General features: G+C 60.6%; 60 protein-coding genes (1 of these 60 running past the window's edge). 27 read left to right on the forward strand and 33 right to left on the reverse strand.

Annotation, left to right across the window (positions count from 1 at the left end):
- Nucleotides 1–116 precede the first annotated feature (116 nt).
- Entirely contained in the window at nt 117–374 is a 258-nt protein-coding gene (locus tag EL18_RS02435; RefSeq protein ID WP_036479420.1) for a hypothetical protein, read from the reverse strand.
- 139 nt (nt 375–513) lie between these two features.
- Between EL18_RS02435 and hemF the strand changes: the two genes are divergently transcribed.
- The 6 genes from hemF (at nt 514) to EL18_RS02465 (ending at nt 5451) form a co-directional block, all read left to right on the forward strand.
- Nucleotides 514–1428 (forward strand): oxygen-dependent coproporphyrinogen oxidase, encoded by a 915-nt coding sequence (gene hemF / locus EL18_RS02440; RefSeq protein ID WP_036479423.1) that lies wholly within the window; start codon nt 514–516, stop codon nt 1426–1428.
- A gap of 48 nt (nt 1429–1476) precedes the next feature.
- Nucleotides 1477–1773 (forward strand): DUF6665 family protein, encoded by a 297-nt coding sequence (locus tag EL18_RS02445; RefSeq protein WP_036479426.1) that lies wholly within the window; start codon nt 1477–1479, stop codon nt 1771–1773.
- 294 nt (nt 1774–2067) lie between these two features.
- A complete protein-coding gene (gene petA / locus EL18_RS02450; RefSeq protein WP_036479429.1) occupies nt 2068–2631 on the forward strand; it encodes a ubiquinol-cytochrome c reductase iron-sulfur subunit in 564 nt (187 codons plus the stop codon).
- A gap of 18 nt (nt 2632–2649) precedes the next feature.
- Complete coding sequence (locus tag EL18_RS02455; protein ID WP_036479432.1) at nt 2650–3936, forward strand: cytochrome b; 1287 nt, start codon at nt 2650–2652, stop codon at nt 3934–3936.
- A gap of 32 nt (nt 3937–3968) precedes the next feature.
- The gene (locus tag EL18_RS02460; protein WP_036483794.1) at nt 3969–4793 is read left to right on the forward strand and encodes a cytochrome c1; all 825 of its coding nucleotides are present in this window, start codon (nt 3969–3971) and stop codon (nt 4791–4793) included.
- Between the two features lie 112 nt (nt 4794–4905).
- Complete coding sequence (locus EL18_RS02465) at nt 4906–5451, forward strand: adenine phosphoribosyltransferase (RefSeq protein ID WP_036479435.1); 546 nt, start codon at nt 4906–4908, stop codon at nt 5449–5451.
- Here the strand turns inward: EL18_RS02465 and EL18_RS02470 are convergent.
- The 11 genes from EL18_RS02470 to EL18_RS02520 form a co-directional block, all read right to left on the reverse strand.
- Nucleotides 5436–5930, reverse strand: coding sequence for a MaoC family dehydratase (locus EL18_RS02470; protein ID WP_051913696.1), 495 nt, complete (start codon nt 5928–5930; stop codon nt 5436–5438). The genes EL18_RS02465 and EL18_RS02470 overlap by 16 nt on opposite strands.
- Nucleotides 5920–6402 carry a MaoC family dehydratase gene (locus EL18_RS02475; RefSeq protein ID WP_036479438.1) on the reverse strand — a complete coding sequence of 161 codons (483 nt, stop codon included), beginning with the start codon at nt 6400–6402 and terminating at the stop codon, nt 5920–5922. Before EL18_RS02475 ends, EL18_RS02470 begins: the two co-directional genes overlap by 11 nt.
- Nucleotides 6403–6406: 4 nt before the next feature.
- Nucleotides 6407–7015, reverse strand: a complete 609-nt coding sequence (locus EL18_RS02480; protein WP_036479440.1) for a LysE family translocator — start codon at nt 7013–7015, stop codon at nt 6407–6409.
- Between the two features lie 107 nt (nt 7016–7122).
- A complete protein-coding gene (locus EL18_RS02485) occupies nt 7123–7698 on the reverse strand; it encodes a HupE/UreJ family protein (RefSeq protein ID WP_161781961.1) in 576 nt (191 codons plus the stop codon).
- Nucleotides 7699–8009: 311 nt separating this feature from the next.
- Entirely contained in the window at nt 8010–8552 is a 543-nt protein-coding gene (locus tag EL18_RS02490) for a peroxiredoxin (protein WP_036479443.1), read from the reverse strand.
- A 236-nt stretch (nt 8553–8788) separates the two neighbouring features.
- Nucleotides 8789–9892, reverse strand: a complete 1104-nt coding sequence (gene ychF / locus EL18_RS02495; RefSeq protein ID WP_036479445.1) for a redox-regulated ATPase YchF — start codon at nt 9890–9892, stop codon at nt 8789–8791.
- A gap of 514 nt (nt 9893–10406) precedes the next feature.
- Nucleotides 10407–10685, reverse strand: a complete 279-nt coding sequence (locus tag EL18_RS02500) for a hypothetical protein (protein WP_036479446.1) — start codon at nt 10683–10685, stop codon at nt 10407–10409.
- 52 nt (nt 10686–10737) lie between these two features.
- Complete coding sequence (gene pth / locus EL18_RS02505; protein ID WP_036479448.1) at nt 10738–11454, reverse strand: aminoacyl-tRNA hydrolase; 717 nt, start codon at nt 11452–11454, stop codon at nt 10738–10740.
- A 24-nt stretch (nt 11455–11478) separates the two neighbouring features.
- Nucleotides 11479–12117 carry a 50S ribosomal protein L25/general stress protein Ctc gene (locus tag EL18_RS02510; protein ID WP_036479450.1) on the reverse strand — a complete coding sequence of 213 codons (639 nt, stop codon included), beginning with the start codon at nt 12115–12117 and terminating at the stop codon, nt 11479–11481.
- A 162-nt stretch (nt 12118–12279) separates the two neighbouring features.
- Nucleotides 12280–12606, reverse strand: coding sequence for a hypothetical protein (locus tag EL18_RS02515; protein WP_036479452.1), 327 nt, complete (start codon nt 12604–12606; stop codon nt 12280–12282).
- A gap of 81 nt (nt 12607–12687) precedes the next feature.
- Entirely contained in the window at nt 12688–13620 is a 933-nt protein-coding gene (locus EL18_RS02520) for a ribose-phosphate pyrophosphokinase (protein ID WP_036479454.1), read from the reverse strand.
- A 252-nt stretch (nt 13621–13872) separates the two neighbouring features.
- On the opposite strand from EL18_RS02520, the gene EL18_RS02525 reads away from it, so the two are divergent.
- Nucleotides 13873–14532, forward strand: a complete 660-nt coding sequence (locus EL18_RS02525) for a phosphoribosyltransferase (RefSeq protein WP_152552939.1) — start codon at nt 13873–13875, stop codon at nt 14530–14532.
- 111 nt (nt 14533–14643) lie between these two features.
- A complete protein-coding gene (locus EL18_RS02530) occupies nt 14644–17190 on the forward strand; it encodes an autotransporter outer membrane beta-barrel domain-containing protein (RefSeq protein WP_036479459.1) in 2547 nt (848 codons plus the stop codon).
- A 330-nt stretch (nt 17191–17520) separates the two neighbouring features.
- Here EL18_RS02530 and EL18_RS02535 read toward each other — a convergent pair whose 3' ends face one another.
- The 5 genes from EL18_RS02535 to lgt all read right to left on the reverse strand — a co-directional run bounded on the left by EL18_RS02535 (nt 17521) and on the right by lgt (nt 22191).
- Nucleotides 17521–18186, reverse strand: a complete 666-nt coding sequence (locus tag EL18_RS02535; RefSeq protein ID WP_152552940.1) for a hypothetical protein — start codon at nt 18184–18186, stop codon at nt 17521–17523.
- Nucleotides 18187–18248: 62 nt separating this feature from the next.
- Nucleotides 18249–19400, reverse strand: a complete 1152-nt coding sequence (locus EL18_RS02540) for a M24 family metallopeptidase (RefSeq protein WP_036479463.1) — start codon at nt 19398–19400, stop codon at nt 18249–18251.
- On the reverse strand, nt 19400–20197 hold the full coding sequence (gene pgeF, locus EL18_RS02545) for a peptidoglycan editing factor PgeF (RefSeq protein WP_036479464.1): 798 nt from the start codon (nt 20195–20197) through the stop codon (nt 19400–19402). The genes EL18_RS02540 and pgeF overlap by 1 nt, the downstream gene beginning before the upstream one ends.
- Before the next feature lie 60 nt (nt 20198–20257).
- The gene (locus EL18_RS02550; protein ID WP_036479466.1) at nt 20258–21346 is read right to left on the reverse strand and encodes a class I SAM-dependent methyltransferase; all 1089 of its coding nucleotides are present in this window, start codon (nt 21344–21346) and stop codon (nt 20258–20260) included.
- The gene (gene lgt, locus EL18_RS02555; RefSeq protein ID WP_200875487.1) at nt 21343–22191 is read right to left on the reverse strand and encodes a prolipoprotein diacylglyceryl transferase; all 849 of its coding nucleotides are present in this window, start codon (nt 22189–22191) and stop codon (nt 21343–21345) included. Before lgt ends, EL18_RS02550 begins: the two co-directional genes overlap by 4 nt.
- A gap of 168 nt (nt 22192–22359) precedes the next feature.
- Between lgt and EL18_RS02560 the strand changes: the two genes are divergently transcribed.
- The 3 genes from EL18_RS02560 (at nt 22360) to EL18_RS02570 (ending at nt 23865) form a co-directional block, all read left to right on the forward strand.
- Nucleotides 22360–22671, forward strand: a complete 312-nt coding sequence (locus EL18_RS02560) for an accessory factor UbiK family protein (protein ID WP_036479468.1) — start codon at nt 22360–22362, stop codon at nt 22669–22671.
- Between the two features lie 330 nt (nt 22672–23001).
- The gene (locus EL18_RS02565) at nt 23002–23502 is read left to right on the forward strand and encodes a type III secretion system chaperone family protein (RefSeq protein WP_036479470.1); all 501 of its coding nucleotides are present in this window, start codon (nt 23002–23004) and stop codon (nt 23500–23502) included.
- Nucleotides 23503–23511: 9 nt separating this feature from the next.
- Entirely contained in the window at nt 23512–23865 is a 354-nt protein-coding gene (locus EL18_RS02570) for a tRNA-binding protein (RefSeq protein ID WP_036479472.1), read from the forward strand.
- A gap of 28 nt (nt 23866–23893) precedes the next feature.
- Here EL18_RS02570 and EL18_RS02575 read toward each other — a convergent pair whose 3' ends face one another.
- Nucleotides 23894–24373, reverse strand: a complete 480-nt coding sequence (locus tag EL18_RS02575; RefSeq protein WP_036479475.1) for a DM13 domain-containing protein — start codon at nt 24371–24373, stop codon at nt 23894–23896.
- A gap of 169 nt (nt 24374–24542) precedes the next feature.
- Between EL18_RS02575 and bla the strand changes: the two genes are divergently transcribed.
- Complete coding sequence (gene bla, locus EL18_RS02580) at nt 24543–25430, forward strand: class A beta-lactamase (protein ID WP_036479478.1); 888 nt, start codon at nt 24543–24545, stop codon at nt 25428–25430.
- A 33-nt stretch (nt 25431–25463) separates the two neighbouring features.
- Here bla and EL18_RS02585 read toward each other — a convergent pair whose 3' ends face one another.
- Nucleotides 25464–26816, reverse strand: coding sequence for an ATP-binding protein (locus EL18_RS02585; RefSeq protein ID WP_036483804.1), 1353 nt, complete (start codon nt 26814–26816; stop codon nt 25464–25466).
- Between the two features lie 258 nt (nt 26817–27074).
- On the opposite strand from EL18_RS02585, the gene EL18_RS02590 reads away from it, so the two are divergent.
- Nucleotides 27075–27488 carry a DUF1801 domain-containing protein gene (locus EL18_RS02590; RefSeq protein ID WP_036479480.1) on the forward strand — a complete coding sequence of 138 codons (414 nt, stop codon included), beginning with the start codon at nt 27075–27077 and terminating at the stop codon, nt 27486–27488.
- 17 nt (nt 27489–27505) lie between these two features.
- Here the strand turns inward: EL18_RS02590 and EL18_RS02595 are convergent, their stop codons facing one another.
- Together EL18_RS02595 and EL18_RS02600 are read right to left on the reverse strand one after the other, a co-directional pair.
- Nucleotides 27506–28225: a response regulator gene (locus EL18_RS02595; RefSeq protein ID WP_036479482.1), complete on the reverse strand. Its 720-nt coding sequence runs from the start codon at nt 28223–28225 to the stop codon at nt 27506–27508.
- The gene (locus EL18_RS02600) at nt 28212–28745 is read right to left on the reverse strand and encodes a MarR family winged helix-turn-helix transcriptional regulator (RefSeq protein ID WP_036483806.1); all 534 of its coding nucleotides are present in this window, start codon (nt 28743–28745) and stop codon (nt 28212–28214) included. Before EL18_RS02600 ends, EL18_RS02595 begins: the two co-directional genes overlap by 14 nt.
- A 227-nt stretch (nt 28746–28972) precedes the next feature.
- Between EL18_RS02600 and EL18_RS02605 the strand changes: the two genes are divergently transcribed.
- From EL18_RS02605 to EL18_RS02615, 3 genes are all read left to right on the forward strand, one after another.
- A complete protein-coding gene (locus EL18_RS02605) occupies nt 28973–29866 on the forward strand; it encodes a branched-chain amino acid aminotransferase (protein ID WP_036479484.1) in 894 nt (297 codons plus the stop codon).
- 120 nt (nt 29867–29986) lie between these two features.
- Nucleotides 29987–30262: a hypothetical protein gene (locus tag EL18_RS02610; protein ID WP_036479486.1), complete on the forward strand. Its 276-nt coding sequence runs from the start codon at nt 29987–29989 to the stop codon at nt 30260–30262.
- Between the two features lie 111 nt (nt 30263–30373).
- Nucleotides 30374–31027: an MBL fold metallo-hydrolase gene (locus EL18_RS02615; protein WP_036479488.1), complete on the forward strand. Its 654-nt coding sequence runs from the start codon at nt 30374–30376 to the stop codon at nt 31025–31027.
- A gap of 54 nt (nt 31028–31081) precedes the next feature.
- Here the strand turns inward: EL18_RS02615 and EL18_RS02620 are convergent, their stop codons facing one another.
- Nucleotides 31082–31546 (reverse strand): BA14K family protein, encoded by a 465-nt coding sequence (locus EL18_RS02620; protein WP_036479490.1) that lies wholly within the window; start codon nt 31544–31546, stop codon nt 31082–31084.
- 209 nt (nt 31547–31755) lie between these two features.
- Here EL18_RS02620 and EL18_RS02630 point away from each other — a divergent pair, with 209 nt between their 5' ends.
- Nucleotides 31756–32226, forward strand: coding sequence for a VOC family protein (locus tag EL18_RS02630; RefSeq protein ID WP_036479494.1), 471 nt, complete (start codon nt 31756–31758; stop codon nt 32224–32226).
- Between the two features lie 81 nt (nt 32227–32307).
- On the opposite strand, the gene EL18_RS02635 is transcribed toward EL18_RS02630, so the two are convergent.
- The 5 genes from EL18_RS02635 to EL18_RS02655 form a co-directional block, all read right to left on the reverse strand.
- Nucleotides 32308–32520 (reverse strand): cold-shock protein, encoded by a 213-nt coding sequence (locus EL18_RS02635; protein ID WP_036479495.1) that lies wholly within the window; start codon nt 32518–32520, stop codon nt 32308–32310.
- A gap of 451 nt (nt 32521–32971) precedes the next feature.
- Nucleotides 32972–33184, reverse strand: coding sequence for a cold-shock protein (locus EL18_RS02640; RefSeq protein ID WP_036479497.1), 213 nt, complete (start codon nt 33182–33184; stop codon nt 32972–32974).
- A gap of 205 nt (nt 33185–33389) precedes the next feature.
- The gene (locus EL18_RS02645; RefSeq protein ID WP_341872051.1) at nt 33390–33917 is read right to left on the reverse strand and encodes a DUF1284 domain-containing protein; all 528 of its coding nucleotides are present in this window, start codon (nt 33915–33917) and stop codon (nt 33390–33392) included.
- Entirely contained in the window at nt 33896–34474 is a 579-nt protein-coding gene (locus EL18_RS02650) for a biotin transporter BioY (protein WP_036479500.1), read from the reverse strand. Before EL18_RS02650 ends, EL18_RS02645 begins: the two co-directional genes overlap by 22 nt.
- A gap of 520 nt (nt 34475–34994) precedes the next feature.
- Nucleotides 34995–35660, reverse strand: coding sequence for a GntR family transcriptional regulator (locus EL18_RS02655; RefSeq protein ID WP_036479503.1), 666 nt, complete (start codon nt 35658–35660; stop codon nt 34995–34997).
- A gap of 128 nt (nt 35661–35788) precedes the next feature.
- On the opposite strand from EL18_RS02655, the gene EL18_RS02660 reads away from it, so the two are divergent.
- Together EL18_RS02660 and uvrB are read left to right on the forward strand one after the other, a co-directional pair.
- Nucleotides 35789–36319 carry a SixA phosphatase family protein gene (locus tag EL18_RS02660; protein WP_036479506.1) on the forward strand — a complete coding sequence of 177 codons (531 nt, stop codon included), beginning with the start codon at nt 35789–35791 and terminating at the stop codon, nt 36317–36319.
- Between the two features lie 96 nt (nt 36320–36415).
- The gene (gene uvrB, locus EL18_RS02665) at nt 36416–39199 is read left to right on the forward strand and encodes an excinuclease ABC subunit UvrB (protein WP_036479508.1); all 2784 of its coding nucleotides are present in this window, start codon (nt 36416–36418) and stop codon (nt 39197–39199) included.
- Nucleotides 39200–39874: 675 nt separating this feature from the next.
- Here the strand turns inward: uvrB and EL18_RS02670 are convergent.
- Entirely contained in the window at nt 39875–43273 is a 3399-nt protein-coding gene (locus tag EL18_RS02670) for a class I SAM-dependent DNA methyltransferase (RefSeq protein ID WP_036479511.1), read from the reverse strand.
- Nucleotides 43274–43494: 221 nt separating this feature from the next.
- Here EL18_RS02670 and EL18_RS02675 point away from each other — a divergent pair, with 221 nt between their 5' ends.
- Nucleotides 43495–43695, forward strand: coding sequence for a hypothetical protein (locus EL18_RS02675; RefSeq protein WP_036479514.1), 201 nt, complete (start codon nt 43495–43497; stop codon nt 43693–43695).
- A gap of 57 nt (nt 43696–43752) precedes the next feature.
- On the opposite strand, the gene EL18_RS02680 is transcribed toward EL18_RS02675, so the two are convergent.
- Nucleotides 43753–43983 (reverse strand): hypothetical protein, encoded by a 231-nt coding sequence (locus EL18_RS02680; RefSeq protein WP_036479517.1) that lies wholly within the window; start codon nt 43981–43983, stop codon nt 43753–43755.
- Nucleotides 43984–44245: 262 nt separating this feature from the next.
- Here EL18_RS02680 and EL18_RS02685 point away from each other — a divergent pair, with 262 nt between their 5' ends.
- The 6 genes from EL18_RS02685 (at nt 44246) to EL18_RS02710 (ending at nt 50159) form a co-directional block, all read left to right on the forward strand.
- Nucleotides 44246–45466 (forward strand): NAD-dependent epimerase/dehydratase family protein, encoded by a 1221-nt coding sequence (locus tag EL18_RS02685; RefSeq protein WP_036479520.1) that lies wholly within the window; start codon nt 44246–44248, stop codon nt 45464–45466.
- A 101-nt stretch (nt 45467–45567) separates the two neighbouring features.
- On the forward strand, nt 45568–46542 hold the full coding sequence (locus tag EL18_RS02690; RefSeq protein ID WP_036479523.1) for a TRAP transporter substrate-binding protein: 975 nt from the start codon (nt 45568–45570) through the stop codon (nt 46540–46542).
- 66 nt (nt 46543–46608) lie between these two features.
- Nucleotides 46609–47142, forward strand: a complete 534-nt coding sequence (locus tag EL18_RS02695) for a TRAP transporter small permease (RefSeq protein WP_051913700.1) — start codon at nt 46609–46611, stop codon at nt 47140–47142.
- A 3-nt stretch (nt 47143–47145) separates the two neighbouring features.
- On the forward strand, nt 47146–48420 hold the full coding sequence (locus EL18_RS02700) for a TRAP transporter large permease (RefSeq protein WP_036479526.1): 1275 nt from the start codon (nt 47146–47148) through the stop codon (nt 48418–48420).
- A gap of 9 nt (nt 48421–48429) precedes the next feature.
- Nucleotides 48430–49251, forward strand: coding sequence for a glycosyltransferase (locus EL18_RS02705; protein ID WP_036479529.1), 822 nt, complete (start codon nt 48430–48432; stop codon nt 49249–49251).
- Entirely contained in the window at nt 49248–50159 is a 912-nt protein-coding gene (locus tag EL18_RS02710) for an NAD-dependent epimerase/dehydratase family protein (protein ID WP_036479532.1), read from the forward strand. Before EL18_RS02705 ends, EL18_RS02710 begins: the two co-directional genes overlap by 4 nt.
- Nucleotides 50160–50334: 175 nt before the next feature.
- On the opposite strand, the gene EL18_RS02715 is transcribed toward EL18_RS02710, so the two are convergent.
- Entirely contained in the window at nt 50335–51303 is a 969-nt protein-coding gene (locus tag EL18_RS02715; protein ID WP_036479535.1) for an EF-hand domain-containing protein, read from the reverse strand.
- Nucleotides 51304–51491: 188 nt separating this feature from the next.
- On the opposite strand from EL18_RS02715, the gene EL18_RS02720 reads away from it, so the two are divergent.
- Nucleotides 51492–51896: an acyl-CoA thioesterase gene (locus tag EL18_RS02720; RefSeq protein ID WP_036479538.1), complete on the forward strand. Its 405-nt coding sequence runs from the start codon at nt 51492–51494 to the stop codon at nt 51894–51896.
- A 16-nt stretch (nt 51897–51912) separates the two neighbouring features.
- Here the strand turns inward: EL18_RS02720 and EL18_RS02725 are convergent, their stop codons facing one another.
- The 3 genes from EL18_RS02725 to EL18_RS02735 form a co-directional block, all read right to left on the reverse strand.
- Nucleotides 51913–53235: a hemolysin family protein gene (locus tag EL18_RS02725; RefSeq protein WP_036479541.1), complete on the reverse strand. Its 1323-nt coding sequence runs from the start codon at nt 53233–53235 to the stop codon at nt 51913–51915.
- Between the two features lie 60 nt (nt 53236–53295).
- On the reverse strand, nt 53296–54057 hold the full coding sequence (locus EL18_RS02730) for an extensin-like domain-containing protein (protein ID WP_244444570.1): 762 nt from the start codon (nt 54055–54057) through the stop codon (nt 53296–53298).
- A gap of 186 nt (nt 54058–54243) precedes the next feature.
- Nucleotides 54244–54933: the 3' portion of an extensin-like domain-containing protein gene (locus EL18_RS02735; protein ID WP_036479547.1), read on the reverse strand. It continues 3 nt past the right edge of the window; only the last 690 of its 693 coding nucleotides appear in the window; its start codon lies off the right edge, out of view; its stop codon occupies nt 54244–54246.

The raw sequence follows: 54933 nt of genomic DNA on the forward strand, positions 1-54933 counted from the left end.
ACAGGCTGCCAGGAAAATGCGGCGTATTTCTGGTTCAAGTCTATGATTTTACATAATTATTATGGGTTAGCCGCGTTCGCGCGCGCTTCACATCCCTGAAGATGGGGAAAGCTGCCTCAATCCGCCGTCGGCAGCCTGCGCATGGTGAACTCGATGACGTCGCCGGGGCGTTCGCACCAGCTTTCTATTTCGGTCCAGTAGGCTTGGCGGGGCCAGCGTTCCAGCCATTCGCGCGCCTTGGCGCGGGCCTGGGCGCGCGGGAGTTCGAAGGTCTCGCGCAGGAAGCCGTCCTTGGGCATTCGAACCGGCTCGGCGCGCCTCTTGTCGAGGCTGCGCTTCAACCCGTCCAGCGGTGGTTTGGCGGGTATGCGCACGAAAGAACTCCTTGACCCGTCTGCTTTTCAGTTTAGGTCTCGGCGGGAAAATTTGCGAGTCATTTGTGAGACTTCCCGGACTGTCCTTGACCATATTGTCATGACGCACGACCCTTGTCCGGGAACAGGATGGACCATCATGGAACGACCAGAACTGCCTGCCGGCCTGCCCGACGATATCGAAGAGAAGAAGGAAAAGGCGCGGGCCTGGTTCGAGACCCTGCGCGACCGCATCTGCCACGGGCTGGAGCAGCTTGAGGACGAGCTTGAAGGCCCGATGTCGGACCACATGCCCGGCCGCTTCGAGCGCACGCCATGGCTGCGCCAGGAAGGCGAGGGCGGCGGCGGCGTCATGTCCATGATGCATGGCCGTGTCTTCGAGAAGGTTGGCGTGCACACCTCGACGGTCTTCGGCGAGTTCTCGCCCGAGTTTCGCAAGCAGATACCGGGTGCGGAGGAAGATCCGCGCTTCTGGGCCTCGGGCATCTCGCTGATTGCCCACCCGCAAAACCCGCATGTGCCGGCGGTACACATGAATACGCGCATGGTCGTCACCACCCGCAACTGGTTTGGCGGCGGGGCCGATCTCACCCCGATGCTGAGCGACCGGCGCAGCCAGGAGGACCCTGACGCGCAGGCCTTTCACAAGGCGCTGCAATTTGTCTGCGAGAAGCATTCCGCTGTGGCCGACCATGAGCGGCTGAAAGAGTGGTGCGACGAATATTTCTATCTGCCCCACCGGCAGGAGCCACGCGGCATTGGCGGCATCTTCTATGACTGGCTGAAATCGCCGGAGGAGGCGGGCGGCTGGGAGGCCGATTTCGCCTTCACGCAGGATGTGGGCCGCGCCTTCCTCATCATCTACCAGCGTCTGGTGCGCCAGAACTTCAACCGGAACTGGACGGATGCGGAGCGCGAGCAGCAGCTTGTCCAGCGCGGGCGCTATGTGGAATACAATCTGCTCTATGACCGCGGCACGATCTTCGGTCTCAAGACCGGCGGCAATGTGAACTCCATCCTGTCCAGCATGCCGCCCGTGGTGAAGTGGCCGTGAGGCGATCCGTTCCGGCCTGATCGTCTGCAATCACGAGAGGATCGCCAGATGTCCAGCAGTACCGGCAACCGTCTTCAAACCGGCGTTCAGGTTCTCGACCACGAACTCGTCGAGGAAATGGCGGTTTCGCTCGGTGCGGCCGGAAGAAGCGCCGAGGAGGCCGTTTCGGCGCTCGATGGTCTGCCCGAGAGCGGCGAGCTTCGGGAGAAGCTCCTCAAGCAGGCGGCCGAGGCCGTCTATGCCTATTTCATCCAGCGCGAACTCTGCGGCCTTAAGCGTCATGACGAGGTGATCAGGGACATGGGCATCCCGCGCATGGTTCTGGCGCGCCTGGGCGCGCGCTAGCCGCGGAAGCGCGAATCTCCATGGGCAGCCAGATGGCCATTTTAGGGCGGGAAGGGAGAGTGTCCGGGCCTGTCCGGCGGCGCCATAAGTGCCTCTGGCTGTGTATTCAAGGCTTTCACCCGCGACAATCTGCCCACAAGGGGCTTGTGTGTCTGGACAAGTGAAAGATGCGAGCATAGAAACCAACGCGAATTGCCGGGGGAACAGGCAGCCTGTTGCGACCAATCCGACGGGCGCTTTGGCATAGATGCACCTTCCTTCCGGCACTTACCGAGGTGAAAGGACCACTGTGCCGTGAGCGCTAGCGATTCGACCGAACATACCCGTCGCGATTTTCTCTATGTGGCAACCGGCATGGCCGGTGTGGTGGGCGCCGCAGGCGTCGCCTGGCCGTTTATCGATCAGATGCGTCCAGACGCATCGACGCGTGCCCTTGCTTCCATTCAGGTGGATGTCTCCGGCGTCGAGCCGGGCATGAGCCTGACGGTGAAGTGGCGCGGCAAGCCCGTCTTCATTCGCAACCGTACCGAAGCCGAGATCGAGGCCGCCCGCGAAGTGGCCATCGAGGATCTCAAGGACCCGATTGCGCGCAACGAGAATCTTTCAGGCGAAGTGCCGGCCACCGATGAGGCCCGTTCGGCCGGTGAAGGCCGTGAGAACTGGCTGGTGATGGTTGGCGTCTGCACCCATCTGGGCTGCGTGCCGCTTGGCCAGGCCGGTGATTTCGGCGGGTGGTTCTGCCCCTGCCACGGTTCGCACTACGACACTGCGGGACGCATCCGCAAAGGCCCGGCGCCGACGAACCTTCCGGTTCCAACGCTCACCTTCGTCAATGATACGACGATCGAGATCGGCTAAGGGCAGGGAGAGAAGAATATGAGCAGCGGACACTCTACCTACACGCCGAAGACCGGCTTTGGTCGCTGGATGGATGCGCGCATGCCTTTGCCGCGCCTCGTCTATGATTCCTTCGTGGCCTATCCGGTGCCACGCAATCTGAACTACGCCTACACCTTCGGCGGCATCCTGAGCCTCATGCTGATGGCCCAGATCCTGACCGGCGTGGTGCTGGCCATGCATTATGCAGCCAACACGGAAATCGCGTTCCTCTCGGTCGAGAAGATCATGCGCGACGTCAATTCCGGCTGGCTTCTTCGCTATCTGCACGCCAATGGCGCGTCGATGTTCTTCATCGCCGTCTATATCCACATCTTCCGCGGTCTCTATTACGGCTCCTACAAGGCGCCGCGCGAGCTTCTGTGGATCCTGGGCTGCATCATCTATCTCCTGATGATGGCGACCGCCTTCATGGGCTATGTGCTGCCCTGGGGCCAGATGTCCTTCTGGGGAGCAACGGTCATCACCGGCTTCTTCACCGCAATTCCCGTGGTCGGCAGCTGGATCCAGGAACTGCTTCTGGGCGGCTTTGCCGTTGGCGATCCGACGCTCAACCGCTTCTTCTCGCTTCACTATCTTCTGCCCTTCATGATCGCCGGCGTCGTGGTTCTCCACGTCTGGGCGCTGCATGTGACGGGGCAGACGAACCCGACGGGCATCGAGGTGAAGTCGAAGACGGACACGGTTGCCTTCACGCCCTATGCGACGGTGAAGGACGCCTTCGCGATGGTGCTGTTCCTCATCCTGTTCGCCTATTTCGTCTTCTACATCCCGAACTATCTGGGACATGCGGACAACTATATCGAGGCGGACCCGCTCAACACGCCGGCTCACATCGTTCCGGAATGGTACTTCCTGCCCTTCTACGCGATCCTGCGTGCCATCACCTTCAATATCGGCCCGATCGACTCCAAGCTTGGCGGCGTCCTGGCCATGTTCGGCGCAATCGCGGTGCTCTTCGTGGTGCCGTGGCTTGATACCTCGAAGGTACGCTCGGCAGTCTACCGCCCGTGGTACAAGCTCTTCTTCTGGCTCTTCGTCGTGAACGCCATCTTCCTTGGCTGGCTCGGTTCGCGGCCTGCGGAAGGTGTCTATGTGGCGCTGGCACAGGTATCGACGCTGTACTACTTCGCATTCTTCATCGTCATCATGCCGGTTCTCGGCCTGATCGAGACCCCGCGGCGCCTGCCGAACTCGATCACCGAGGCTGTTCTTGAAAAGAAGAAGGGCGGCAAGTCGACCATCGCGCCGGCCGCAGCCGAATGATGATCGAGCGCATGCGCAAAGGAATGTTGAACATGAAACTTCTCCTCAATGGGTTCGCAGCGCTCGGCCTTGGCCTCCTGACGGCTGCTTCCGCCAGTGCTGCCGAATATCCGATCAAGAAGCCGGTCGAGCAGGACTGGTCCTTCGAAGGTCCTTTCGGCACCTATGACCGCGGTCAGCTGCAGCGCGGCTTCAAGGTCTATCGCGAGGTTTGCGCCTCCTGTCACTCGCTCAACCTGGTGGCCTTCCGCACGCTGGAAGATCTGGGTTATTCGGAAGAGCAGGTGCGTGCACTGGCCAGCGAATACGAAGTACAGGACGGTCCGGATGATGCGGGTGACATGTTCACCCGTCCCGCAACCCCGTCGGACTACTTCCCCGCACCCTTCGAAAATCCACAGCAGGCGGCAGCTTCCAATAATGGTGCCTATCCGCCGGATCTGTCGCTGATGGCAAAGGCGCGTACGGCCGAGCGTGGTTTCCCGACCTTCGTCTTCGACATCTTTACCCAATATGCCGAAGGTGGTGTGGACTATGTCTACAATCTGCTTACCGGCTATGAGGAAGATTCCCACGGTCACGAAGTGCCGCCCGGCACCTATTACAACCCGTACTTCCTGAAGGCGGCATCGCTCGCCATGGCTCCGCCGCTCTCCGATGGCGTCGTCGCCTATGAAGACGGTGCGCCCGAGACGGTTGACCAGTATGCGCGTGATGTCTCCGCGTTCCTGATGTGGACCGCAGAGCCGCATATGGAAGCGCGCAAGTCGACCGGCTTCGTGGTCATGGTCTTCCTGGTGCTCTTCGGCGGTCTGATGTATCTGACCAAGCGCAAGATCTGGGCAGAAGCACACTGAAGCTTCGCCTCATGTGATTGAAAGGGCGCTACGGCGCCCTTTTTCATGTCTGCGGTGCTGACTTGAACTGGCGGCAATTACGCCGCAAAAGGATATGCCAAGGGGCTTGTCGATGAAACAAACGCTTGAACAGACGCTGCGTGCGGCGATCCGCACCATTCCGGACTATCCCAAGCCCGGCATCCAGTTTCGCGACATCACCACATTGCTGGGTGACGCACGAGCATTCCGCCGCTCTGTGGACGAGCTCGTGCATCCCTATGCGGGCATGAAGGTCGACAAGATTGCCGGTATAGAAGCACGCGGCTTCATTCTCGGTGGTGCAATGGCGCACCAGCTGTCATCCGGCTTCATTCCGATCCGCAAGAAGGGCAAGCTCCCGCATGAGACGGTGCGCGTCGCCTACAGCCTCGAATATGGCATCGACGAGATGGAGATGCATCGCGACGCGGTAAAGGAAGGCGAGAAGGTCATTCTGGTCGACGACCTCATCGCTACAGGTGGCACCGCCGAAGGCGCGGTAAAGCTTCTGCGCCAGATGGGTGCGCAGATCGTAGCGGCCTGCTTCGTCATCGACCTGCCGGATCTCGGTGGCCGTGCGAAACTGGAAGCGCTTGGCGTCGAGGTGAACACGCTCATCGCCTATGAGGGCGACTGAGCTTTCTCCTCGTGGCGGGCATGATGGAAAAGCACCGCGCTTTCAAAACTCATGACCCGCTCGCCCTCTTGATTGTCCGCAGTAGCAAGACCGTTCAACACGTACCAGCCGGGGCGCGAGGTGAGAGGGCGGAAGCCTATCGATTGCCGCGCAAAGGTGAGTGTGTCACCTGCATAGGCAGGCTTCAGCCATCTCAGGTCACGAAAGCCCGGTGAAGGGCCAAATATGGGGGCAGGTCCTTCCCCTTGCCATTCCGCCTCACCAAAACCGGCGGCAACATTGTATTTCATCCAAAGTGCGCATGTATGCCAGCCGGAGGCGCATAGCCCGCCGAGAACGCTTTTGCGCGCAGCCTCTTCGTCCGTATGGAAAAGCTGCGGGTCATATTTGCGGGCAAAGTGCAGTATTTCGCCTGTTTCCAGCCGGTGTGCGCCAATAACGACCGTGCGGCCTATCTGGAGAAACTCTTCAAGCGTCATCGCGGTCTCGGCGTTTGCGGAACATGATCGGGTTCTGCAGCTGTAGTACGACTTCGCCGTGCTGGTTTCGAAGCTCGTGCCGCAACGTGACCATCCCGAGTTCCGGTCGGGATTTCAGTTCGCGTTTGGCGATAACCGTGGAGCGACCGGACAGAATGTCACCGGCCATGACCGGTTTTTTCCACTTCAGTGTCTCGATACCGGGAGACCCCTGCGAGCTTGAGGACAACAGGAATGCGTCGCACATCATGCGCATGAAGATCGCGTTTGTGTGCCAACCCGATGCTGCAAGACCGCCGAGCAGGGAGGCGCGTCCGCTTTCCTCGTTCAAATGCATGGGTTGCGGATCGAATTCGCTCGCAAATTCGACGATCTCCTCGGCACTGACCTCACGCGATCCGAGGTCGATTTCCGCACCCTGCTCGAAGTCCTCAAAGGTCCGGTATGCTGGGATTTTGGTGGTGTCGTTCATGAATTCACTGACGGGAAAAGGCCATGGATGCGCCGGAGAGTATGAGTGCGCCTCCAACGAAGCGGTTGAGGTTCACGAAGACCCGGGCCGACTTCAGTGCCTTGCCCAATAGTGTGCCGCCCAGGGCGTAGGCCAGAACGGCCAGAACTTCCAGGAGAAGGAACACAATGCCCATCTTGATAAGCTGCGGCTGAGCGGCCATGGCGGGATCGATGAACTGCGGAAAGAATGCGGTGAAGATGGCAATCGCCTTTGGGTTGCCGATGGCAATGAAGAAGTCACGCCGCATCAGTGCGCGCAGAGCCACATCGCCGCTCTGGCTCGTCGCCAGCGCCCTCGCATGCCTCAGGAAACGTATGCCGACATAGATCAGGTAGGCAGCACCTGCGAGCTTCACGAGGGTGAAGGCGAAGGCAGAGGTGGCCAGCACCGCTCCAAGTCCGACGATGGTGACGGCGATGAGGATGACGAATGCCGGCATCCGTCCCATGCCGCCTGCCAGGGCCGGCAGCAGACCGAGACGCGCAGCATTCGAAAATACAAGCATGTTGTTCGGCCCCGGTGCGCAATTGAGCGCAAAACAGGCCGGTATGAACAGTGCCCATGTGATCACGTCAGATCCTCCCTCGGGGAACAACCTATCTCATGAAGCACAGATGTGAAGCACCAGACGGGAGTTGAGGAAAGGCCAGCATGGACTCTGCCGCCCACGCAGGTGGTTCAGGCGTGGGTGAAGAGCAGTCCGAACCCGGCAAGCACGGTGAGCGCGCCCAGAGCCTGTGTCGCCCAGGGGGCTGCGATGTGCCTCGAGAAACCTGCGACAGCTATGCCTGCCGCATGCAGGCATGCGGTGCCGAGGATCAGCCCCGCCAAATATTGCATGATCGTGCCATCGATCGGGTAGGCGACGCCGTGCACGTAACCGTGCAGCAATGCGAATACCGCGATCAGAGCGGCTCCGGCAGCAATGTGCAGCTTGGCCGCAAAGGTGATCATGAGGCCAAGGACCAGGATCGATGTCAGTATGCCCGGCTCGACAAAGGGTATGGAGAATCCTGCAGATGCCGCCGCGCTGCCGCCGACCATGATGATGATGAAGCAGACCGGCCAAGCCCAGACAGCGCGTCCGCCCGATTGTGCAGCCCACACGCCAACTGCAATCATTGCGAGCAGATGATGGACGCCGGAGATCGGGTGCAGAAGGCCGTCGATCAGTGAAATACTGAAGGGTGGATGTGCCATTGCCTCAGCTGGCAGAACCATCGTGCCGACAATAACCGAAAGCAGTCGCTTCATGCGGTAGTATCCCCTCAAGCGCGGCGAATTCGCCTTCGCATCCACCACCACAACAACTCCCATGAGCCGTTGCCTGTCCGCCGCGCTGACGCTGCGGTGCAAACTCATGTGAGAGTTGTGGAGCAAATCCTGTGGTTGTCCTTTTCAACCATAGGACGCGCTTTGTCGAGGGCTGATTGTATCTGTCTACAGCTGAAGCAGGCTGGATCGCTAACAAAACCTTGCCGAGGCTTTTGAATTTGCTCTCAAACAAAAAAAGCCCCGGTTTTTCGACCGGGGCTTTCCTGATTTGCGCTTGCCAGTTCGAGGGGTCAGGCCGCCTGGCTCTTCTCTGCGCGCAGATTTTCTAGAATGTTCTGCGGGGAAGAGACGCCGTATGGATCGCTCTGGCAATTGTCGGAAAAGCCTTCTTCCTCGAACCACTGCTCCACCAGACCGTTGTTGACAACGGCCGCATAGCGCCAGGAGCGCATCCCGAAGCCGAGATTGTCCTTGGCAACGAGCATGCCCATCTTGCGGGTGAACTCGCCGGAGCCGTCGGGAATGACCTTCACCTTCTCGATGCCCTGCTGCTTTGCCCAGGCGTTCATCACGAAGGCATCGTTGACGGAGATGCAGTAGATCTCGTCGATGCCTTCAGCCTTGAACTCGTCATGGAGCTTCTCGAAATCGGGAAGCTGGTAGGTGGAGCAGGTCGGGGTGAATGCGCCCGGCAGGGAGAACAGCACGACGCGCTTGCCGCTGAAGAAATCGGCAGTGGTCCTGTCTTCCCAGCGATATGGGTTCGGTCCTTCGATGGACTCGTCACGCACGCGGGTGCGGAAGGTGACGTCGGGGACTTTGCGGTTGAGCATTATCGGGCTCCTTCATGCGTATAGAAACGAAGCGCGCTGCGTTAACAGGCGCGTCATCAACAGAAACGGACGGATTTCCGGAATGCCCGGGGAGGGCAGGCATTCACGATGGCCGGAACATAGGCACGCAATATTGCAGTGCCAAGACAGGGACCGAAAACTTGTTCTGAAAGCGTGTGATAGCCACAGGTTTCTCGCCGCAATCCGGCGGGGCAGACCTGTGGCCAAGCACGTCTTCAGGTGTTGAACTTGAAGAGCATCACGTCACCATCGGCGACGACATATTCCTTGCCTTCGTCTCGGGCCTTGCCGGCATCGCGGGCTGCCGTCTCACCACCAAGCGTCACGTAATCATCATAGGCGATGGTCTGCGCACGGATGAAGCCGCGTTCGAAATCGGTGTGGATCACGCCTGCGGCCTGCGGTGCCTTGGAGCCCTTTGCAACGGTCCATGCGCGGGCTTCCTTCGGCCCGGCGGTGAAGAAGGTGATGAGGTCCAGAAGCTCGTAGCCCGCACGGATCAGGCGGTCGAGGCCGGGCTCTTCCAGGCCCATTGCGTCCAGATATTCGGCAGCTTCCTCGTCGGCGAGCTGTGCTACCTCCGCCTCGATGGCAGCAGAGATGACAACCGTCTTCGCACCCTGTGCTGCAGCCATTTCCTGCACCTTGGCGGAATGCTCGTTGCCTTCTGCGGCGTCACCTTCGGCGACATTGCAGACATAGAGTACAGGCTTGGAGGTCAGAAGATTCAGGCTGCGCAGGATCTTCAGGTCCTCGGCGGCAATGCCGTCGAGCAGCAGGCGAACCGGCTTGCCGTCCTGCAGAAGCTTCAGCGCCTCGTCCATCATCGGCAGAAGCGTCTGCGCTTCCTTGTCCTTGCCGGTGGCGCGCTTGCGCATCTGGGTGGTGCGGCGCTCGAGGCTCTCAAGATCGGAAAGCATCAGCTCCGTCTCGACCGTCTCGGCATCGGCCACGGGATCGACACGACCTTCCACATGGGTGATGTCGTCATCTTCGAAGCAGCGCAGCACATGCACGATGGCGTCGACTTCGCGGATATTGGCGAGGAACTGGTTGCCCAGGCCTTCACCCTTGGACGCGCCACGCACGAGGCCCGCAATGTCCACGAAGGAGATGCGCGTCGGCACCACTTCCTTGGAAGAAGCGATCTGCGCGATCTTCTTCAGGCGCGGATCAGGCACGGCCACTTCGCCGGTATTCGGTTCAATCGTGCAAAACGGATAATTCGCCGCCTGCGCTGCCGCCGTCTTGGTGAGCGCGTTGAACAGCGTGGACTTGCCGACATTGGGCAAGCCGACAATGCCACATTTGAAACCCATGAGATGTCAGTCCTGTCAGGCTTTGATAATCGTAGCAGGGCTATGGGCGAAGGGGTCCATGATCGTCAAGCCCCCGAGGCAGGCCGCGTATGGCAGGGATTCGATGCTCGCCATGCAAACGGCATTTGGTATTGACAATACTCAGGAAATATGCTATACGCGTTCGAGGTACTTTGCATCTCGGCCGGTAGGCCGAGATGCAAAGTACCTCGAGAGAGTAAATCGACCAGATATTTTATGTCGCGCACGGGCTTTTGTCAAGGCTTGTTGCAGCTTTGTATTTTTCTCATTGGTCGGAGGGGTCATTTATGATCTCCTAAAATTCCTCGTACACCCCTCTTTTGTAACAGAAATATATAGAATTTTCAATGGTTTGTTTGGATTCTAAGATTTGTAGATCCCGTTACGGCGATGAGATACCCTAACTAATGACCGATGGCTGCCACGCGTGATCCGCCGCGATTATCGCTGTTGCAAAAACTCCGCTTCGATCGTGCTTGGCGAAAGAACTGCTTCACCGACGCGCGTTCCGCTCTTCCGCGTTTGGCATGCGTCCGTTCTCGCTGATGTCCCATGTGGGACCGGCAAAAATACGCTGGAGTGCAGCGAGCCGTTCCCGTCCCTCAGGCGTGACAGGCTGTTTCAATGCTGCCGCTTCCTCGAGCACGCTCGCTACATATTCCGAGATCGACTTGCCTGCCGGTTCAGCTTTAAGGCGGGTCAGGCGGTGAAGCTCGACATCGAGCTCGATCGTGACATTCTTCATGGGACCACGGGCCTCCGTGTGCGCCATACAGCGCTCATGCCGTGAATATAAGCGCTCCGCTCGCGCTCGGCAAACAGGCTCAGTTCTTGTCGCCCAGAAGCTTCTTCAGCATGGCGGCCATGGGCCCGTCTTCGGGGATGTTTACTGCCGGCTTCGATTGTCTTGCCTGCCGGATATGGCTTTGCTTCTTCGGCTTTTGCGGGGCAGGGGTCTCCGCTTCGCCGCTCTTGCCTTTGACCGCAAGGCTGACACGATTCATGAAGCCGGAATCGTCACCGCGCACCAGCATCTCGGCATTATCCGCGATGGCATCAAGCATCGGTTCGAGCCAGTCCTGATCCACCTTGGCGAAATCGCCCAGCACGTGACCATGCACGCGCGCCTTGTCGCCGGGATGGCCGATGCCGATGCGCACGCGCCGGTAGTCCTTGCCGCAATGGGCGTCGATGGACTTGATGCCGTTGTGGCCGCCATGGCCGCCGCCGGTCTTGATGCGCAGCTTTGCGGGCGCCAGATCAAGCTCGTCATAGAGTACGACCAGATCCTTCGGCTCCAGCTTGTAGAAGCGCATTGCCTCGCCGATAGCTTGACCGGACAGGTTCATGAAGGTCTGGGGCTTGATCAGAATAACCTTCTCGCCGCCCAGCGTGCCTGTGGCAATCTCGGCCGAAAACTTCTTCGACCAGGGCGAAAAGGAATGGCGGCGGAATATCGCATCCGCCGCCATGAAGCCGACATTGTGCCGGTTATTTTCATATTGCCGGCCAGGATTTCCAAGACCTGCAATGATGAGCATGAGAATGCCTCCGAAGGGTGAGGATTACTCCTCGCCGCCCTCTTCTGCTGCTTCCTCTTCGCCACCTTCATCAGCCGCGTCGTCGGACTTCAGGCCGGCGGGCGCTGCAACCGTCGCGATGGTGAAATCGCGGTCGGTGATGGTTGGCGTGACACCTTCCGGCAGCTTGACTGCGGAGATGTGGATGGAGTCACCAAGCTCGGAACCCGTCAGATCAACCTCGATGAATTCGGGGATCGAATTGGCCGGGCAGGTGAACTCGACTTCGTGACGCACGATGTTGAGGACGCCGCCGCGCTTGATGCCGGGGGAAGCTTCCTCATTGGTGAAGTGCACGGGCACATTCACGGTCACGACGGTGTTCTTGCCGACGCGCAGGAAGTCCACATGCATGGTGAAGTCGCGCACGGGGTCAAGCTGGTAGTCCTTCGGCAGGACCTGAATCTTCTTGCCGTCAACATCGATCGTGGCGATCGTCGTCATGAAGCCGCCGCCATGAATCTTCATGGTCAGCTCCTTGTATGGCAGAGCGATTGCCAGCGGGGCTTCCTTTTCGCCGTAGATGACAGCGGGTACCTTGCCGTTGCGCCGAGCTGCACGGGCGGACCCCTTACCGACCCGTTCGCGCGCCTCGGCCTTCAGTTCATATGACTGATGGCTCATGGCCTGTTCCTTTCAAGTGTTATGGAGCATCCGAAGGGCAATTTGCCGTCCCGAATGTGAAAACCGGCTTGCCGGCTCCCATCCGCGCTGCCTCCAAGGGTGTCTACGCGGACGCGCGTGCCTATACAGGATGGGGCGAAAGCGCGCAAGACGCGCAGGGGCTTAGCGGCAGTCGTAGGGCAGAAAAGTGCCGGAAGCCCCCAGATGGATCATCTCCAGCGACACGATATTGGCAATTTCAAGCTCCTTGCCAGACGCCGGGCAAAGGGTCTTCCTGTCCATGCACTGCGAATCCATGAAGGCCTGCTGCGAGGCGAGAAATTCGGGACGCAGATCATCCGTTCCCAGCTGCTTGAGTGCGGCTTCATAAGCCTGCGTGAAAGTTGCGCACTTCTTCTGCTGCCAGTCGGAAAGCTGGTGTTCGGGGACATCCTCTGCCCCGACGGGAGAAGCCGTCGCAAGCAGCGCGGCCAGGACCAGATGGCGCATTCGAGGTCACCTTTCACATGCGTGATGGCTTGCGTCGGCCAGCCCGCATTTGCGTTCTCAATGCGCCAAGGCCTCAAACGCTCAGTTGAACAGGCTTGAAACCGACTCTTCGCTTGCCGTGCGCGAGATCGCCTCGCCAATGAGGTCGGCAATGGTGATGACGCGGATATTCTTCGTGTTCTGCACCGTCGGCGGAGCCTGAATGGAATCGGTAATTACCAGTTCCTTCAGTTTCGAGTTGCAGATGCGGTCGCATGCAGCACCCGACAGAACGCCGTGGGTGATATAGGCCGTCACGGAAGTGGCACCGTTGTTCAGAAGCGCTTCTGCCGCGTTGCACAGCGTGCCGCCGGAATCCACGATGTCGTCGATCAGGAGGCAGTCCTTGCCGCGGACATCACCAATGACATTCATGACTTCGGATTCACCGGGACGGTCGCGGCGCTTGTCGACGATGGCCAGCGGTGCATCGATCCGCTTGGCAAGCGAGCGCGCACGCACAACGCCGCCGACATCCGGCGAGACCACCATGACATTCTCGAGATTGTAATGCGCCTTCACGTCCCGTGCCATGACGGGAACCGCGAACAGATTGTCCGTTGGAATGTCGAAGAAGCCCTGGATCTGACCCGCGTGAAGGTCCAGCGTCAGCACGCGGTCGGCACCGGCGCGGGTGATCAGATTTGCCACAAGCTTGGCGGAGATCGGGGTTCGGCCAGATGTGCGGCGATCCTGGCGGGCATATCCGAAATAGGGAAGAACGGCAGTGATGCGGCGTGCGGAGGAGCGGCGGAAGGCATCGATCATGATGAGCAGTTCCATCAGGTGATCATTTGCCGGATAGGCCGTTGACTGCAGGACGAACACGTCCTCGCCTCGCACATTCTCCTGGATCTCGACGAAGATTTCCTCGTCCGCGAAGCGCTTCACTGTCGCATTGCCCAGAGGAATGTTGAGATACCGGGCCACGGATTCCGCAAGCACCCGGTTCGAATTGCCCGAAAAGAGCTTCATGAAGTGTCCCCGGCTCGTCGCCACGTGATCTTCAGGGGCTTTTAGCGGCATGAGTTGTTATTGCAAGCATTGAGAGGAGAAATGCACATTCTTCCCACTCCCATAGGGCAAGTTGCTTAATGCAGTGGTGAAGAGAGGTTCAAACGATCTTAACGTAAAATTGCATAATAAAAGTATGTACAACCTATGCTTGACTGAAATCGTTTTCATCGCCATCCTGTTTCATAATATAACAGATATCGGGGGGCGGTGATGGGACAGGCTACGCAGTGGTTTTTCTCGGAGAATGGGTACTCGTTCAAGCATATGCAGAAATGCCCGGAGAGAGCCAGGCTGTTCCTTGAATACAGCGCCTCGCCGGACCCCAATCTTCTCTTTCTCGATCAGACACTCTTGCAGCGGGTAAAGGTACACAAGCGCGGTGCGACATCCTATTTCAGCGTTCGCGCATGGCGGCAGAATGTGCGTGAGCTTCAGCTGAAAGCGATGCGGAACTTGAAGCGTACGCCCAGCGAAGAAAACGCGCAGCATATCGCATCAGAGATCGTCGCGGCCGCCAGGCTGCTGACGAACGGAGCGGCTTATGACTGCGTGTGCCCGGTTCCGGCAGGCTCCTCGGGCAAGACGAACAACTTTGCGACAATCATCGCCTGGTATGTGGCGCGGGAGCTGAACCTGCCCATGTATCGTGCACTGCAGGGGTGCACGATGGCGGCAAGCGCCCACAAAAGTACTAGCAGCCACCCCATGCAAAGCCGGCATTTCCGGTCGAAGCTGGTGGACGCCCGCGTGCGCGAGAAATTCTGCCTTCTCGTAGACGATGTCGCGACCACGGGTGTTCATTTCGAACGATGCACTGCACAGCTCGCCAAGATGGGAAGCCCTGCGGTATGTGTTTGCTGGATCGCTTAACCATTCTCCGATAACTGGACAACTAGCAGGTGAAAATTGCAACCTGTTATTGACTAGTCATAATTTTCCGTTAACAAACACTCGCAAAACTCAAGGTTGTGGGGATGGGGAATGGACGCTCGCCGTTTGAAATATGTTGTTCCGTGCATGCTTGCCGTCACAGCGGTGTATGGGGGCGACGAGGCACAGGCCGCATGCAGCTGGACAGATGGCGTGGCGATCCTTTGCGATCAGGTCAGCCTCCATTCACCCTTCGATACGATCGTGCTGAACGGAGCATCCCACGACATCAAGTCGGGCACCACCTATGGCGGCTCTTCCGGCGCGGATCTTGCGGGTGTCGGTTCAACCGCGACCTATAGCGGCATTATCGATGCAGGTCGCAACAACGACCTTCTGGAGCTGACGGATGTAACAATATTGGGGGAGAGCAATCCCTATTCGGGCGGCATTGCCATCGAGCAGCCGCAGAATGGCAGCATCTTTGGTGGTGCGGGACGCGATACCATCATCTTGAACCGTGTCACCACCAGCGGCAATGTGGTGGGCGATGCGGCGGGAAGTGCCTTCCCGGACGGGATCGGCAATGACGACATCTTCGTTATCACCGACTCCAATATTGGCGGCACCATCATGATGGGCAATGCCAGCCCGAATGATGATGACGAGGTCACGATCAATGGCAGCAGCGTGATCGCCGGCGGCATTGGAGCGCGCCTGCTTGAGCGCGGCAATGACACGATCACGATCAACAATGGCACGATCGGCGCCAATGGCGCGGGCGAATCGGTCTTTGCCGGTGCGGAGAACGACAAGCTTGGCATCTTCGGTGGCACGATCCAGAACGCCATCAACATGGCCGGTGATGATGATATCCTCGTCATCAATCCTGGCGGTGCGGAAGCTGCGGAATGGACCTATTCCACGCCTTCGGGAGAAACCACCAGCCTGACATTCCAGAACACAGAATTCAAAGGCGGTGGCGGCAACGACGATGCCTTCGTCTACGGTGCGGGAGCCGGTGTTTTCGCCGCGAATACGGTCTGGGACAGCTGGCGCAAGGTGGTTCTGAACAACAGTCGGATCGATCTCGCCGATTCCAGCGTTGACGACATCCATCTCGAAAACAACAGCATGCTCGTCCAGCATGACGGCTTCGTGGCTCTGCGCAGCCAGGCTGGCGGCGCATATCCCTCGGCGCTGCATGTGGACGGCACCAGCCGGGTCGACCTGCAGGATGGGGCGGCAGATGACGTCATTCAGGTGGGCACCTTCCGTCCGTCTGCCGGTACGGTCCTTGCTGTCGACGTCGACACTTCTGCGGCGGGCTATGCGCCTGACGACTCCGATCATATACGCAACACGGCTGCACCCGACCACGTCTACGCGCTGGGTGCGCTGGTTGACGTGAACCTGCTTGGCACGCCGGCCCTGTCGGGTGCGCGTCGTATCGTGGATGACAAGAGCAGCACCGGTCTCAATGCCGATCCGGGCGTGAATGCAACTCCTGATTCATCGACCAACTATCTCCTGGTCAGTGATCCTTCGACCGCTGCACGTAGCTTCTGGTTGCAGGATGAGGGCAGCGGTGGCGTCTATCTGCTCTGGACGACCAATATCAACGAGACGACGACCAGCGGCTATATCGGCGGCAGCGCAACGCCGGGTGAAGACCCCGGCGAAGCAGGTCGTGGCTTTGCGGCACTTTCGGCATCCGGTCCGCAGGCGGTTAGCGATATCGTCGGCGATCTCGCGTCCGGCACGCCTGCCGTGGCTATTTCGGTTGCAACGCGTGCCGAACCGGTCGTGACAAGCGAAGAAGCCGCTTTGGAGCCTGAGGTTCTTTACGCCGACGGGCAGGGGATGAGCGGCCAATGCGCCTTTGGTCACCGCTACTCGGTCTGGTCCAGCATCTCCGGCGACAGGGGCGAATATGGATCGGCCGATGTCGATACCCTGACCGGAAGCCTGGGTGCGGAGGCGGATCTTGGCGACATGATGGGGCTTGGCTGCAATCGCGCGGTACTTGGCGGCTTCCTCTATACGAGTGCCGGCGATCTGACCCAGCCTGATGCGACAGCGCTTCAGATGAACAATTGGGGCGGCGGTGCCTATCTGCGGGGCTCCACCGCGCAGGGCTTCTACGGCTCGATCCTCGGTCATGCCGGTCGCGGAGATGTCGACGTCGTCAATGGGGTGATGGCAGCCACGGCCTCCTTCGAAGGCACGAGCTACGGTGTTGCTGCCAATCTCGGCATCAAGCGTCCGATTGCAGCAGCCACCGCCATCGATCTGCGCGGCTATGCCGGCTGGACCCGGTTCGACGCCGAACCCTTCGCCGACAGCATGGGGCTCACCATCGACGACATATCCTCCGAAACGCTCGTGCTGGGCGCTCATATCGGCGTCGAGCACAGCTTCACCGAGCAGACCACCGGCGTTGCCCGTCTTGGCGTGAAATGGACCGATGTCGAAAGCTCCATTGCCAGCAGCGGAGCGGTGAGTGGTTTCGACAGCGATTATCTTGTTGCCACGGGTGAAGTGGGCATGAGCGGCAGGCTTGGCAGCAATATCGATGTCTCGGTCACAGCCTTCGGCGAAGTCGGCAACGACATTCACCGCGTGGGCGGCCGCGCTCGCCTCACGCTCAGCTTCTGACGAAACAATGCCAGCGGCACGGTGCCGCTGGCTCAAACCCTCTCGTGCAGGGGCTGACGATTTCAAGTCTTTCAAGGCTGACCACCAGAGGCGCCTCTCCAACCGGGGGTGCCTCTTGCTGTAGCGCTGCTTGGGAATCTGAGGCGGGTGGTTTGCGCTGTGCCTGGAACCGGCTTGCACCTCGATCCGCTCGTCGTACGTTAAGATCGGCCAGTGGGCCTGGCGCTCAGGCGGTTGGGGGTATGCGACCTTCAGCAAAACACTTCCCGCATCTGGACGCACAGGCAGAGCTGGGGCCATGGGCGTGAGAACTTCCAGAACCGTATAAAATTATCCGCGGCGGCGGCTGATCCAGCTTGCAAGCTCGTCGATGGTCTTGGCGGCGATCGCTTCCATGGTGGCGTCACCAACGGATGACCAGCCGTCACCGCTGCTGCCGGCGGACTTTTCCTGACCCTGGATGCGGTGCAGGCGGTTGCCGGAACCGTCCATGACATCCCAGACATAGATGACGCTGGTCGAGCTTCCATCGGCCATGGCCGAGAAATAGCCCTTCATCAGATAGGGGGCGGAGCCCTGTGCGATGTTCAGGCCGCGAGCGGCGGCGCGCGATGTGAGGCCGCGGGAAAGGGCGGCAAGTGCCTGTGGCGTTGCGCCGATGACAGGGGCAAACTGAACGCTGCTGCCGGAAGGCAGGGCGGCCTGCTGCGTTGCCTGGGGGGGCGGCTGCGTCTGCTGTGCCTGCTGCTGTGGCTGGGAAACGGGTTCGCGCTCTACCTGCGACTGCGCGGGGGCGAGCGCCGTGGTTTCCACATTGCCCGATGGCGCTGCGGTTTGCACCTGCGTGGTGGCATTGCTGGTTGGTGCGGCGCGCGCGGTGGTCGACGTCCCGGCACCCGGCACACCTGCCTGCGGTCGGATCCCGTTCAGCGCATCCGTACCGGTGCAGCCCTGCACGACCAGTGCAAGCCCCATGAAAGCCAGGCGCATTTTCATCGTCATCATCCCCGTCCGGTTGCTCTCCGGATCGTCATGCGTCCCCGTTCCCTTATAGAACCTTACTGTACGATCAAATCAAGGCCATGACGGGAAAGGTTTTCCGGCTCGCCCTCGGTGGTGAGGTATGTGCGGCCGAGACACATGGCCGTTCCGGTTTCCGAATCCATGATGATCATATGGGCAAACAGCGTCATGTCGGGCGCGATCTCTTCCGGATTGGCCGCATAGAACATCTGCGGGTCCATCCACGAGGGCGAGAAGCGCGCGCCAACCGAGTAGCCGCAGGCGTTGAGCCGGTGCTTGGTCAGGCCATGGGTCTCCATCACGCGGGCATGAGCGTCGAAGACATCGCCGAAGGTGTTGCCGGGCTTCATGGCTTTCTCGCAGGCCAGAAGCGCATCGCGTGCTGCCTCGAACAGCTCCTGATGGCGCTTGCTTAGCTTGCCGGTCAGCACCGTCTGCATCATGGCCGCGTGGTAACGATGATAGACGCCGGCCCATTCAAGCGTGAGCTGGTCGTTCTTGTTCAGCTTGCGCCGGCCCGCCTTGTAGCGGCACAGAAGCGCATCCGGTCCGGAACCGATGACGAATTCGTTGGCGGGATAGTCGCCGCCGCCGGCAAAGACCGCGCCCTGCATGGCCGCAAGAATCTCCGCCTCGTCGCCGCCCTGGCGGATCAGCGGAAGTGCGGCATCGAATGCCGCATCGCCAAGCTTGCCCGCCTTGCGCGCCTTGGCGATCTCCGCCTCGCTCTTGATGAGGCGCAGGCCGGCCACGATATCGGATGCATCCTCGATCTTGCCAAAGGTCTGAAGCTGCTCGTCGAGCAGGCGCCCGTTCTTCGCCGTCAGCCCGTGCGTGTCATATTCCACGCCGATGCGCGCGCCGAGAAGGTCGAGATCGTTCAGGAGATTGCGCAGATCGACCGTCGGATCAGCGCCATGGCGGTCGCTCCACAGCGAGATGTTCTCGATATTGGAGGTGTGCCGCGCCTGGCGCAGATCGGCCGAGCGCGTTAGCAGGACCATCGACCCGTCGGCTTTCACCACCAGACACTGGAAGAAGCAGAAGCCGAACGTGTCGTAGCCGGTCAGCCAATACATGCTTTCCTGTGCAAAGAGCAGCATGGCGTCCAGCTTGCGCTCGGACATGGCCATGACCAGGCGGTCGAGGCGTGCGTCATACTCTGACTTCTCGAAATGAAGCGCCATCAAATCGTCTCCAGTGCAATGGCGGAAATCTGCCGCCCGTAATCCGGCTCGCCGCGATGGGTGGCACGCCTGTATGAATAGAACCGCTCTTCATCGGCATAGGTGCAAAGGCCAAGCATGCTGGCCGCAACACCTGCTTTTTTCAGCCGGTCGAGCGTGTATGTGTTGAGATCGAAGAGCGAGCGTTCGGGGTTGCCGGAAGGACGAAAGTAGACGGCATTGTCCTTGTCTTCCGCCGTGAAGCGGTCGACGAACTCGGGCCCGACCTCGTAATTTTCCTGGCTGATCGAGGGGCCAAGCGTGGCAACGATGTTCTCGCGTTTCGCGCCCAGGCCTTCCATGGCTTCTATCGCGCTTTCCAGAACGCCTGTAAGCGCGCCCTTCCAGCCAGCATGGGCTGCCGCGATGACGCGGGCCTTCGGATCGGCAAACAGAACGGGGCCGCAATCGGCGGCCAATGCACCCAATGCCAGGCCGGGCGTGTTCGTCACCAGCGCATCGGCTTTGAGAAGTGGGCCGTCCAAAGGTTCGTCGACCACAACTGCATCTGCCGAATGGCATTGGTGAAGCGTGACGAGATGATCGGGCGCGACGCCTAAGGCCGCTGCCACGCGGGCGCGGTTTTCCAGAACATCCTCACGGTCATCCTGTGAGCCGATTCCGACATTGAGCGATGCGTAAATTCCGGAGGAGACACCGCCTTCACGTGTGAAGAAGCCGTGCCGGATGCCGGCTGAAGCGGCATGTTCCTCGATCAGTGGGGAGCGGATCGGCTCCGGTTTCGGGGTGTTCAGCATAAGCCGCCTTCATGATGCTTGCCCGCCGGGTGCGGATGGTGGGGCAGGGTTGTGTTCAAGTCAATGCGCGGATGTGAAGGGTGGAACCGTGACCGTGGACGGCGTGACCGCGAGCACGCGGAAGAGCTCGCCCATTGCCTCAGGGCCTGCCAGACGCTCCACCGCATCGCGAATGGCTTCCTGTTCGCCATGGCTGCGCCCCGCACCCAGCCGCCCCGCGCGCTCCAGAAGCCCCAGACCCAACAGAAAGTCGCCCTGGCTCATGGTGCGGGCGCAAAGCCCTTCGGCACGGGCGGCCTGCACTAGCGCGTGAAAATCCACATGCGCGGTCAGGTCTGCCTCGCCGGGATGTGCCAGCACATTATCATATTCATGGGCGCGCAGCGCCTGCAGCGTGTCGCCGATGGCAGGCCTCTCATAGCCATAATCGGGGAAGAGCCCCGCGCCACCGCGCAGGGCCAGAACTTCAGCAATGCGCTGCATCATGGCCGTGCGCGCAGGCGCGATCTCGACAATCGCACCTTCGAGAGCATTGTCTGCTCCCTTGGGCAGGAGCGAGGTCTCCAGCGAACCCGCGCCTGCGACAAAGGCCAGTTGATCCTCATCATCCAGTCCAACCATGCGCTCGCGCCAACCCTGCACCGTCTTCACATATTGGCGCACGGGAAGCGCGTCGAAGAGTTCATTGCCGGCGATGAAGAGAGGCCCCTCGGGAATATCGCCCAGATCCGCGATCCATGTGCATTCTTCCGCACGCTGCCCAAGCGTCTTGCGCTGAACCTTGCTCAGGCGGGGGCTTGCCTCGATCAGGACCAGCTTGGCGTCAGACAGGAACGATGGATCAAGCCGCTCCAGCGTGCGCAGCATGTCGGCCATCATGGTGCCGCGTCCCGGCCCGATCTCGGCCAGAACGGGTTTGGCGGGCGAGCCGCAGGCTTTCCACGCGCTGTAGAGCCATACCGCAACCAGTTCGCCGAACATCTGGCTGACTTCCGGCGCGGTGATGAAGTCGCCCTTTTTGCCGAAGGGCTCGCGCGTCGTGTAATAGCCATGCTCGGGATCAAGCAGGCACAGGCTCATATATTCGGCGACGCTCATTGGTCCGGCCGCCTCGATCAGCCTTGCGATCTTGCGCTTCAGCTCGCTCATGCAGCCGCTTTTGCCGGTGTCTTGGCTGTCATCATGGCCCAGATGCCGGCCAGCACCATCGGCGTGGACAGGACCATGCCCATGGTCAGCCAATCACCGGCCAGATAGCCGATATGCGCATCCGGCTCGCGGAAGAACTCGACGAATATGCGCGACAATCCGTAGCCACAGATGAAGGCTCCGCCAACAAAGCGCGGCTTCTTCAGCTTCATTGCATGGTGGGTGAGCACCCGCAGAACCAGGAACAGTACCAGGCCCTCCAGCGCGGCCTCATAAAGCTGGCTTGGATGGCGCGGCAGGTCGCCGGCACCGGGAAAGACCATCGCCCATGGCACGTCGCTTGGACGTCCCCAAAGCTCCGCATTGATGAAATTGGCCACGCGCACGAGGCCGAGGCCAACCGGCGCGGCGGCGGCGATCGTGTCCAGCATGGACCAGGGATTGATGCCGCGATTGCGTGCGAAAAGCACCATGGCCACGATCGTGCCCAACATGCCGCCGTGGAAGCTCATGCCGCCTTCCCACACCGCGAAGATGCTCAAGGGGTCGGAAATGGAGCGGGCAAAGTCGTAGAAAAGCACATAGCCGAGGCGCCCGCCCAGCACCACGCCGAGCGCTGCCCATATGACGAAGTCGTCAAGATCGAGCGGCTTCATGGGGGGCGTGTCATGGGCCCAGAGTCGCGGGGTGGAAACCATGCGCTTGGTGTACCACCAGGCAAACAGGATGCCGACCACATAGCCAAGCCCGTACCAGTGGACCGCGAGCGGGCCGATCTGGAAAATCACGGGATCGATCTGGGGAAAGGGTAAGGCCGCCAGCGGCAGCAGCAGATATTCGCTCAAGCGGGCCTCCCGCGCCATGAATTCGTCTGCAGATAGGCGAGGGGATCATCGAAGGTCAAGGCAAAGCCGCATCATGCGCGGATGCAGCAGCCTCAACCCGCTTGCTTTCCTTGCATTCGCCCGGTTCTGGCCCTACCTCTCTCACAAAGGATTTTTGAGGGCCGACCCATGACCAATTCATCCAATCGCATACTCGATGATTTCGCCCGCCTGATGACCGACGCCGCCGGTGCGGCGCAGGGCGTTCGCCGCGAGGTGGAGACCGCATTTCGTGCGCAGGCCGAACGCATGCTGAACTCCATGGACCTCGTCCAGCGCGAGGAGTTCGAGGCCGTGCGCGAAATGGCCGTGAAGGCGCGCGAGGAGAATATCGCGCTGTCAGCTCGAATCGAGGCACTCGAGGCTCGGTTGTCCGCTGCGACCGAAACCGCTGAAGAATCAGCGAAAAAGCCGGCAAGTGGCCGCACCGCGAAAAAATAATTTTTCGTAAATTTTCACCTGTGTGAAAGTCGAAAAAGTCCAGTCGCGAGAGTCACTTGGGGCTGGGCATGAATCCTGGGTAGAACCAGTCTATCCACATGGGGGGACATGAGACGCCAAAAAAGGGCTGGTCTCGCAATGCCGCATCAATACACTGAATTTGCTGCATGATTCGAAACGGGGTCGGCAGCGACAAAGGGGCGGCGAGTTGTTTGCGCGTAAGTTTTCCAAGCGTCCGCTTCGTTCACCAGTATCTTTGTAAGTGCGTGTGAACTGCATGTGCAATTTGCGCTGCGTGTGGGCGCGGCAAACTACGGGAAAGCAGAATTTATGAGCCTTCTTGAACTCGACATGACGCGTGAAGCCCACCCGGTGGATGTGATCGAGCATGTCGCCAATTCCAATGACTGGAGCTTCGAGCGCAATGGCGACGATGAAATCGCCATTTCCGTGGCCGGTACCTGGACCGACTACAATGTCTCCTTCTCCTGGATGGAAGAGTTCGAGGCACTTCACGTGGCTTGCGCCTTCGATCTGAAGGTGCCCGAAAAGCGTGCGCTCGAGGTCATGCGCCTGCTCTCGCTCATCAATGAGCAGATGCTGTTCGGCCATTTCGATTTCTGGGAACGCGAAAACGTTATCATGTTCCGCCAGGCGCTCGTTCTTGCCGGTGGCGTGGAGCCTACTGGCCAACAGGTGGAAGTGATGCTCAACAGCGCATTGGAAGCATGCGAGTGCTACTACCAGTCCTTCCAGTATGTGATCTGGTCGGGCACCAGCGCGCAGGATGCGCTGAACGCGGTTCTCTTCGAGACTTTCGGCACGGCTTGAGGTTTCACGATGGGCGGGGAACAGGCAGCTGAAATCGCGTATGACGATTTCCTGAAAGTGGATATCCGCGTCGGCACCATTGTCGAGGCGGAAGCCTTTCCCAAGGCTCGCAAACCCGCCTACAAGCTCAAGATAGATTTCGGGCCCGAAATCGGCGTGAAGAAGTCGTCGGCTCAGATCACTGTCCACTACAAGGCCGAAGAGCTCGTGGGCAGGCAGGTCATGGCAGTGGTCAATTTCCCACCGCGTCAGATCGGGCCCTTCATGTCCGAGGTTCTCACGCTGGGCTTTTCCGACGAGAAGGGTGATATCGTGCTGGCCGGCGTGAGCAAGGCCGTGCAGAACGGATCGCGCCTGCACTAGGACGTGATGCGCAGGGTTCCGTCAGCGACTACCGCTCGAAACTTGCTGCGGCGAACAGCACAGAAAATCGTTCGCACCAGATGACGGCCGATTTGTACGTCGCCAGATCAAGATCTGACGGCAGCGTATAAGACTGGTCTCCCACATTGCCGCGCAATGCTCCCAGGCTGACGAATTCACTCTCAGTGACGTCCCGCGCGCTCATCGGATCGCCGTTCTTCGACAGATAAATAACGAGATCCGGCCCATTCGTCACCCTGAAATCCTTGAGCTGCAATTCCGCACGACCATCGGCCCGCTTCACGACAAGAGCGGTGCCGCCTGCCTGATGTGCGCTGTCCGCGCCGCGGAAAGCTCCCGAATAAAGCGCTTCGACATTGCTGCCGCTGGTCAGTTCCTCGCTGACGACACGGTCGATGAAGAGGGGGGAGGCCAGATACCAGCCAGCGGCGCCGAAAACGCAGCCGACCAGAAAAGACGGGATGGCGATGATCAGGAATCTCAACATCTGCAAATACCTTTTCGTGAAACGGCAGACAAAAACAAAGTGTGGCCGGTAGCATAGCATACGCGTCAAACTTGTGAGGAAACGACATTCCGTCACAGATTGACCATCAATCTCCTCAAGCTTTGCCTCCGGAATTTCGGGTCCGCCATTTCAATTCAGGAAAAACTTCATGAGCATGTCGATGACACGCCGCGACTTTTGCGCGGGAATGGCCGCTGTGGCCTCGGGCACTTTGTTCTCACCCCTTGGCGCAACAGCCGGCGACCGGCTTGCCGAAAAACTTGCTGCCACGGAGCGCGAGATCGGCGGGCGGCTCGGCGCGACGATCATCGACACGCATACGGGGCGGCGCTGGCTTCATCGTGCCGATGAACGCTTTCCCATGAACAGCACCTTCAAGGCTTTTGCCGCTGCGGCTGTTCTGGCGCGCGTGGACAGGGGCGAGGAAGATTTCAAGCGCCAGGTCCCCATCCGCCGTGAGGACATATCCAACTATGCGCCGGTGACCGAAAGGCGTATTGGCGGCTATATGAGCCTGTTCGAGCTGTGTGAAGCGGCTACGACCATGAGTGACAACACCGCCGCCAATCTCATCACCGACAGTCTGGGCGGACCGGAGGGGTGGACGCAATTCATGCGCTCAATCGGTGATGATGTCTCGCGCCTTGACCGCAAGGAGCCGGACATGACCGAGGGACGGCCGGGTGATCCGCGCGACACCACCACGCCCAGCGCCATCACCGCCAGCCTTCAGACCCTTACATTTGGCGATGTGCTGCAGCCTGCGTCGCGTGAGCAATTCCGCCGCTGGCTCCTCGACAACAAGGTCGGCCAACCGCTTTTCCGGAGTGTGCTGCCATCCGACTGGGTGATTGGAGACAGAACAGGCGCCGGCGGACACGCCACCCGCGGCATTGTCTCGGTCATCTGGCCCGCGCAGCGCAGGCCCGTGCTTGCAACCGTCTATGTCACTCAGACACGCGGCCGAATGGCGGACCGGAACCGAGCGATTGCCGGGATCGGCACGGTGATGGTCGAGGCGATCAACGCGGCCTGACCCGGCTGCTTTTCACCCGTCGGGGTTCGCTGATCAGGCCGGAACCCTGATCACGACGCGCAAGCCGCCTTTCCTGCTGTCGTCCAGAATGACATCGCCGCCATGGCTGCGCGCGATGTCGCGCGCGATCGAAAGGCCAAGGCCCGTGCCGCTTTCATCCTGATTGCGTGCTGCATCCAGGCGCACGAAGGGTTTGAAAACGTCTTCCCTGCTGTCCTGGGGAATGCCCGGGCCATCATCCTCGACCGTGATGATCAGGCTCCCGCGCCCGTGCCAGGCCTCCAGCCACACATTGTCGGCATAGCGGAATGCGTTGCCCACGACATTGGACACGAGCCGCGAGAAGGCGTTGGGACGGACGAGAATTTCCGGGTCACCCGTCAGCTTGGCCTCAAAGCCCGTATCGCGCAGGCGAGCCTCTTCTCGCAGCTTGTCCAGCAGCGCCTGCAGGTCGAGATGACCTGGATCCTCCGACGCCTCGCCCTTGGCGAAGGCCAGATAGCCTTCAAGCATCGAGCGCATGTCCTCCACATCCTGATCGAGCGCCTTGATGTCCTCGTCGGTGGAGAGCGCCAGTTGCAGCTTGAAGCGGGTCAGGATCGTGCGCAGATCATGCGAGACACCTGTCAGCATGGCCGTGCGCTGCTCGATCTGGCGTTCGATGCGTTCGCGCATCTTCACGAAGGCCGTACCGGCACGGCGAACCTCTTCTGCGCCGCGCGGCTTGAAGTTCGGGTTCGGTCTGCCCTTGCCGAAGCTTTCGGCAGCTTCCGCCAGTTGAAGGATGGGCCGGATCTGGTTGCGCAGGAAAGCGACCGCGATCGACAGAAGCACAAGCGAGGTGCCCACCATCCAAAGCAGGAAGATATGCGTGTTGGACGCATAGGCCTGGCTGCGGCGTGCGAAGATGCGAAGCACGCTTTCTTCCATGCGGATACGGATCTCGACGATGTTGGAATCGCCCACCGTATCCAGCCAGAAAGGCAGATTGATCTGCCGCGTGATTTCCTCGCCAAGCGTCTGATCGAGAATGGAGAAGAAGGGTTTGGGTCCGGGCGGGGGCAGGGGGTCCGGCGGCTCGATGGAAATCTTCAGCGCCATCTTGTCCTGTGCGATGCGGATGATGTCCGCATGGGCTTCCTCGTCGGGAAACTGCTCGATCAGTTCGATGATTGCCGCGATATCCCGCGTAACGGCCTGGGAGAGGCGCTGGGTCACCGTCTGCCAGTGACGTTCCATGAAGACGAAGGCGATGACCGATTGCAGAAGGATCATCGGCGCGATCACGATGATCAGAGAGCGCGCATAAAGCCTTTTCGGCATGTAGCGCGAGACCTGCCGCCAGAAGCGCCGCCAGGGCGTGCGCGCGGCCACATAGGTCTGCATCGCCTTCGCCCGAAATCCGCGCCAGCCCTGCTGCCAGTCCCTGCGCTCTTCGTCCTGCATGTCGTTCATGAAAAAGGAAGCGCCCCGGCCCGTGGATTCTTCAAACTGGCCACGAGTTTAGCCGAAGGGGAGCGCCGTGGGTATGGGGGAGGGCGAGAGAGGGTGATGCAATCCACGAAAGGTGCACCGCGCTGATCGTTGTCAGCAGGGTTGCCTCGACGCCTTGAAGATGCCGTCGTTCCCTTCCAGTCTTTGTGCATGAGCAAGGATGACAAGACGCCACTTCTGTCCAGCGGCAACCCTCAGATCCCGAAAGGCGAGGGTGACGGGCCTGTTCAGGCCTATATTGCCGCCATGCCGGACTGGAAGAGCACCATAGGACGACAGGTCGACCAGATTGTCGTCGACGTCTTTCCCGGCGTGGTGAAAGCCGTGAAATGGAACACGCCGCTCTTTGGAAAAGAGGACGGCTGGTTCCTCTCTCTCTACTGCTACAGGAAATATGTGCAGTTGGGTTTTCTGCAGGGTGCTTCGCTTGTTCCTCCCCCACCGAAGGAATCCAGGGTGGAAGGCACGCGCTATCTCGATATTCACGAGAACGAGGCGCTGGACCACGACCTTCTGGCCGACTGGGTGGCGCAGGCCGTCAGGCAGCCCGGCGTCAAGTTCTAGCGCGGCCAGGCCGCCTGCTACTCCACGCTCAGGCGATAACCGATGCCGCGGACGGTCTGCAGCCAGATCGGGTTTGACGGATCCTGCTCGATCTTGCGGCGCAGGCGGTTGATCTGGACGTCGATTGTGCGTTCACCGACTTCGGCTTCGCCACCCACCAGCTCGTGGCGGGGGATCGTATCGCCGGCGCGTTCTGCGAAAATCACCATGATCTCGCGCTCGCGGTCGGTCAGCTTGATCACTTCGCCTGCGCGTTTCAGCTCCCGGCGGGGGATGTTGAAGGTATAGGGACCGAAGACGATCTGCTCGAGCTTCGGCTGGGTGTTGGCGGGGCCGCCGCGGCGCAGGATGTTGTTCACCCGCAGCACCAGTTCGCGCGGGTCGAAGGGTTTTGGCAGATAGTCGTCCGCACCAGCTTCCAGCCCGCTCACGCGATTGTCGGTTTCCGAGAGCGCGGTGAGCATCAGGATCGGCACTTCCTTTTCCTCGCGCAGCGAACGTGTCAGCTCCACGCCGTCTTCGCCGGGCATCATCACGTCGAGCACGATCAGGTCGAAATCGAGCCCGGCCAGCTTGCGGCGGGCCTCTGCGGCATTGCCGGCAATCGTCACGCGGAAGCCGTTTTCCCGCAGAAAGCGGTTGAGAAGCGTGCGGATGCGTGTGTCGTCGTCCACCACCAGAAGGTGGGGGGCGTCGTCGCTTGGCGGTTCATGCATGGACTGTTCAGCCTGACTCATCACGTCTGCCCGATCCTTCCTTTGCCTGTGGTCCATCCATCTGCGCACGCAGCTCGGGATTGACCATGGCCCTCAAGAATTTTTCTATCGCCTCGCGATCGGCGAAACCGGCTTCCTCAAGTGCCGCATGGATGCGGCGTGACTGAGGCAGGGCCAGTTCCAGCGCCAGGTCGTGTCCCTTCCGCGTTGGATAGAGCTTGCGCTGGCGGCGGTCGCGGGGGCCTTGAACCTGCACCACAAATCCCGTGTCGACAAGCTGCTTTAGTACGCGCGCAAGGCTCTGCTTGGTGATCCTCAACACCTCCAGCAATTCGGCAACCGTCAGCCCGGGCCGGCGGTTCACGAAGTGCAGGACGCGGTGATGCGCGCGGCCGAAACCATAGCTTGCCAAAATCGCGTCCGGGTCGGAAGTGAAGTCGCGATAGGCGTAAAACAAAAGCTCGATCAGCGTGAAGTCCAGATCGCTGTCGCCTTCGGTGGCAATATAGGCTTCAGGCGGGCTGTCGGCGGTTTTCGTCATCTTGATGTCCATGCTTCCGATTTTATGTCAGCCATATTGACATAAATTTGGCGCATTGATAATTTTTGATAACGTTTTCCGCATTTGGCGAACTTTTTTATTCGCTTTCGCGGTCAGAACAAAACATCCTGCAAGTGGATTTGCCAGCGCGGCTCAGGTGCTGGCATAGTCAGTTGTCACAGGTCACGCTGCAATTGGCGGGTGGAGCGCCCGCATGAGAGGTTAAAATGGCATCGGTCCCCTTTGATCAGTTGGACGGCTATATCTGGTTCAACGGCGATTTCGTGAAATGGGCGGATGCCAAGGTACATGTGCTGACCCACGGCCTTCACTATGCGAGTGCGGTTTTCGAGGGCGAGCGCGCCTATGGCGGCGAGATCTTCAAGCTGACCGAGCATACCGAGCGCCTGCATGAGAGCGCGCGTATTCTCGGTTTCGAGATCCCCTGGTCGGTTGCCGAGATCGACGATGCCTGCCGCGAGCTTCTCGTCAAGCAGGGGCTGGAAGACGCCTATGTCCGTCCGATTGCCTGGCGTGGCAGCGAGATGATGGGTGTTTCGGCACAGAAGAACCGCATCAATCTGGCAATCGCCATCTGGGAATGGCCGAGCTATTTCGATCCGGAGCAGCGCCTGAAGGGCATTCGCCTCGACATGGCCGAATATTGCCGCCCCGATCCCCGCACGGCACCTTCGCGTTCGAAAGCTGCCGGCCTTTACATGATCTGCACGCTTTCCAAGCATGCGGCCGAAGCCAAGGGCTATACGGACGCGCTCATGCTCGATTGGCGCGGTCGCGTGGCCGAGGCTACCGGCGCCAATGTCTTCTTTGTCAAGGATGGCGCGCTGCATACGCCAACGCCCGACTGTTTCCTTGACGGAATCACGCGCCGCACCGTCATCGCGCTTGCCAAGCGCCGTGGTATCGAGGTTATCGAGCGCGCGATCATGCCCGAGGAGATGGAAGGCTTCGAGCAGTGCTTCCTCTGTGGCACGGCTGCGGAAGTGACCCCGGTTTCCGAGATCGGTCCGTACCGCTTCGAAGTTGGTGAAATCGCTCGTCTTTTGATGAATGACTATGCTGAGGAAGTGCGTCCGCGTCAGCGCATGGCGGCCGAATAGGCCGCCTTCTGGCGCAACTCTTATGCGCGCATAATTTGCAGCCTATTTGACTTCTGCGTGTAGTGTGGCTTCACATGTCGGTGCCGGCGGGTGAGTCGGTATTTGCATGAGGGAGCAGATATGGAAGCCTTACTTCCGATTATTGTTCAGGCAGTCACCGGTGTCATCGGTGGCGAAGCTGTTGGTGCTGTCGTCAAGAAAGCTGCGATGGGCCATGCGGCCAAGATCATCAGCGGCGTTGTTGGTGGTGTTGGCGGTGGTGCACTTCTGTCCGGTCTTGGCGGTGACGCTGGCGCGCTCTCGGGCCTGCTGGGTGACGCCATCGGCGGTGCTGCAGGCGGTGGCATTCTCACCGCGGTTGTCGGTGCCGTAATGGGCGCAATGAAGAAAGCATGAGCTGACGCCAGCTTTTCTCACGGAATTTCAGCGGGCGGCTTGTGCCGCCCGTTTTCTTTTGCCACTCCCTTGGGTCAGGCAACATATCTGGCCAAGGCAAAAGGGATAGACATGGCAGGACAGCTTCAGGCCGCAATCATACCGGTCACGCCATTCCAGCAGAATTGCACCTTGATGTTCGACAGCGAGGCCAAGCGCGGCGTTGTCATCGATCCTGGCGGCGATGTCGAGCAGATCGTCGAGGCCGTGCGCGAGACCGGCGTCACCGTCGAGGCCATCTGGCTGACCCATGGCCATATCGACCATGCCGGCGGTGCCATGGATCTGAAGGAGGCGCTCAGCGTCGATATCATCGGCCCCCATCGCGACGACACGCAGCTTCTGCAAAATCTGGAGCAGCAGGCGCAGATGTTCGGACTGCCGGGGAAGGTGCGCAACTGCACGCCGGATCGCTTCCTGGAAGAAGGCGAGACCCTCTCCTTCGCAGGCCACGACTTTTCCGTCTTCCATTGTCCCGGCCACGCGCCCGGTCACGTGATATTCTTCAACGAGGCGGCGCGTTTTGCGCATCTGGGCGACGTGCTTTTCAACGGGTCGATCGGGCGCACGGATCTTCCCGGCGGCGATCACGGGACGCTGCTTGCCTCCATTCGAGAAAAGGTCCTGCCACTCGGCGACGATGTCGGATTTCTGTGCGGGCACGGCCCCGGCAGCCGGATCGGTGACGAGCGACGCGGCAACCCGTTCCTGACGGGCATGGACTAGTTAGAGAAAAGGGCGGCCCTGAAGCCGCCCCTTTGATCATCGTTGTAGCTTTCCTTACGGCTGGCAGAACCGCTGCTCGCCGCCATAGGTGGTGTAGGTGCCGGTGCGGGGATTGAAGCTGCGATAGCGGGCCTCGCAGGCGCGGTACCATTCCCGGCTCCAGGGCTCGTAGGATGCATCGCGAACATCGCGCACGCGGTAGGTCGGTGCAGGCGGATAATAATCCGAACCCCGATAGGCCGGGCGATATTCATAGCTGCGATAGCCGGTGCTGTAGCCGCGCACAGGCGGGTCGATATAGCGTGGCTGCGAGGGCCTCTGCTGCGTCAGCATGCTTCCCGCGATCGCGCCCACTGCTAGCCCGGCGATGCCGGCGATGATCGCTGCATCATTGTCGCGCTCGACATGGTGGTGCTCGTGGTGATAGCGGCGCGAATGGGCCTCTGCACTGGTCGTTGCGGCCAAGGCGGTGGCGCCCACTGCAAGCCCGTAAAGGCTGTTTCTGAAAATGGTCTTCATTGTCCTGTTCTCCAGACATCACGCGGATCTTTCCGCGCCATGATGATGCTCACGCTAGCGGCGTCATCCTGAACGCTGCCTGAATGATTTGCGGCCTTTTCGTGGCCAGGGCGGCGCGCGAAAAGTTCCAGGGCAAATGCTCTCACTGTCGGCTGGAACGGGTCTGCCGCGTCCTTGAGCTTTGCCCGGACCAACAAGGAAGGCCTTTCATGAAATCTGCACCCTTCATCTGGTTTGACCGCGACATGGAAGAGGCGCTGCGCTTCTATGTTTCACTCTTCGAGGATGCGCATATCGACTTTCTGAACGACCAGCCCATGCCGCCGGGCACTCCGCCCGAACAGCGCGTTCGCTTCGGGGGCTTCACGCTTCAAGGACAACAATATCTGGCCCTTCAGGCGCAGACGGATGAGGCGCTCAATCACCGCTTCTCGATCATGGTGTCCTGTGACACGCAGCCGGAGATCGACAGGTTGTGGGATGCGCTGGGCGAGGGCGGAGTGTTCGAGCAATGTGGCTGGGTGCGCGATAGGTGGGGTCTGTCCTGGCAGATCGTCCCGCGTCGGCTTTTCGACCTGATGAACAGCGATGACCTGTCCGTGGTGGCGCGTGTGGGGCAGGCCATGCTGGGCATGGCCAGGCTGGAGATTGCGAAGCTCGAAGCAGCAGCGCGCGACTGAGCATAATCGCATTTACGAAAAAGGACGGGCCGAACACCCGTCCTTCTGGACCGCTGCCAGCTGGCTGCGATTGTGGGACTTTCAGCCGATCTGAAGATTGACGGCCTTCGGACCCTTGCCGCGCTTGTCCGGCTCGGTGTCGAAGGTCACTTTCTGCCCGTCTTCCAGACCCGGCAGACCGGAGGCCTGAACCGCGGAAATATGCACGAAGACATCATTGCCGCCCTCTTCGGGGGTAATGAAGCCGAAGCCCTTGCTGTGGTTGAAGAATTTGACGGTACCGCTATTCGACATGGGGAATGTCCTTTCTCCCGACTTCCATGCTGATTTCGGAAAGTGTGTTTTATGCACCCTTCCGGTTCCGATCCTTTACTGGGGGAGAAGAAACAGTCAGCTTTCGAGCTTTTGGGCTCCGTCGTCCGCGCCTTTGCAGGTCTGTAAGTCCGACTTCCCGGTTGCCGTTGTGCGATCTTGTCCCGGGGCATGCTATTCCAGTCTCCGGGCCGGCAAATGCCCGAACGGTGCGAAGCTTTCCAGATTTTTTCCGAAGCGGCAAGCGAAAGTTTCATGACGGGATGCAATTGCAATTGATCCGCGCTAATCAATGCTTACCATCTGAATATGTGGAGGCTTTCCGGTGCATTCTTACGTTGGGTAAGGAAGGCCTTTCAGAAAAGAAAAAGCGCCGGCAATACCGGCGCTCTTCCATCAATTCATCTGTCAGCCGGTGAAGGCTGAAAAAACCTTAGACCTCAGCCAGGTTCACTGCCTTCGGGCCCTTGCCCATGCGGTCTTCTTCGGTGTCGAAGGAAACCTTCTGGCCGTCGGCGAGGCCCTGCATGCCGGAACGCTCAACAGCGGAAATGTGAACGAACACGTCCTTCGCGCCGTTGTCAGGCGTGATGAAGCCGAAGCCCTTGGTGGAATTGAAAAACTTGACGGTGCCAGTCTGAGCCATGGGGAAACTCCTTTTCCCATTAGTATTTGCGTCTGCGCACTGCGCGCAGGTTCGCGGTCGTCGAGAGCTTACGATGTCGGGGAAAGGGGTCGTCCAATAAAAACTCTTCCAGTCTCCGGGTCTGCAATCACCCGAACAGGCGCGGACCATGACACGGATATGTGTCATTAGCAAGACAGGCAGGTTTCGGACTTGGCGTGGCGCCTCAATCCGGCGCCTTGCCCGTCAGAAACGAGGTTGAAAAATCGGTATTGGCGACCTCGGTGCACAATCTGATCCATTGGCACCCCAGGCAGGCCTTTCTTGTCCTGCCCGCCTGAAAGTTGTCGCGCAGGCGGTGGATCATCCGGTGGTTGAGTCTGGCCTGGCGGCCGGGTTCTATGTTGAGGTTCAGTGCGCGGCTCAGGGAGTGAGCGGCGGCGCGGTCACGCTCCAGCACGCTTTCGCGCATGCAGTGGGGCTTGTCATGGGACAGCAGCGGGGCGCAGATGTCGTCGGGCCCCTCGACGATGAGTACGGGTTCGCCTTCGTTCAGCCTTGCGATGGTCGTGTCCATGTTGCGGATGAATTCGCGGCTATAGCCGTGGCCGACATAGGTCAGCGTGCACAGCAGGTGGTGTGGGCGAAGCCGGATTGTCATGGGCGCGTTTCGTCTCGGCAGGGTAGGGCGGCCAGCGCCTTTTTTCAGCAGGCGCTGGCGCAGATCAGAGATCAGCGCTTCTTGCGCATCCATCCGCGGTCAAGCGCCACAAGGCTGGCTGCGCCGAGGGCGGATTTCAAAGCACCGCCGAGGATGAATGGCGTCACGCCCAGTGTCACGGCCTTCTCGAGCCCGATCAGTCCTGCAAGCCATGCACCGCCGAGCGCGAGGCAAAGCAGGTTGGCTGCCAGCATGGATGTGAAAGCCAGCATTGGACGCTGATGGTTCCAGCCGCGTTCGGCAAACCATCCCACCAGCAATGCCATCAGAGGAAAGGCTGCGAGATATCCGCCGGTCGGGCCTGCAAAATGGGCCAGTCCGCCTGCGCCGCCTGCAAGAACGGGCAGTCCGATCATCGCCTGGCCAAGCCATGCAAGCACAGTAAGTGTGCCCAGCCTTGCACCATAGAGCGCACCGACCATGCAGATCGCAAAAGTCTGCATCGTGATCGGTACCGGCACCATAGGCACCTCGATGCGCGAGGCCACGGCCAGCCCGATCGTGCCGAACAGAACTGCGCTTGCCTTGTAGGCAAGCGAGCGCTCCTCAAGTCGAAGGGGGCTGAAGGCGGGGGTGGCAATTTCTGTCATTTCGATCCTCTTAGAAGTATAGATAATTTGGTGATTCCATTGATTATTAGTGCGCAAGCGGAGGATTGATGCAAGGGGCGCTGTGGAAAGTCGGCAGTCGGTGGTGCAGGAAGGAGTGTGAATGGTCGCGCTCCTTCGCGCCCCCCTCTGTCCTGCCGGACATCTGCCCAGGGGTGGGGAGATTGGCTGGCACGAAAGTGTCGCCTCTCCTTGCGGATAGGGGCCGACATGGCCGCCCTTGTGGTGCGTGAGTAGCGCATTGACCCCAGTTCAAGACAAAGCAAGCGAATTGGCTTTGTCAGCGTCAAAACACGCGGAGCGCAGCCCGGAAGGGCAGAGGCAACTCTTGAAACAGACCGCGAATTTCAAGAGCCACGGCATCATCCAGCCGAGTGTAGCGAGAGCCGGGACCTGTTGAGAAGCGCGGCCGGTCTGGGCAGATGGAGCTGGCGGCGCGGGCAGGTGGGGCGAGGGCCGGGCCGTGCTCTTCGCGGGTCCGCCGATGAAGCCCGGACAGCCACTAACCCGGCATGAGGAAGAGCGAAGACGTCTGCCGGCCGGAGCTTTCCACCGGTTTGTGGCTGACGCGGCGTACATGGCGGGCAAGCGCTTCGGCTGCCGCATCCACTTCGCCGCGGCGCAGGTGATGCAGGATGGTCCGATGATCGCGATCCGTGCGCGGCTCCCATTCGCTACGCCATGCGGAGAAGAGAAAATGCGCGCTGGCGGCATGAAGATCGTCGATCGCGGCCATCAGCCGCGGCATCTTGCAGGGTGCTAGGATCGTGCGGTGGAAGCGGCGATTGGCGTCTTCCCACGCCACCACGTCGGCTGCCTTGTCGCCTGCGAGCGTTGCCGCCTCGGCCTCGGCCAATATGGCGGATGTGAGATGCGGTGCGGCCTCGCGCAGCGCCAGTGCTTCCAGGGCTGCGCGCATTTCGGCCACTTCGCGCACCCGCTCCTGGCTGAAGCTGGCAACGCGCACCCCGCGCCTGGGTTCGCTTTCCGCAAGCCCCTGCGCCTCCAGCAGGCGGAAGGCCTCACGCACGGGCACATGGCTTGCACCGAATTCCTCGGCGAGATGGTCCTGGCGCAGACGCTCGCCAGCGGCCAGGTCACCGGAAATGATCCTCTGGGAAAGCACCCGTGCGATGCGGGCGGCAACAGTCTCTTTGCGCGGGCTCATGAATTGTAGATAATTTGGGCGAGGCCAGGTGTCGAGCCGCAATTTTGCCAAGGCGTGCAACCGTATCGTCCTTCTGCGGGTTTTCGGGATCTCGACGGTGGTCACCGCGTGAAAGGGAGGGTTGCGCGATGCGCGAGCTTTATCTGCTGAGACATGCCAAATCGAGCTGGGATGATCCCGCCCTTGCCGACCACGACCGCCCGCTGTCCGGTCGGGGTGAACGTGCGGCGCCACTGATGGGCCGATACATGGCCGAGCAGGGCCTCTTCCCCGACCATGTTCTGGTCTCTCCCGCCAGGCGCACGCGCCGGACGTGGAAGCTCTTGGCTTCGGAGCTGGGCCAGGGTTATTCCGAAGCCGAGTTCCACGACGACATCTACAATGCATCCGCCGACCGGCTGCTTACGCTTCTGCGCCAGGTGCCGGATGATGTCGCGCGCGTCCTGCTTGTCGGGCACAATCCGGGACTTGAGGACCTCGCTTCGAGCCTGGCGGATGAAGATTCCGATGCGGATGCAGCAGCGCGCATGCGCGAGAAATATCCGACGGCAGCACTGGCCTGCTTCGAGGTTCAGGAGCAATGGAGCGCGCTTGATCACGGCACGGCCTGCCTCACGCGCTTCGTCGTTCCCCGCGCGCTGGAGATGGATGCGGAGTAAGCGGGGCCACGTTCCTGCCAGCCTCCTGTCAGTTGCCGCCATTTCTGCGTCCTCTGCCCCTTTCCAAGCGCGGGTCGAGGTTCCATATTCACACCCATGGCCAAGACATCACCGAAAAAGACTTCCGGCTTCGAGGAAGCCCCTCAGGCTGAGTTCGAAGGCGCGCCGCTTTCCGGCTCCATCTCCGATTGGGCGGATGAAATCGCGCGCGAAGCCGAAAAGCAGCCCAAGGCGAAGAAGAAGCCGGCTGCCCGTTCCAAGGATGCCTCGCGCACATCGCGCGGCACCTCCATGGGCGGTGCGGCTTCCGCCAAGGAACGCGCTGCGGCCGGTCTCAATCCCGTTGCCGGAATGGATGTCGCGCTTGAGGATGCGGAGAAGCTCTCGTCCTCCGGCGTCACGGCCACGGTTGCCGCACTCTCGCGGCTGATCGAGGGTGGCGATCCCAATGTCACCAATGGCTGGATGCCGCACCGGCCCGAACGTCCGAAGAAATCCGAAGGCGGCATACCCTTCAAGATGGCGACGGAGTTCAAGCCATCGGGCGACCAGCCGACCGCCATTGCCGATCTCGTTGCCGGCGCGAGGGAGAACGAGCGTACCCAAGTGCTGCTCGGCGTCACCGGCTCGGGCAAGACCTTCACCATGGCCAAGGTGATCGAGGAGACCCAGCGCCCCGCGCTCATCCTCGCGCCCAACAAGACGCTGGCCGCGCAGCTTTACGGCGAGTTCAAGAGCTTCTTCCCCGACAATGCGGTGGAGTATTTCGTCTCCTATTACGACTACTACCAGCCGGAAGCCTATGTTCCGCGCTCCGACACCTTCATCGAGAAGGAGTCCTCCATCAACGAGCAGATCGACCGCATGCGCCACTCGGCCACGCGCGCGCTGCTGGAGCGCGACGACGTCATCATCGTCGCCTCCGTGTCCTGCATCTATGGTATCGGCTCGGTCGAGACCTACACCGCCATGACCTTCCAGATGGAGGTCGGCGACCGGCTCGACCAGCGCCAGTTGCTCGCCGATCTTGTCGCCCAGCAGTACAAGCGCCAGGACATCAATTTCGTGCGCGGCTCCTTCCGCGTGCGCGGCGACACGATCGAGATCTTCCCCGCCCACCTGGAAGACAGCGCCTGGCGCATTTCCATGTTCGGCGACGAAATCGAATCCATCACCGAATTCGACCCGCTGACCGGCAAGAAGACCGGCGACCTGAAATCGGTGAAGATCTACGCCAACTCGCACTATGTGACCCCGCGCCCCACGCTCAACCAGGCCATCCGCTCCATCAAGGCCGAGCTCACCCAACGGCTGGCCGAACTGGAAAAGGCCGGGCGTTTGCTGGAGGCCCAGCGTCTGGAACAGCGCACGCGCTTTGACATCGAGATGCTGGAGGCCACCGGCTCCTGCGCGGGCATCGAGAACTATTCGCGCTATCTGACAGGGCGCAAGCCGGGCGAGCCGCCGCCGACCCTGTTCGAATATGTCCCCGACAATGCGCTGCTTTTCGTGGACGAATCCCACGTCACGATCCCGCAGATCGGCGGCATGTATCGCGGCGACTTCCGCCGCAAGGCCACGCTTGCCGAATATGGTTTCCGCCTACCAAGCTGCATGGACAACCGCCCCTTGCGGTTTGAGGAGTGGGACGCCATGCGCCCCACCACGGTGGCCGTTTCGGCGACGCCGTCAAACTGGGAGATGGAAGAGGCCGGCGGCGTCTTCGCCGAACAGGTCATCCGTCCCACCGGCCTCATCGATCCGCCCGTCGAGGTGCGTCCCGCCAAGGCTCAGGTGGATGACGTTCTGGGCGAAATCCGCGCCACGGCTTCTGCCGGCTACCGCACTTTGTGCACGGTCCTCACCAAGCGCATGGCCGAAGACCTCACTGAATATCTGCATGAGCAGGGCGTGCGCGTGCGCTACATGCATTCCGATATCGACACGCTGGAGCGCATCGAGATCATCCGCGACCTGCGCCTTGGTGCCTTCGACGTTCTGGTGGGCATCAATCTTCTGCGCGAGGGTCTCGACATCCCCGAATGCGGGCTCGTCGCCATTCTCGACGCCGACAAGGAAGGTTTCCTGCGTTCGGAAACCTCGCTCATCCAGACGATCGGCCGCGCTGCGCGCAACGTCGACGGCCGCGTCATTCTCTATGCCGACAAGATCACCGGCTCCATGAGCCGGGCCATGGAAGAGACCAACCGCCGCCGCGAGAAGCAGCTTGAATATAATGCCGCCCACGGCATCACGCCGGAAAGCGTGAAGAAGAATATCGGCGACATTCTCGACTCCGTCTATGAGCGGGATCACGTCCGCGCCGACATCACCGGTGCGAAGGGCACCGATCCCAACAATCTCGTCGGCAACAATCTCGCCACGCATCTGGAGCATCTGGAAAAGGCCATGCGCGACGCCGCCGCCGATCTCGATTTCGAGGAGGCCGCGCGCCTGCGCGACGAGGTCAAGCGCCTGCGCGAGATGGAACTCGCCATCTCCGACGATCCGCTGGCCCGCGAAGTCGAGGCCGAAAGCCCCGCCTCGGGACGCCGGAAAGGCCAGCACAACAAGGGCCGCCAGCTTCACCGCACGGTGGGCGAGGGCGCTTCGCAATCCAAATCGCTCTTCCGCAAGAACGATCTCGACGAAATGACCGTCGGCCGCACCGAAAAACCGGTCGGCAAGCCCTTGCCGAAGAAACCGCAAGCCGACGCCATGCCCCCCGACCGCCCCATGCCCATGTATGGCCCCACGGGTGCCGGCGAGGACACCCTCCAACCCCGCCGCGGCAAAATCGGCGCAGGATCATACGAGGATGCCGGCGAAGAACGGCGGAAAAAGCGGCGCCCGGGCAAGACGGGCAGGCCGGGAAGGTAGGGGCGTCACACGCCCCACGTCATCCCGGTGGCCGGCAGGCGTTCGGGCTGGTCGCGCCTTCCGTTCGGGCGGGATAACGGAGAGGGCGTTCGGCCGCTGAAGTTCACCCCAAGCACACCCCCCTCTGCCCTGCCGGGCATCTCCCCCTCAAGGGGGGAGATTGGCTAGGAGTCACGCCCTGCTTACCCAATAAAGTATGGCGCCGACATAAACGCGATTGATCTCCCCCCTTGAGGGGGAGATGTCCGGCAGGACAGAGGGGGGTGCGAAAGGGCGCGAACATATCCCCACCTATCCGGAAGACCAGCAGCAGGAAGCCCATCATCTCCCGCAACCAGCCAGGCGCAGCATCCACACCGCCAATCTCCCCCCTTGTGGGGGAGATGTCCGGCAGGACAGAGGGGGGCGCGAAAGGGTGCTACCATATCCGCACCTATCCGGAAGATCAGCAGCAGGACGCCCATCATCTCCCGCAACCGGCCAAGCGCAGCATCAACACCTGCCAATCTCCCCCTTGAGGGGGAGATGTCCGGCAGGACAGAGGGGGTCAGCAGGAAGCCCATCATCTCCCGCAACCAGCTAGGCGCAGCATCCACACCGCCAATCTCCCCCCTTGTGGGGGAGATGTCCGGCAGGACAGAGGGGGGCGCGAAGGGGCGCTTGCCTCTCAGCCCCTCACGCCGCACGTCTTGCGGCATAGGTGCCGTCGGGCAGGGCGGTGACGTGGCCATAGGCGGCCAGCGTGCGCAGGTGTTGCTCGACCCTGCCCTCGATGCGCTTGCCGCCGCGCTTGAACTGGCGGGCGATCTCGGCTGCGGCCATGGGGCGGGCCTCGACGGCAAGAATCCGCTCCACTGCGAGCGGCTGCTCGTAGGCATCGGTGGGGAAGGAGGGCTTGTCGTTGTCGATGGCGACCACCGGCGCATCGAGCGCAAGCTCTCCGCTTTTTGCGGCAGCGCCCTTTGCGAAACGGGGGATCTGATATTCTGGCCGCAGCCAGCGAACATGGCCTCCCGCCTCCTCCTTCGCCCGCTCGGCATTGAGCGCGACCAGCCGTTCGAGGATGTCCTCGTCGGAGAGATCGTGCGGCCAGCCATAGGCCTCGGCGGTGAGCCGGTCGATGGTTTCGTGCAGCTCTTTGAGGATCAGCACGAGGCCGCGCGTCTTCACATCCTCTTCCTTGTCCGAAAGCGCCTCGCCGGATTTGAGCTTTTCCATAACGTTGTAAAGCCCGGTCATGGTGAGATCGGGATGCTCGGCCAGAACCTTCTTGCGCGTGGCATCGAGTTCTTCTCCGGCAGCGCGGAGCTTTTCGCGCAGGGCATCGGAGGGGTCGGGGAATGGGAAGGGGTCGAAGCAGCGACCGCGTGAATATCGTGGGCGATCTTCAAGCGTCCCACCGCTATTCATTGCCCAAACGACATGGAATTTTGAGGAGAGAACTGCGAGCACTGAAGCGCATTCAGAGCATATCGCGATCAAGGTCTGATCAATCAATGTAGATTGCTCAAGAAACTGGAATAGACGATATTTTGATGTCTGAACGGTAGCTATGAACCGCGCTATGGGAGACACGGCCTCACGAAACTCCGGGCGAGGTTCAGCAAAATACCACCAGTTCTCGCGGTATGATTTCCGACGGTCTTGCTGCCGAACACCCCTTACCGTGTCCAGTAGATGTGAATAGATCACGGGGTGATCATTTCTTAACTTCTCCTGCGAGAAGCCAAAAGTGTCGATCGCGCAAACTCCTCTTGCCCGTGCGGTTAAATCACGCCCGCTTCGATACTCACTCAAAAGCTTCGCGGATTCAGGCTCGATATCCGATAGATGCTTCGCTTGCTTCGGATCCACAATGAAACCAGCCCCTAGAAAAATAATCCCTCGAAAACAGAGCCCTTGGTTTGCTTGCAGTGGTGTAACCTTCGTTACATCCACACCCACGCTCAAATCCGAATTGATCTTCCCCACCCGGTTTTCGAACACGATCCTCGGCTCGTCCGTGTCCAGCGCCGCCTCGCGCACCACGTCGCGCAAAAGGCCCTCATGGCTGCCGGGGGCGCCCACGGTCATGGCGATGCGCACCGCCGCGCTTTCGCGGGTGGCCTTGGTCCAGGGGTGGTCGGGCACAGCATAGATGAGGCTTATGGGCTTTTTGGCATTGAGGTGGCGCTCCATGACACGGCGCTGGAACACCTGGCTGATGGAATTGGTGGTGACGAAGCCGAAACGGCGCAGCGGGGTTTTCCTGGCGGTCAGAAGCCCGGCGGCGCGGTCCCACCAATACATGACGAAATCCGCGCTCTCATTCATGTGTTTGTGGGCGGCCCACAGCGCCTCGGCATAGGGTGAGCCCATGCGCGAGCGAATGTCCTTGCCGCCGACAAAGGGCGGGTTGCCGACGATGAACTCCGCCTCCGGCCAGTCGGGCCGGCGTGGATTGGGGCAGGTTTCCACGCGCTCGCCATCCTTTTCCACGATTGTCGGCACGGGATGGCCATCCCATGTCAAAACCGCGTCATAGCCCTCGCGCCGGCCGAAATTGATGTTTTTGAACGCCTTGAGGATCGGCTCGGCGGGGTGGCCGTCTCGGTTTCTATAATGCTGTTGCAGATAGCCGATCCACACGACAAGCTCGGCGATTGCCGCGGCGCGCGGGTTGATCTCCAGACCCAGAAATTGATGCGGATCGACGGTTTCGCCCTCCAGCCCCAGCGCCTCGGTCTCGCCAAGGCGGGCCAGTGTTTCCAGCACCTCGCCTTCGAGCTTTTTCATCAGCTCCAGACTGACATAGAGGAAATTGCCCGTGCCGCAGGCGGGGTCGAGCACGCGGGTTTCGCAAAGCTGGTGGTGGAACGCCTTGACCAGCTTCACGGCATCCTTTTCCTTGCCGCTCTCCTTGGCGGTTTCGGCGCGGGTGAGCACCTTGCGCCAGTCATCACGCAGGGGCTCCATGACGGTGACTTCCACCAGACGCTGCACATAGCTGCGCGGGGTGTAATGCGCGCCGAGCTTGCGCCGCTCGGTGGGCTCCAGCGCCTGTTCGAGCAGCGTGCCGAAAATGGCGGGATCGACCTCGGTCCATTTTGCTTTTGCCGCCTGCCAGAGCTCGCCGATCTCCTCCCGCCCCAGCGGGAAGGCGCGGGCATTCTTGAACAGATTGCCGTTGAAATGGCGCAGATGGGTGCGGAAGGCGGAGAAGAAGCGGTCGTCGCGCTTTGGTGCATCCATCTTCTTCCAGAGTTCTTCCACCAGCGGGACGAAGGCATCGGGCGACTTGGTGCAGTCTTCCAGAAGGCCGGTGAAGAAGGCCTCCGGCAGGAGCGCCACATCCTCGGCGAACATGGTGAAGATGCAGCGCATGAGAAAATGCGCCACCTCTTCAGGCTGGTGCTTTTCCTCCAATGCCTTGCTGACAGCTGCCAACCGCTTGGCGATCTCGCGGGTAACCCGGGCGGATTCGCGCGTCGGATCGAGCGATTCCGCGTCAGTCCAGATCTTGCGCAGGCGCTCGCGGATCGCCTCGTCGCGCAAATCTTCCATATAGATGCGGAAGCCTTTGCGGTCGGGATATTGCGTATAAGCTCTCCCCGTGCCGGTGAAGTCCGCGAAAACCTCTATTGCATGGCCCACGTCACAGACGAGGATGAACGGTGGTGCTGGGTGTGAGGCATCAAGCCGGAAGACATAGTCTTCTGCCTGGCGGCGTGCCTCCTGCATCATGCGGTCCCAGCCGCGTGCAACAGTGCGTTTGCCGCGCGGGGCCGGTTCATCGCCGAACAGGCCGGGCTGCTCCGAGCCGCGTCCTTCCTTCATGCGGGATTGTTTCGCTTCGAGGATGAAGCTGCCCTTCTTGTAAAGGTCGATACGCTTCGGAGCAGTTCCGCCCTCGCTTTGACGCGGCTTTACCGCACGTTCGAAAACGTAGTCATTGAGCGCCGTGTCGGACCCTGCCACATCTGGATGGGGTAGGCCCAGAACGTCGCAAAGCTCGGTGACGAACATGGAATAGTTGGCCCGTTCCGCCCCGCCTTCGCGTGCCGTCCAGCGAGCGATAAAAGTCTCGACGTCCATCATTCCCCCAAAGCGATCCGACTGCACTTTATGCAACTCAAGGTGAAAGACAAGGCGACGAAATATCCTCCTGCCACTTCGTTACCCTCAAGAGCGAGCCGTGCTCGATCAGATCCCGTGGCCGGATTAACCATTGAAGACAAGCGGACCGGTTTTCGTGAACATTTTGCTGTCGCGGGCGTTTGGCAGGGGACGGGAAACGGGGGACAGAGAAAAGCAGCATGCATCGCTTAAGCGTTTCAGCAGCCTTCGCGCTCTCGGTCATGGTCGGCTATTCGCTGTGGTCGCTGGCGACCGGCTGGCAGGCGGAAAGGCATGGCAGCGCCATCCACTGCCTCGCGGGCGCGCATTGCAACGCGCCGAGCATCAAGTGGAACGGCATGAGGGCAAGGGCACAGGCCCCCATGCATGGCGTGCGCTAGGGTCGGCAGGCGACTGCGGTCTTGCCACTGCGGTGGCTTGGCGGTGCGGATATCCGGTCAGGCCGTCTTCTGGCAAAGCGCGCCGTCGAGGCCCGCCTGAACGAGAACCAGCGGCGTACGCCGCCCGGCTTCCCAACTTGCCAGCATCCGTCGCGCAACGCGTTCGCGCTGCTTTGCGTCAGTGGCCTCTATTCCCAACTCGGAACATACCGCATCGACAACACGGCTCAGCTCGTCCATGTCCGTGGTGTCAAAAATGCCGCGTGTGTTACTTCCGGACTTACTCATCGTCCGGTCTCCTTCCTCAGCGGACGGCCGGTGGGCCCGCCCGTACCATGAAGCCAACCCCCTCATGGCTCTTGGTCGTATGCACAAGCGATCATGATGCAGGAATATGGCCAAGAAATGAACCCCCCGCATTTCCAAAAGATCTGTGGCATGGGCGGCCGGGAGAGGTGGAGAGTTCTTTCGCCGGCTGCGCGGGCTTACTATACATGTCACAATTGCGCGCTAAGCATCGCCGATCATTGTTGGAAGGGATTCGCTTGTCATGAAAATTGCTGTTCTGGGTGGCGACGGTTTCGTGGGCTGGCCCACCGCGCTGCATTTGTCCGCGCAGGGTCACGAGATCCACATCATCGACAACCTCTCGCGCCGCTGGATCGATACCGAGCTTGGCGTGCAGTCGCTGACCCCGATGGACTCCATCCAGGAGCGCACGCGCATCTGGCATCAGGAAACCGGACGGCGCATCCATTTCCACCTCATCGATCTGGCGCGCGACTACGATGTCCTGAAAAACTGGCTGGCTGACAACCGGCCGGACGCGATCGTGCATTTCGCCGAACAGCGCGCCGCGCCCTATTCCATGAAGACGGACCGGCACAAGAACTACACGGTCAACAACAACGTCAACGCCACGCACAATCTGCTCAATGCCATGGTCGAGATCGGCCTCGACGCGCATCTGGTGCATCTGGGCACGATGGGCGTTTACGGCTACTCCAATGTGGGTGCGGCCATTCCCGAAGGCTATCTGCCGGTCGATGTGGAAACGCTTGCAGGCGAGAAGGCTTCTCAGGAAATCCTCTACCCGGCCAATCCGGGCTCGATCTACCACATGACCAAATGTCTCGATCAGCTCCTGTTCCAGTTCTACGCCAAGAATGACGGCGTGCGGATCACCGATCTGCATCAGGGCATTGTCTGGGGCACGCATACGGCTGAGACCCGCATCAACGAGCAGCTCATCAACCGTTTCGACTATGACGGCGACTACGGCACGGTGCTCAACCGCTTCCTCATCCAGGCGGCCATCGGCTATCCGCTGACGGTGCATGGCACGGGTGGGCAGACGCGCGCCTTCATCCATATCCAGGATTCGGTGCGTTGCGTGGAGATCGCGCTGAAGAATGCGCCGGCGCGGGGCGAGAAGGTCAAGATCTTCAACCAGATGACCGAGACCCACCGTGTGCGCGATCTGGCCGAGCTTATCGCGAAGATGACGGGCGCGAAGGTTTCCTATCTGCCCAATCCGCGCAAGGAAGCACCCGAGAACGATCTCGTCGTGCGCAACGAGCAGTTCCTCAAGCTCGGCCTCAACCCGACCACGCTGGAAGAGGGGCTTCTGTCGGAGGTTGTCGAGGTGGCGAAGAAATATGCCTATCGCGTCGACCGCTCGCGCATCCCTTCCGTTTCCGCCTGGACCAAGGATATCGCCCCCACCATCGAACGTGATCCGGAAGGAAAACGTCTGAAAAGTGTGTCCTAACAAACGGACATAAACTGGTCTGGTTGACAGGGTTCGACGCAACTTTCAAAAAGAAGCGCGCTGCGACATGGTCGCAACGCGTTTCATTTGGGAGGAATACCATGTCAATCATGTCCAGGGCGCTGGCTTTTGCCGGTGCTGCCGCACTTCTGACCAGCGTCGCGCAGGCGGCGGAGCTGAAAGTCGGCTATTCGCTGTCGCAGGATTCGCACTACGGTGTGGGCGCGACGGCATTCGGTGAGGAACTGGAAAAGCTCACCGACGGCAAGTTCACCATCAAGCAGTATCCGGCCAACGCCCTTGGCGGCGAGCGTGAGATGGTCGAAGGCGCGCAAATCGGTACCGTCGACGTCGTCATCACCTCGACCGGCCCTGTCGGCAATTTCGTGCCCGAGACGCTGATCACCGACATCCCGTTCCTTTTCAAGGGCTACGAGCATGCACATGCCGTGCTTGACGGTCCGATCGGGCAGGAGATCCTCGACAAGTTTCCCGAGCATGGCCTGATCGCGCTTGCATGGGGCGAGAACGGCTTCCGCAACCTGACCAATTCAAAGCGCGCGGTCAAAACGCCCGCCGATGCGGAAGGTCTGAAGATCCGCACCATGGAGAACCAGGTTCACATGGAAGCCTTCAAGGAATTCGGCATCCTGCCGACCCCGATGGCCTTTCCGGAGCTTTTCACCGCGCTCCAGCAGGGTACGGTTGACGGTCAGGAAAACCCGATTGGCGTGATCCTGTCCGCGAAATTCTCCGAAGTTCAGGAGCACCTGTCGCTGACGAACCACGTCTATTCGCCGGCGCTCATCATCCTTTCGCCCGTCGTTTGGGACGGCCTTACGGATGAGGAAAAGGACGCGTTCCGTCAGGCTGCGAAGACGGCGGCTGCTGCCATGCGCAAGAAGGTTCGCGATGATGCGGAAAACGGAGTTGCCGTGCTCAAGGAGCAGGGCATGACGGTGACCGAGGAAGTCGACCGCGCTGCATTCGAGGCCGAGCTTGAGCCCCTGATGGCGAAATATGCCGAGCAGTTCGGTGCCGATCGTCTCGATGCCATCCGCAACCACGACCATTGAGCGATAAAGCTCCGCTGAAACCTGACCGGGCGGTTCATCTGCCCGGTCGCATCGTGTGAGGAACGCATGCTCGCAGCCCTGCGCCTGATTGACCGGATGATCGTGAAGCTCGCGCTGGGGCTTGCCATGTTGCTCATGGCAGTCATGGCCTGCGTGACCTTCTACCAGGTCATAACCCGGTTCGTGATCGAAAGCCCTTCCACCTGGTCGGAAGTGACAGCCCGCTCACTGATGATCTGGATGGTCTATATGGGGTTGGTAGCAGCGCTGCGGCAGGGCGCGCTCATATCGATCGACATACTCATCGTTTCCGTTCCCAAGGCAGTGCGCAAGGTGCTGGCGGTGGTGATCGCGGTACTGACGCTTTGCGTGCTTTACGTGATGATCCGCTATGGCTGGCTCATGACCATGCGCACGAGTTCGCAGAGCCTGGCGGGACTGACCGACCCGTTTACCGGTTCGCGGATTTCCATCGCGCTTGTCTATGCTGCGATCCCGGTCAGTGGCGCGCTTTGCGTTTTCGCGGTGCTGGCACGGCTTGCAGAAGAACTGTTCGGGGAAGAGCCTGCGCCACAGGCCGGGCTCGAGGTGGAGGTTTAAGTCATGTCCACCTTCATGATGATCTCCATGATCGTGCTTTTTGCACTCGGTGTGCCGATCGCAATCGCCGTTGCTGCTGCGTCCATCGGCGGTATCGCCTTCTTCACGCCGCTGCCGCTTCTGGTCGCGGCGCAGAAGCTGATGACTTCCATCGATTCCTTCCCGTTGATGGCGGTGCCGTTCTTCATTCTTGCCGGCAATCTGATGGAAGCAGGCGGTATTTCCGCCCGGCTTGTCGAGTTCGCCAAGACGATTGTCGGTGGGGTGCAGGGCGGTCTGGCATGCTCCTGCGTCCTGACCTGCATGATCTTCGCCTCGGTCTCGGGGTCCTCTGTTGCGACGACCTTCGCGATTGGCGCGATCCTCATTCCGGCCATGACGCGTCACGGCTATCCGACAAGTTTCGCCGCAGCGCTGCAGGCGACATCTGCCGAACTCGGCGTGATCATTCCGCCATCCATCCCGCTGATCCTTTATGGCGTGAGTGCCGAAGTCTCGATCGGCTCGCTCTTTGTTGCCGGGATCGGGCCAGGCGTTCTGATCGCAAGCGCCTTGATGCTCTTCGTTTATATCTATTGCCGCGTGAAGGGCTGGGGAAAGAACGACCATGTGGATCGCCTCGACTTCGTGACGGCGGTCCGCCAGGCACTGCTTGCGCTCCTGATGCCGGTCATCATCGTGGGCGGCATTTATCAGGGCGTCTTCACGCCGACCGAAGCTTCGGTCGTGGCGGTATTCTACGCGCTGTTTCTCGGTGTCTTCGTCTATCGCAGCATTGGCTGGAACGACTTGATGAACGTGCTGCGCAAGTCGGTTATTTCGTCGACCGTCATCATGTTCATCATCGCCGCCGCCGGGCTCTTCTCCTTCCTCATCACGCGGGCTGGCGTGCCGGCAGCTGTGGGTGAGTGGATTGCGGGGACGATGGAAAGCAAGGTGGCCTTCCTCGTGGCGGTCAACCTGTTCCTTTTCTTCGTCGGCATGTTCATCGAGACCTCTGCGGCCATCATCGTTCTGGCACCGATCCTGGCGCCCGTGGCTGCACTGTTCGGCATCGATCTGATCCATTTCGGCCTGATCATGGTGGTCAATCTGGCGCTGGGCATGATCACGCCGCCGCTGGGCGTGAACCTGTTTGCGGCGTGTCAGGTGGCCAATCTGCCGCTGCAAAGGGTGGTGCCGAAGCTGATTCCGTTCGTGCTGGTCAGCCTTGCTTGCCTCGTCCTCATCACATACGTACCGCAGATCTCCGTGGGGCTGTTGCCCTTCCTGCGATAGAGGAACGTGATGGCAAACGGCGCTTACGCCTATGCGACGCTGGTGACCAATGGTGACTATGCGATGGGGGCAACCGCACTTGTGCGGTCGCTGAAACTGACGGGCACAAACGCCGATATCGTCGTGCTTCATACGGGTGGTGTTGGTAGCCGGGAACTGGAGCCGCTGGCAGAGCTCGGGGCGCGACTGGTCAAGGCCGAGCTTCTCGACACGTCGCCGGAGTTCAACGCCCGCCATCAGCGTGACCGGCTGCATGCCAATGCGCCCTTCACCAAGGGCAACAAGCCGGCCTTCCATACGCCGCTCGACAATTTCGCCAAGCTGCGTCTCTGGCAGTTGGTTGAATATGAACGTGTCGTGTTCATCGATGCCGATGCGGTGGTGGTGCGCAATATCGACCGGCTTTTCGGTTATCCGGAATTCTCGGCTGCACCCAATGTCTATGAGGGTCTCGGCGACTTCCATCGCATGAATTCCGGCGTCTTCGTCGCGCATCCGAGCGAGGAAACATTCTCGCGGATGATGGCGATGCTGGATGCGCCTGACGCCTTCTGGCGGCGTACCGATCAGACCTTCCTGCAGGCCTTTTTCCCGCAGTGGCACGGCCTGCCGGTCTTCTTCAACATGCTGCAATATGTCTGGTTCAACCTGCCGGAACTGTGGGACTGGCAATCGGTGCATGTGGTGCACTACCAATACGAAAAGCCCTGGCAGAAGGACCACCCGAAAGCCGATGCGCTGAAGCCGCTGATCGATCTCTGGCAGGCCTATTTCACCGGCGAAAACCTGCCGGATATCGACCTGCTGGCCAATCCGCGGGCCCGACGGTGACACAGCCACACAGCGTTGTGACAGGCGGCACCGGCTATGTGGGGCGGTTCATCGTGGAGGTGCTGCTTGAGGCAGGTCACAGGGTCACCGTTATGGGGCGTCGCGCGCCCGCGCCCGATCTGTTTTCCCGCCATGTTGGCTACGCGCCGCTGTCATTGGAGCCGGAGGCTGTGCGCGAGCAAGGGGTGCCGCACTGCGACAACCTCGTGCACTGTGCATTCGACCATCTGCCCGGACGTTATCGCGGCGGGGAAGGGGATGATCCGCAAGGCTTCGAGCGGCGCAATCGCGACGGCTCCCTGGCTCTGTTTGAAGAGGCAAGGCAGTGCGGCGCGAAGCGGGCGGTCTTTCTTTCGACGCGAGCCGTCTATGGGACGAAGGCCGGGGGCAAGACGCTTGGCGAGGACGAACCTCTCGAACCGGAAACGCTCTATGGCGTGGTGAAACGCGACGTGGAGGCCGGGCTTAGCGCGATGGGGACCAAGGAATTCATCACCTCCAGTCTTCGCGTCACCGGGGTCTATGGCAGTGCGCGTGCGGGCGGGGAGCACAAATGGAGCGCGCTTTTCTCGCAGTTCCTGAATGGTGAGGCGATCGAGCCGCGCGTGGCAACGGAAGTCCATGGGAAAGATGTCGCTGCTGCCGTTCGCCTGATGCTGGAGGCGCCAGGTGCGGCGATATCCGGGCAGGCATTCAACGTTTCCGATCTGCTGCTGGACCGGCGGGATCTGCTTGCCATCGTGAAGGAGAAAGCCGGACGGGAAGGACTTGTCCTGCCGGAGCGCGGTGATGCTTCAGCCGTTAACGCGATGGAAACCGGGAAGCTTCATTCCCTCGGTTGGGTGCCCGGCGGATGGCATTTGCTGGAAAAGTCCGTCACCGAGATGTTGGCTCACGGCTTCACTTGAGAGGATGAATCAAGCGGGTCAGAACGTGATTCAGGTTCTTTTCGAGATGATTCCGCTGTTTCGTTCAAGCTGTTGAAAATTATCGCAAATAGCAAGTCCGGATGCGGGTCTTCCGCGTCCGGACTTGCTGCTGCACATCCCCCCGCATGAGGAGATGGAAAGGGCATCGCTTCACTTAGAAGGTGTGGAAGCGATAGATATAGACGGGAATTCCGCTGTCATCATTGTAGGCTTCACCATTGCTCGAAGCCTCGGCAGTCGATGCGGAACCGTCGTCATTGCTTCCACCGGACGATCCGGCAGTGGTGGACGCAGTTGTCGTTTCATCCAGCATCCTGCTCTGCGCCTGATCGTATTCATCGCGCGTGATCGAGCCGCTGGCATCGCCATCAAGCTTGTCGAAGTTCGCCGAAGCCCAGTCCTCGTTCATGCCCGATTGCGGCGAACGCTCGGACCATTCCGCGGTGTCGACAATGTCGTCATTGTTCTTGTCGAGTGCGTTGAAGGTGACGGCGGAGCGTGCTGCTGCCTCATCCTCGCTCATGCCGGAGAGCGTGGTTTCGTCCTCGTCCGGCGTAAGCCAGACATAGCGGCGCAAGACCAGCACAGCGTCGCTTTCCTCGCCCTGGGCGCTTGCCGCAGCCTGTTCCTGGTCGCCACGCATTGCGGCGTCATCTCTGGTTTCCGACGCGGCTGTTGTCGTGGTGTCATCGCCTTTCATTTGCGTGGAGATGTCACCGCTGTTGCGATCCCAGGCTTCCTTGGCGGCTTGACGGAACTCCTCGCGGTCCAGTTCGCCATTCGCATTTGCATCAACCTCGGCAAAGTTCTCCTTGTTTCGGTCAGCCTCGGCGGCGGTCTGACCTCCGGTGCGGGTCATGCAGTCCACATATTCCGTCTTGGTGATTTCGCCATTGCCATCCGCATCAAGCTCGCCGAAGCGGGTCTCCATCATGCCGGTCGCTTCGCTCTTGGAAACGAAACCGTCATCATTGCCGTCAATGCTGTGCCAGGGTGTGTCACAGTAGCCGGGGGAATTGGGCGTCGCGTTTGCGGTCGGGTTGGTGGTGTCCTGAGCATGGGCAGCGAATGCCAGGCCGGACACGGCGGCGGCAAATGCCGTCTTCTTGAGAAGATTGTTCATGTCTCACTCCCTTGGAATTTGTCGAAGCGGGCAAATCCCGTCTTCGCCCTCCCAACAGGAGAGGGGCGGCTGTGTTCCAGAAAATCCGCAGCTTGTTAGAAAGCGTGAACGAAGTTCAGCGATCAGTTGACGCTTCGTCGCCTGAGGGCTACCGCAAATGAAGGTCACAGCAATTCGGGGTGGTCGTGATGGCGGATGAAGCAACGAGCAGCAATGAACAGCCGGATGGCGAACTGACACTGCGCACGCTTGCCATGCCGGGTGATGCCAATGCGGCCGGCGACATATTCGGCGGATGGGTGATGGCGCAGATGGATCTGGCCAGCGGCATACGCGCCGCCGAGCGGGCCCGGGGTCGCGTCGTAACTGCTGCCGTGAAAGAGATGTCATTCGAGCGACCGGTGAAGATAGGCGACACGCTGTGCATCTACACCAAGATCAATTCCATCGGCAGAACCTCGATCAATCTGCGGGTCGAGGCCTGGGCGCAGCGCTATCTGCATCAGGGGCGCGTGAAGGTCACGCAGGCCGATTTCATCATGGTTGCGCTGGACGAGACGGGCAAACCCATGCCCGTTCCGCCGGAAGACTAAGGTCAAGGCAGCGCGTTCAGTCGCTGTCGGCTTCCATGCTCTCATTGCCGTCCTGAGAGGGCAGGCGGGTTGCCAGAACCTGATCGATGCGTCGGCCGTCCATATCCACGATTTCGAAGCGCCAGCCTTCGGCTTCCACCTTCTGGCCCGTGCGCGGCAATTGCTGAAAATGGGTCAGCAGATAGCCCGCAAGGGTGGAATAGTTTCGCTTCACGGGCAGGGTGATGCGCAGATGGTCGGCAGCCTCATCGGCTGGAAGCGTGCCCGGCAGGAGCCATGAACCATCCTCGCGCTCCACGATCTGGCGGTCGCCTTCATCGAGATCGGCACGGAAGACGCCTGCGATGGCCTCCAGAATGTCGGTGGGGGTGATCACACCCTCGAATGTGCCGTACTCATCATGGACCAGCGCCATGGGCACATCAGCATCACGCAGCAGTGCCAGCACATCGAGCGCGCCGGTATTGTCGTGCACCACGGGTGCACGCTTCACATAGTCCCCGATCGTAACCTGCGGGTCGGACAGGCGTGCGGCCAGAACCTCGCGCACCCGCAGCACGCCCGTGGCATTGTCCAGCGAGGCGCTGGCGGCAGGAAGGAAGGAATGGGTGGCATCGCGAAGCGAGCGTGCCTGATCGTCCTCATCGGCATCCGTGTTCAGCCATTCCACGTCATTGCGCGGGGTCATGATCGCGCGGGCATTGCGGTCGGCAAAGCGCATGACGCCTGAGATCATGCGGCGTTCGTCGGTGGCGATGGTGCCGGAATGTTCGGCTTCGGCGATCAGCGTGCGGATTTCCTCGTCGGTTACACGCTGGCTCTGTTCGCTGTCCTGGCCGAGCAGCATCATGACACCGCGCTGCGACACGTCCAGAAGCCAGACAAGCGGCATGGCGATCCTGGCAATGAAGGACATGATCGGCGCGACCTTGATCGCGATGCCTTCCGCATTCTTGAGTGCAAGCTGCTTTGGCACCAGTTCGCCGATGATGAGCGAGAAATAGGTGATGAGGGCCACCGTCAGTCCCACGCCGACCGGATTGGCAATGGATGGTTCGAAACCGAGCGAGGCCAGCCAGTTGGACAGGCGCACACCCAGCGTTGCGCCCGAAACCGCACCGGAGGATACGCCCACAAGCGTGATGCCGATCTGCACCGTGGACAGAAAACGACCCGGGTCGGCCGACAGTTTCAGCGCGCGGGCGGCACCCTTGTCGCCCTTGTCGCGGCGCGCCTTCAGGCGTGCGGGGCGTGCCGAGACAACGGCGAGCTCCGACATGGCCATGAAGCCATTGAAGAGGATGAGGACGAAAAGGATTGCGAGCTCAAGGAAGACCATGTGCGTTTATCTAGCACCCGCTCAAGGGGAAGGCGAGGGAGCAGGTGCAATTCGCTCAACCTATTTGCATGCCACATAGCCATTGCGGCGCGGCTTCAGGTCGAAATGAAAGTGGTCGGCATGGTCGGCATTGTAGCCGGGGCCGAGCACGGTGCTGAAATAATCGCACCCTTCCGAGCGGACCTTGTTGAGGAGGCTTTTTTCGCGGAAGGCAAAGAAGCCCGGTTTCGCGACATCCAGATATTTGCCGTTGTTGAGTTCGATCGCCATCACATCCAGCGCGTTGCCGGTCGAGTGCTCGGAAGCGACGCTGGTGCCGGCGATGCGGCGGCAGGAATAGCTGGAGCCCTGCTTGATTTTCGAAATGCCGGAGAGATAGCGCGTGCGTGCGGCTGGCGCGAGTTCGTTCTTGGTCCAGCGGGCAAAGGTCAGGGCCATCTGGCAGTTGAGCGTGGCTGAGGGACTCATCTCGATGCCGCCGGACAGGCTGGAGACTTCCACCGGATAGGCGATGCCACAGGATCCGCCATCATTGATTGGTGCCAGGTCGCGGTATTTCACGCCAAGGCGCTTGAGCTGGCGGCGGCAGGAGGCTTCCTCGGCGGGCATGGCCGAACTGTCCGAGCGCGGCAGGTTGAAACGGGGATAGGCCATCATCATCGGGTTGGACGGGACGAGATTGCGCAAACCTCTGCCGGAAGAGACGGACGCGGTCCTGGTCGTGCCGATATCGATGTCGGGACGCATGACGGCATCCACCGAGCAGGCAGTCAGGGCAGGCAGTGCGAAAAAGCCGACCACGCAGCCAAAGCGAATGAACATCTGGCGCGAGACCCGCCGCTTACGCATGTTGCCGAACACGATAAAATCCCCATCTGACCTGCCGTCAAAGATGCACGGCACCTTCTTCGCGGATGTCCCGGTCCGCCTGATGAAGATTGTTATAATGACGAAGAGTAAATGAATGCTCTTCGCGTAATTTTACCTTTCAGGCGAAGATGTGGCAGATCACTTGCACCAGGTGGAGCCGTTGGAACGCTCACGCATGTCGAAATGGAAGTGGTCGGCATGGTCGGCGTCGCTGCCCGGTCCGAGCACGGTCTTGAATATGCCGCACGCCTTCGACTGGATCGACTTCAGGAATTTGCGCTCCGCGCTTGCGCGATAGCTTCTCACATCGATCCTGCGGCCATCGGACAGGGTGAAGCGGGAGATGTCCAGCGCGTTTCCATAGGCGTGCTCGGAGAGGCGCTTCTGTCCGTTGCGCCTGCGGCAGACATAGCCTGACGCGTTGCGAATGCGGGCAATCGGCGCGCCAAGATGCGCGAGTGCGGTCTTCTGGCCGGTGGTCTGCATCAGCAGGGCGGCTGCGCGCGCGGTCTGGCAGTTAATGATCGCTGCAGGCGCAACCGCAATATGAGGCGACAGTGCGGTTACCTTCAGGGGATGGGGCAGGGAACAAGCGCCGGGCGCCTTGACGGGTGCGGCAGGCGTGTAGGCCACCTTCAGGCGATCCAGATCGCGCCTGCAGGCGGCTTCATTGGCAGGAAGCGACAGGCTTGCCGGTGCGGGCCTGGGAGTTGCCGGGCGCGGATAAGGTACAGGTGCTTCCTGCGGCAGGGTAACGGAAGCGGCCGGAGCCGGCGAAACGGGTGCAATGGCCGCCATGGCAATAGACAGCAAAATGGGGCGCAGCAT

Origin of the sequence: Nitratireductor basaltis (assembly GCF_000733725.1) — a bacterium.
Classification (GTDB): Bacteria; Pseudomonadota; Alphaproteobacteria; order Rhizobiales; family Rhizobiaceae; genus Chelativorans; species Chelativorans basaltis.

Bases quoted from the DNA above. Each gene is read 5' to 3' on its own strand.
- EL18_RS02530 (WP_036479459.1), top strand. From the start codon at position 14,644: ATGGACGCTCGCCGTTTGAAATATGTTGTTCCGTGCATGCTTGCCGTC.
- EL18_RS02520 (WP_036479454.1), bottom strand. From the start codon at position 13,620: ATGAAGCTCTTTTCGGGCAATTCGAACCGGGTGCTTGCGGAATCCGTG.
- EL18_RS02615 (WP_036479488.1), top strand. From the start codon at position 30,374: ATGGCAGGACAGCTTCAGGCCGCAATCATACCGGTCACGCCATTCCAG.
- pgeF (WP_036479464.1), bottom strand. From the start codon at position 20,197: ATGCTGAACACCCCGAAACCGGAGCCGATCCGCTCCCCACTGATCGAG.
- EL18_RS02510 (WP_036479450.1), bottom strand. From the start codon at position 12,117: ATGAGCCATCAGTCATATGAACTGAAGGCCGAGGCGCGCGAACGGGTC.
- EL18_RS02670 (WP_036479511.1), bottom strand. From the start codon at position 43,273: ATGGACGTCGAGACTTTTATCGCTCGCTGGACGGCACGCGAAGGCGGG.
- EL18_RS02475 (WP_036479438.1), bottom strand. From the start codon at position 6,402: ATGAACGACACCACCAAAATCCCAGCATACCGGACCTTTGAGGACTTC.
- EL18_RS02660 (WP_036479506.1), top strand. From the start codon at position 35,789: ATGCGCGAGCTTTATCTGCTGAGACATGCCAAATCGAGCTGGGATGAT.
- EL18_RS02725 (WP_036479541.1), bottom strand. From the start codon at position 53,235: ATGGTCTTCCTTGAGCTCGCAATCCTTTTCGTCCTCATCCTCTTCAAT.
- EL18_RS02690 (WP_036479523.1), top strand. From the start codon at position 45,568: ATGTCAATCATGTCCAGGGCGCTGGCTTTTGCCGGTGCTGCCGCACTT.
- EL18_RS02550 (WP_036479466.1), bottom strand. From the start codon at position 21,346: ATGAGCGAGCTGAAGCGCAAGATCGCAAGGCTGATCGAGGCGGCCGGA.
- EL18_RS02635 (WP_036479495.1), bottom strand. From the start codon at position 32,520: ATGTCGAATAGCGGTACCGTCAAATTCTTCAACCACAGCAAGGGCTTC.
- EL18_RS02560 (WP_036479468.1), top strand. From the start codon at position 22,360: ATGACCAATTCATCCAATCGCATACTCGATGATTTCGCCCGCCTGATG.
- EL18_RS02600 (WP_036483806.1), bottom strand. From the start codon at position 28,745: ATGACGAAAACCGCCGACAGCCCGCCTGAAGCCTATATTGCCACCGAA.
- EL18_RS02470 (WP_051913696.1), bottom strand. From the start codon at position 5,930: ATGACGCTTGAAGAGTTTCTCCAGATAGGCCGCACGGTCGTTATTGGC.
- EL18_RS02675 (WP_036479514.1), top strand. From the start codon at position 43,495: ATGCATCGCTTAAGCGTTTCAGCAGCCTTCGCGCTCTCGGTCATGGTC.
- EL18_RS02685 (WP_036479520.1), top strand. From the start codon at position 44,246: ATGAAAATTGCTGTTCTGGGTGGCGACGGTTTCGTGGGCTGGCCCACC.
- EL18_RS02605 (WP_036479484.1), top strand. From the start codon at position 28,973: ATGGCATCGGTCCCCTTTGATCAGTTGGACGGCTATATCTGGTTCAAC.
- EL18_RS02680 (WP_036479517.1), bottom strand. From the start codon at position 43,983: ATGAGTAAGTCCGGAAGTAACACACGCGGCATTTTTGACACCACGGAC.
- EL18_RS02655 (WP_036479503.1), bottom strand. From the start codon at position 35,660: ATGAGCCCGCGCAAAGAGACTGTTGCCGCCCGCATCGCACGGGTGCTT.
- EL18_RS02485 (WP_161781961.1), bottom strand. From the start codon at position 7,698: ATGAAGCGACTGCTTTCGGTTATTGTCGGCACGATGGTTCTGCCAGCT.
- EL18_RS02610 (WP_036479486.1), top strand. From the start codon at position 29,987: ATGGAAGCCTTACTTCCGATTATTGTTCAGGCAGTCACCGGTGTCATC.
- EL18_RS02595 (WP_036479482.1), bottom strand. From the start codon at position 28,225: ATGAGTCAGGCTGAACAGTCCATGCATGAACCGCCAAGCGACGACGCC.
- EL18_RS02455 (WP_036479432.1), top strand. From the start codon at position 2,650: ATGAGCAGCGGACACTCTACCTACACGCCGAAGACCGGCTTTGGTCGC.
- bla (WP_036479478.1), top strand. From the start codon at position 24,543: ATGAGCATGTCGATGACACGCCGCGACTTTTGCGCGGGAATGGCCGCT.
- EL18_RS02650 (WP_036479500.1), bottom strand. From the start codon at position 34,474: ATGACAGAAATTGCCACCCCCGCCTTCAGCCCCCTTCGACTTGAGGAG.
- hemF (WP_036479423.1), top strand. From the start codon at position 514: ATGGAACGACCAGAACTGCCTGCCGGCCTGCCCGACGATATCGAAGAG.
- EL18_RS02570 (WP_036479472.1), top strand. From the start codon at position 23,512: ATGGGCGGGGAACAGGCAGCTGAAATCGCGTATGACGATTTCCTGAAA.
- EL18_RS02465 (WP_036479435.1), top strand. From the start codon at position 4,906: ATGAAACAAACGCTTGAACAGACGCTGCGTGCGGCGATCCGCACCATT.
- ychF (WP_036479445.1), bottom strand. From the start codon at position 9,892: ATGGGTTTCAAATGTGGCATTGTCGGCTTGCCCAATGTCGGCAAGTCC.
- EL18_RS02585 (WP_036483804.1), bottom strand. From the start codon at position 26,816: ATGCAGACCTATGTGGCCGCGCGCACGCCCTGGCGGCGCTTCTGGCGG.
- EL18_RS02730 (WP_244444570.1), bottom strand. From the start codon at position 54,057: ATGTTCATTCGCTTTGGCTGCGTGGTCGGCTTTTTCGCACTGCCTGCC.
- EL18_RS02640 (WP_036479497.1), bottom strand. From the start codon at position 33,184: ATGGCTCAGACTGGCACCGTCAAGTTTTTCAATTCCACCAAGGGCTTC.
- EL18_RS02445 (WP_036479426.1), top strand. From the start codon at position 1,477: ATGTCCAGCAGTACCGGCAACCGTCTTCAAACCGGCGTTCAGGTTCTC.
- EL18_RS02525 (WP_152552939.1), top strand. From the start codon at position 13,873: ATGGGACAGGCTACGCAGTGGTTTTTCTCGGAGAATGGGTACTCGTTC.
- EL18_RS02715 (WP_036479535.1), bottom strand. From the start codon at position 51,303: ATGAACAATCTTCTCAAGAAGACGGCATTTGCCGCCGCCGTGTCCGGC.
- EL18_RS02620 (WP_036479490.1), bottom strand. From the start codon at position 31,546: ATGAAGACCATTTTCAGAAACAGCCTTTACGGGCTTGCAGTGGGCGCC.
- EL18_RS02515 (WP_036479452.1), bottom strand. From the start codon at position 12,606: ATGCGCCATCTGGTCCTGGCCGCGCTGCTTGCGACGGCTTCTCCCGTC.
- EL18_RS02700 (WP_036479526.1), top strand. From the start codon at position 47,146: ATGTCCACCTTCATGATGATCTCCATGATCGTGCTTTTTGCACTCGGT.
- uvrB (WP_036479508.1), top strand. From the start codon at position 36,416: ATGGCCAAGACATCACCGAAAAAGACTTCCGGCTTCGAGGAAGCCCCT.
- EL18_RS02540 (WP_036479463.1), bottom strand. From the start codon at position 19,400: ATGGCGCTTCATTTCGAGAAGTCAGAGTATGACGCACGCCTCGACCGC.
- EL18_RS02500 (WP_036479446.1), bottom strand. From the start codon at position 10,685: ATGGCGCACACGGAGGCCCGTGGTCCCATGAAGAATGTCACGATCGAG.
- EL18_RS02575 (WP_036479475.1), bottom strand. From the start codon at position 24,373: ATGTTGAGATTCCTGATCATCGCCATCCCGTCTTTTCTGGTCGGCTGC.
- EL18_RS02565 (WP_036479470.1), top strand. From the start codon at position 23,002: ATGAGCCTTCTTGAACTCGACATGACGCGTGAAGCCCACCCGGTGGAT.
- EL18_RS02490 (WP_036479443.1), bottom strand. From the start codon at position 8,552: ATGCTCAACCGCAAAGTCCCCGACGTCACCTTCCGCACCCGCGTGCGT.
- EL18_RS02590 (WP_036479480.1), top strand. From the start codon at position 27,075: ATGAGCAAGGATGACAAGACGCCACTTCTGTCCAGCGGCAACCCTCAG.
- EL18_RS02460 (WP_036483794.1), top strand. From the start codon at position 3,969: ATGAAACTTCTCCTCAATGGGTTCGCAGCGCTCGGCCTTGGCCTCCTG.
- pth (WP_036479448.1), bottom strand. From the start codon at position 11,454: ATGCTCATCATTGCAGGTCTTGGAAATCCTGGCCGGCAATATGAAAAT.
- EL18_RS02705 (WP_036479529.1), top strand. From the start codon at position 48,430: ATGGCAAACGGCGCTTACGCCTATGCGACGCTGGTGACCAATGGTGAC.
- EL18_RS02630 (WP_036479494.1), top strand. From the start codon at position 31,756: ATGAAATCTGCACCCTTCATCTGGTTTGACCGCGACATGGAAGAGGCG.
- EL18_RS02695 (WP_051913700.1), top strand. From the start codon at position 46,609: ATGCTCGCAGCCCTGCGCCTGATTGACCGGATGATCGTGAAGCTCGCG.
- EL18_RS02535 (WP_152552940.1), bottom strand. From the start codon at position 18,186: ATGAAAATGCGCCTGGCTTTCATGGGGCTTGCACTGGTCGTGCAGGGC.
- EL18_RS02720 (WP_036479538.1), top strand. From the start codon at position 51,492: ATGGCGGATGAAGCAACGAGCAGCAATGAACAGCCGGATGGCGAACTG.
- EL18_RS02645 (WP_341872051.1), bottom strand. From the start codon at position 33,917: ATGGATGCGCAAGAAGCGCTGATCTCTGATCTGCGCCAGCGCCTGCTG.